Source organism: Planctomycetaceae bacterium (genome assembly GCA_041398785.1).
In the GTDB taxonomy this organism is placed as follows: domain Bacteria; phylum Planctomycetota; class Planctomycetia; order Planctomycetales; family Planctomycetaceae; genus JAWKUA01.
Genome location: JAWKUA010000008.1, coordinates 60001 through 117671 on the forward strand (window position 1 = coordinate 60001; position 57671 = coordinate 117671).

44 protein-coding genes, 2 tRNA genes, 1 rRNA gene and 1 pseudogene (2 of these 48 only partly in view) are annotated in these 57671 nt (G+C 60.0%); 26 read left to right on the forward strand and 22 right to left on the reverse strand.

Features of this window, described 5'->3' with window-relative positions:
• The 3 genes from R3C19_11150 to R3C19_11160 all read right to left on the reverse strand — a co-directional run.
• Positions 1-567: ribosomal RNA gene (locus tag R3C19_11150) — 23S ribosomal RNA — on the reverse strand (it extends 2246 nt beyond the left edge of the window).
• 241 nt (positions 568-808) lie between these two features.
• Positions 809-881, reverse strand: a tRNA-Ala gene (locus R3C19_11155).
• 56 nt (positions 882-937) lie between these two features.
• Positions 938-1011: transfer RNA gene (locus tag R3C19_11160), tRNA-Ile, on the reverse strand.
• Between the two features lie 360 nt (positions 1012-1371).
• On the opposite strand from R3C19_11160, the gene R3C19_11165 reads away from it, so the two are divergent.
• On the forward strand, positions 1372-2235 hold the full coding sequence (locus tag R3C19_11165) for a DUF6677 family protein (GenBank protein ID MEZ6060912.1): 864 nt from the start codon (positions 1372-1374) through the stop codon (positions 2233-2235).
• Between the two features lie 3 nt (positions 2236-2238).
• Positions 2239-2568, forward strand: coding sequence for a hypothetical protein (locus tag R3C19_11170; GenBank protein MEZ6060913.1), 330 nt, complete (start codon positions 2239-2241; stop codon positions 2566-2568).
• A gap of 121 nt (positions 2569-2689) precedes the next feature.
• Here R3C19_11170 and R3C19_11175 read toward each other — a convergent pair whose 3' ends face one another.
• A complete protein-coding gene (locus R3C19_11175; protein ID MEZ6060914.1) occupies positions 2690-3925 on the reverse strand; it encodes a serine/threonine-protein kinase in 1236 nt (411 codons plus the stop codon).
• A 338-nt stretch (positions 3926-4263) separates the two neighbouring features.
• Between R3C19_11175 and R3C19_11180 the strand changes: the two genes are divergently transcribed.
• From R3C19_11180 to hemL, 7 genes are all read left to right on the forward strand, one after another.
• Positions 4264-6051 carry an ABC-F family ATP-binding cassette domain-containing protein gene (locus R3C19_11180; GenBank protein MEZ6060915.1) on the forward strand — a complete coding sequence of 596 codons (1788 nt, stop codon included), beginning with the start codon at positions 4264-4266 and terminating at the stop codon, positions 6049-6051.
• 94 nt (positions 6052-6145) lie between these two features.
• Positions 6146-6994 carry a tRNA-modifying protein YgfZ gene (locus R3C19_11185; protein ID MEZ6060916.1) on the forward strand — a complete coding sequence of 283 codons (849 nt, stop codon included), beginning with the start codon at positions 6146-6148 and terminating at the stop codon, positions 6992-6994.
• Between the two features lie 177 nt (positions 6995-7171).
• Positions 7172-7690 (forward strand): hypothetical protein, encoded by a 519-nt coding sequence (locus R3C19_11190; protein MEZ6060917.1) that lies wholly within the window; start codon positions 7172-7174, stop codon positions 7688-7690.
• Positions 7687-9492 carry a DEAD/DEAH box helicase gene (locus R3C19_11195; protein ID MEZ6060918.1) on the forward strand — a complete coding sequence of 602 codons (1806 nt, stop codon included), beginning with the start codon at positions 7687-7689 and terminating at the stop codon, positions 9490-9492. Before R3C19_11190 ends, R3C19_11195 begins: the two co-directional genes overlap by 4 nt.
• A 384-nt stretch (positions 9493-9876) precedes the next feature.
• A complete protein-coding gene (locus tag R3C19_11200; GenBank protein ID MEZ6060919.1) occupies positions 9877-10734 on the forward strand; it encodes a hypothetical protein in 858 nt (285 codons plus the stop codon).
• Between the two features lie 149 nt (positions 10735-10883).
• Positions 10884-12236, forward strand: coding sequence for a hypothetical protein (locus R3C19_11205; protein MEZ6060920.1), 1353 nt, complete (start codon positions 10884-10886; stop codon positions 12234-12236).
• A gap of 3 nt (positions 12237-12239) precedes the next feature.
• Positions 12240-13538 (forward strand): glutamate-1-semialdehyde 2,1-aminomutase, encoded by a 1299-nt coding sequence (gene hemL / locus R3C19_11210; GenBank protein ID MEZ6060921.1) that lies wholly within the window; start codon positions 12240-12242, stop codon positions 13536-13538.
• Between the two features lie 2 nt (positions 13539-13540).
• On the opposite strand, the gene R3C19_11215 is transcribed toward hemL, so the two are convergent.
• The gene (locus R3C19_11215) at positions 13541-13726 is read right to left on the reverse strand and encodes a hypothetical protein (protein ID MEZ6060922.1); all 186 of its coding nucleotides are present in this window, start codon (positions 13724-13726) and stop codon (positions 13541-13543) included.
• 179 nt (positions 13727-13905) lie between these two features.
• On the opposite strand from R3C19_11215, the gene R3C19_11220 reads away from it, so the two are divergent.
• The 3 genes from R3C19_11220 (at position 13906) to R3C19_11230 (ending at position 18453) form a co-directional block, all read left to right on the forward strand.
• Positions 13906-14775, forward strand: a complete 870-nt coding sequence (locus tag R3C19_11220; GenBank protein ID MEZ6060923.1) for a sugar transferase — start codon at positions 13906-13908, stop codon at positions 14773-14775.
• Positions 14776-15066: 291 nt separating this feature from the next.
• Positions 15067-16293 carry a DNA (cytosine-5-)-methyltransferase gene (gene dcm, locus R3C19_11225; protein ID MEZ6060924.1) on the forward strand — a complete coding sequence of 409 codons (1227 nt, stop codon included), beginning with the start codon at positions 15067-15069 and terminating at the stop codon, positions 16291-16293.
• Positions 16294-17034: 741 nt separating this feature from the next.
• A complete protein-coding gene (locus R3C19_11230; GenBank protein MEZ6060925.1) occupies positions 17035-18453 on the forward strand; it encodes an alginate export family protein in 1419 nt (472 codons plus the stop codon).
• Between the two features lie 460 nt (positions 18454-18913).
• Here R3C19_11230 and R3C19_11235 read toward each other — a convergent pair whose 3' ends face one another.
• On the reverse strand, positions 18914-19177 hold the full coding sequence (locus R3C19_11235) for a hypothetical protein (protein MEZ6060926.1): 264 nt from the start codon (positions 19175-19177) through the stop codon (positions 18914-18916).
• Positions 19178-19732: 555 nt separating this feature from the next.
• Between R3C19_11235 and R3C19_11240 the strand changes: the two genes are divergently transcribed.
• From R3C19_11240 to R3C19_11255, 4 genes are all read left to right on the forward strand, one after another.
• Positions 19733-19933: an SRPBCC family protein gene (locus R3C19_11240; protein MEZ6060927.1), complete on the forward strand. Its 201-nt coding sequence runs from the start codon at positions 19733-19735 to the stop codon at positions 19931-19933.
• Positions 19923-20663: a GyrI-like domain-containing protein gene (locus R3C19_11245; GenBank protein ID MEZ6060928.1), complete on the forward strand. Its 741-nt coding sequence runs from the start codon at positions 19923-19925 to the stop codon at positions 20661-20663. Before R3C19_11240 ends, R3C19_11245 begins: the two co-directional genes overlap by 11 nt.
• 114 nt (positions 20664-20777) lie before the next feature.
• Positions 20778-20957: a hypothetical protein gene (locus R3C19_11250; protein MEZ6060929.1), complete on the forward strand. Its 180-nt coding sequence runs from the start codon at positions 20778-20780 to the stop codon at positions 20955-20957.
• 109 nt (positions 20958-21066) lie between these two features.
• Positions 21067-22179: a sugar-binding protein gene (locus R3C19_11255; GenBank protein ID MEZ6060930.1), complete on the forward strand. Its 1113-nt coding sequence runs from the start codon at positions 21067-21069 to the stop codon at positions 22177-22179.
• Here the strand turns inward: R3C19_11255 and R3C19_11260 are convergent.
• Positions 22173-23459 (reverse strand): hypothetical protein, encoded by a 1287-nt coding sequence (locus tag R3C19_11260; protein MEZ6060931.1) that lies wholly within the window; start codon positions 23457-23459, stop codon positions 22173-22175. The two genes, R3C19_11255 and R3C19_11260, sit on opposite strands and share 7 nt — an antisense overlap.
• 333 nt (positions 23460-23792) lie before the next feature.
• Here R3C19_11260 and R3C19_11265 point away from each other — a divergent pair, with 333 nt between their 5' ends.
• The 9 genes and pseudogenes from R3C19_11265 to R3C19_11305 all read left to right on the forward strand — a co-directional run bounded on the left by R3C19_11265 (position 23793) and on the right by R3C19_11305 (position 38275).
• The gene (locus tag R3C19_11265; GenBank protein ID MEZ6060932.1) at positions 23793-25388 is read left to right on the forward strand and encodes a TolC family protein; all 1596 of its coding nucleotides are present in this window, start codon (positions 23793-23795) and stop codon (positions 25386-25388) included.
• A 385-nt stretch (positions 25389-25773) separates the two neighbouring features.
• Positions 25774-25980 (forward strand): hypothetical protein, encoded by a 207-nt coding sequence (locus tag R3C19_11270; protein ID MEZ6060933.1) that lies wholly within the window; start codon positions 25774-25776, stop codon positions 25978-25980.
• A gap of 705 nt (positions 25981-26685) precedes the next feature.
• Positions 26686-28704, forward strand: coding sequence for an efflux RND transporter periplasmic adaptor subunit (locus R3C19_11275; GenBank protein ID MEZ6060934.1), 2019 nt, complete (start codon positions 26686-26688; stop codon positions 28702-28704).
• A gap of 48 nt (positions 28705-28752) precedes the next feature.
• Positions 28753-30342 (forward strand): annotated as a pseudogene (locus R3C19_11280) (efflux RND transporter permease subunit).
• Between the two features lie 171 nt (positions 30343-30513).
• On the forward strand, positions 30514-32280 hold the full coding sequence (locus R3C19_11285; protein ID MEZ6060935.1) for an efflux RND transporter permease subunit: 1767 nt from the start codon (positions 30514-30516) through the stop codon (positions 32278-32280).
• A gap of 145 nt (positions 32281-32425) precedes the next feature.
• Positions 32426-34339, forward strand: coding sequence for an alpha-amylase family glycosyl hydrolase (locus R3C19_11290; protein ID MEZ6060936.1), 1914 nt, complete (start codon positions 32426-32428; stop codon positions 34337-34339).
• Positions 34340-34517: 178 nt separating this feature from the next.
• On the forward strand, positions 34518-35897 hold the full coding sequence (locus tag R3C19_11295) for a DUF1501 domain-containing protein (protein MEZ6060937.1): 1380 nt from the start codon (positions 34518-34520) through the stop codon (positions 35895-35897).
• A gap of 42 nt (positions 35898-35939) precedes the next feature.
• Complete coding sequence (locus R3C19_11300; protein ID MEZ6060938.1) at positions 35940-36629, forward strand: ABC transporter ATP-binding protein; 690 nt, start codon at positions 35940-35942, stop codon at positions 36627-36629.
• Entirely contained in the window at positions 36626-38275 is a 1650-nt protein-coding gene (locus R3C19_11305; GenBank protein ID MEZ6060939.1) for an ABC transporter permease, read from the forward strand. The genes R3C19_11300 and R3C19_11305 overlap by 4 nt, the downstream gene beginning before the upstream one ends.
• A 96-nt stretch (positions 38276-38371) precedes the next feature.
• Here R3C19_11305 and speA read toward each other — a convergent pair whose 3' ends face one another.
• From speA to R3C19_11335, 6 genes are all read right to left on the reverse strand, one after another.
• Entirely contained in the window at positions 38372-40297 is a 1926-nt protein-coding gene (gene speA, locus R3C19_11310; GenBank protein MEZ6060940.1) for a biosynthetic arginine decarboxylase, read from the reverse strand.
• A 121-nt stretch (positions 40298-40418) separates the two neighbouring features.
• Positions 40419-43523 carry a protein translocase subunit SecD gene (secD, locus tag R3C19_11315; protein MEZ6060941.1) on the reverse strand — a complete coding sequence of 1035 codons (3105 nt, stop codon included), beginning with the start codon at positions 43521-43523 and terminating at the stop codon, positions 40419-40421.
• 131 nt (positions 43524-43654) lie between these two features.
• Positions 43655-44050 carry a preprotein translocase subunit YajC gene (yajC, locus tag R3C19_11320; GenBank protein ID MEZ6060942.1) on the reverse strand — a complete coding sequence of 132 codons (396 nt, stop codon included), beginning with the start codon at positions 44048-44050 and terminating at the stop codon, positions 43655-43657.
• 53 nt (positions 44051-44103) lie between these two features.
• Entirely contained in the window at positions 44104-45222 is a 1119-nt protein-coding gene (gene tgt, locus R3C19_11325; protein ID MEZ6060943.1) for a tRNA guanosine(34) transglycosylase Tgt, read from the reverse strand.
• An 80-nt stretch (positions 45223-45302) separates the two neighbouring features.
• A complete protein-coding gene (locus R3C19_11330) occupies positions 45303-47297 on the reverse strand; it encodes a cation acetate symporter (GenBank protein MEZ6060944.1) in 1995 nt (664 codons plus the stop codon).
• Positions 47294-47539, reverse strand: coding sequence for a DUF485 domain-containing protein (locus R3C19_11335; protein ID MEZ6060945.1), 246 nt, complete (start codon positions 47537-47539; stop codon positions 47294-47296). The genes R3C19_11330 and R3C19_11335 overlap by 4 nt, the downstream gene beginning before the upstream one ends.
• 660 nt (positions 47540-48199) lie before the next feature.
• Between R3C19_11335 and R3C19_11340 the strand changes: the two genes are divergently transcribed.
• Positions 48200-49141 carry a hypothetical protein gene (locus R3C19_11340; protein MEZ6060946.1) on the forward strand — a complete coding sequence of 314 codons (942 nt, stop codon included), beginning with the start codon at positions 48200-48202 and terminating at the stop codon, positions 49139-49141.
• A 401-nt stretch (positions 49142-49542) separates the two neighbouring features.
• Here the strand turns inward: R3C19_11340 and R3C19_11345 are convergent, their stop codons facing one another.
• The 9 genes from R3C19_11345 to asd form a co-directional block, all read right to left on the reverse strand.
• Entirely contained in the window at positions 49543-49671 is a 129-nt protein-coding gene (locus R3C19_11345) for a hypothetical protein (GenBank protein ID MEZ6060947.1), read from the reverse strand.
• Positions 49672-49894: 223 nt separating this feature from the next.
• Positions 49895-51202 carry a magnesium transporter gene (gene mgtE, locus R3C19_11350; GenBank protein ID MEZ6060948.1) on the reverse strand — a complete coding sequence of 436 codons (1308 nt, stop codon included), beginning with the start codon at positions 51200-51202 and terminating at the stop codon, positions 49895-49897.
• 213 nt (positions 51203-51415) lie between these two features.
• A complete protein-coding gene (locus tag R3C19_11355; GenBank protein MEZ6060949.1) occupies positions 51416-51928 on the reverse strand; it encodes a hypothetical protein in 513 nt (170 codons plus the stop codon).
• A gap of 209 nt (positions 51929-52137) precedes the next feature.
• Positions 52138-52953 (reverse strand): hypothetical protein, encoded by an 816-nt coding sequence (locus R3C19_11360; protein ID MEZ6060950.1) that lies wholly within the window; start codon positions 52951-52953, stop codon positions 52138-52140.
• A complete protein-coding gene (locus tag R3C19_11365) occupies positions 52940-53431 on the reverse strand; it encodes a hypothetical protein (GenBank protein ID MEZ6060951.1) in 492 nt (163 codons plus the stop codon). The genes R3C19_11360 and R3C19_11365 overlap by 14 nt, the downstream gene beginning before the upstream one ends.
• The gene (locus R3C19_11370) at positions 53428-55698 is read right to left on the reverse strand and encodes an aminotransferase class III-fold pyridoxal phosphate-dependent enzyme (protein MEZ6060952.1); all 2271 of its coding nucleotides are present in this window, start codon (positions 55696-55698) and stop codon (positions 53428-53430) included. The genes R3C19_11365 and R3C19_11370 overlap by 4 nt, the downstream gene beginning before the upstream one ends.
• A complete protein-coding gene (locus tag R3C19_11375) occupies positions 55664-56677 on the reverse strand; it encodes a hypothetical protein (GenBank protein ID MEZ6060953.1) in 1014 nt (337 codons plus the stop codon). The genes R3C19_11370 and R3C19_11375 overlap by 35 nt, the downstream gene beginning before the upstream one ends.
• A 56-nt stretch (positions 56678-56733) precedes the next feature.
• Positions 56734-57006: a hypothetical protein gene (locus R3C19_11380; GenBank protein ID MEZ6060954.1), complete on the reverse strand. Its 273-nt coding sequence runs from the start codon at positions 57004-57006 to the stop codon at positions 56734-56736.
• A 614-nt stretch (positions 57007-57620) separates the two neighbouring features.
• Positions 57621-57671 carry the end of an archaetidylserine decarboxylase gene (asd, locus tag R3C19_11385; protein MEZ6060955.1) on the reverse strand. It continues 825 nt past the right edge of the window, so 51 of the gene's 876 nt are visible here — the last part of the coding sequence; its start codon lies beyond the right edge, outside the window — the gene reads right to left on this strand; the stop codon is at positions 57621-57623.

Sequence of the window (57671 nt, forward strand, 5' to 3'; positions counted from 1 at the left end):
CACACATCAATGTGCTCCGACAGCTTGTAAGCGTGTGGTTTCAGGTACTTTTAACTCCCCTGGAAGGGGTGCTTTTCATCTTTCGCTCGCGCTACTTTTCACTATCGGTCGTCAGTGAGTACTTAGCCTTAGGAGATGGGCCTCCTGGATTCAGACCGGGTTTCACGTGACCGGCCCTACTCGGGGAACCTCACGAAGTCTGGCCAGCTTTCAAATACGGGACTATCACCCTCTGTGGTTCCGCATTCCATCGGATTCCTCTAGCCGCCAGATTTGTAACTTCATATGTGAGCCCCACAACCCCGCCGAACAAGCCGGCGGTTTAGGCTTAATTCCTTTTCGCTCGCCGCTACTGGGGAAGTCGCTGTTGCTTTCCTTTCCTGTGGGTACTTAGATGTTTCAGTTCCCCACGTTCGCCCCACACACCTATGTATTCAGTGTGCGGTAATTCAGGGATCCCGGGATCAACGCTCGTTTGACAGCTCCCCCGGGCTTTTCGCAGCCTTCCACGCCCTTCATCGCCAACTGACGCCAAGACATCCCCCACACGCCCTTATGTGCTTGGCCACAAAGATTCACGGCCAGTCGGCCATTAAATCGGCAAGCACAATAACGATATCGCTCTACGCTCAAGCAAGGTCGCCCTTGCTTCGAAAACGCAATTCAGATGCCACTTAGACTTTTTCGAATTGTCAAAGATCGTTGCCGCGAAACGAGTTAGGCCCGAAATCGCGAGCGGGGTACTGTATCGGCGCCCATGCGAGCCGTCAACAGAGTGAATCTCTTTTTTTGACAAGATTCAGGTCATTGGAGACGATCGGGATCGAACCGACAACCTCCGCCTTGCAAGGGCGGCGCTCTCCCAGTTGAGCTACGTCCCCGAGTGGAAATGTGGCGTTTGAGACCGTCAATCGCAGCACCGTGCTCAAACTCACAGTGGACGTGGGAGGACTCGAACCTCCGACCTCAGCTTTATCAGAGCTGCGATCTAACCAACTGATCTACACGTCCGCTATCGTTCCAAACTGGCGGGCCGGGCATTCTGCCAAGGTACAACCATCATGTCCAGTCCGACACGTTGTTCCCACCGAATTACCGAATTCCAAGAAGTGATTGCGGCGACCGGCGAATACCGTGACGCAGCAGAACCCCGAAAGGTTCACACCTGCACGCGAGTCTGACGATGGCGTATCCGATGCCTGTGAAGTGACGGTGCAAACGGGAATCAGCTACACGACGCCGGGAGGGCGTTTCGCTATGATCAGGCGGCGCCCGGTTGCCGCCGAGTGGTCTCGCCTTGAACCGACGTGAGCCAATACCATCCGCCTGCTCGTTGACAGATTCTGAAATGCAGCGCAACACGGAGTCGAAATGAAAGACCCCCGCATCAATCTCCGTTCTCCGGCCGTAGCGGCCGTGCTGGCATTTCTGATTCCCGGAGCCGGCCACCTTTATCAGCAGCGGAATCTGAAAGCCGGCATCTTTGCAGTCTGCATCCTGGGCACGTTCTTCGGCGGAATGATCCTGGGTGATTGGCAGCCGGTTTACAGTCAGGTCATCCAGCCATCTGACAGCCTGGCATCTGCTCAAATGCAGCAGAATCCGCCGCGGACGAACTGGTCGATCGGTTACGCGGCACAGGTTCTGGTAGGGCTTCCCCGCTTCCGGCACTGGTTCAACAGGAACGATTCCGCCAGGGGAGAAGGTCCGGCGGGCGTTCTGAAAGAGGCCATCGAGAGCGACTTTCAGGGAGTCGTGCAGGAACGCGGAACGGACGGAGACGCGATGCAACAACCCGTCTCCGGACGCATCCGCCTTCAGTCTGGCGGCGGAGAGATGGTCGTCGGCAGTTTCGAGGGGAAGACCCACAACGGCCAGTCGCTGAGTCTGGACTTCCAGTGCAACATCAACCTGGGCCGTCCGGTCTTCGGTTCGCCGCGGCGACTGGTGGCCTGCAAGATTCTCGACGACCCAGACACTCAGAGCATCAGGAGCATTCGGGGCAGCATTGAACGACCATTCCTGGACTGGTACCAGGCACCGCGCGACGACGCGGAGCTTGACCGACTGCACGGAAAACTCAGTCAGAAGTTCGACCTTGCGCTCGTGTTCACATGGATCGCGGGGCTGCTGAACCTGATGGCGGTGTGGGACGCGTTCGACGGTCCTGCGTATGGATACGGCGACGAAGAACCAGACGCTCCCGACAACAAGAATTCCGATAAGAAGTCCTGAACGATGTCGGCAGCGGTCCGGAAACCGGCGGGTTTGGAGGCTGTCAATTCCGAGGTTGCAGGCAACATCGATTCCCGTTTCAATAACCGGATTGCCGGAAGTTCCGCGTTGTTCGTCAACGGATCCACTAACGACCGCCGACAGGAATTGGTGGAGCAGCAGATGCCGACAATCTTCTATGCCGTCCCGCTCTCACTGGCAGTCAGCATGGCCTACTGCGCCAGCCGCTACGAACTGCCGGAACGCATCTTTCGGTCTGCGGCGGCGATGTTCGTAAAGATTCTGCTGGGGCTGCTGGTACTGTACGGTGTCTTGTGGTTCTTTTCGTCGTAATCTGCGTCCCGAAGAACGGCTGAACTGTCTGCCCGCGAAGAAAGCAATGTGGCGGTCGAAGCTCCGGAGTTCGCCGGTGCAACGCCAACGCGGCAATCTTCACTCCGGCCCGGGACGTGACCTACCGGCCGAGGTCCAGGCGGAATCCGTCGGAAACATCGCGACCGCTGTTGACGATGGCGGTCAGTGTTTCCGTTTTTCCCGGCCGGACATTCATCAGGCGAGTTGTGCTGCCAGTGGGGTGACATGCTGCCTGGCTGGCCTGCATTGCTTCAGTTTCCATTTCCGCAAGCCACTGACGCAGTTCGCTGACATATTCGTTGGCAAGGTCGCTCTTCACGAGTTCACGAAGGAAGCCAGCGGCGCCTTCGTCGGAAAGTTCGGCGTCTTCTGCAGTGGGAAAACGCTTTGCCGGGTCCGGGTGGAGCAACCTTCGCAGGAGCACAATGAGCAGTTCGCTGAATGCAAATTCATCGACGGGAAGCATTCCCGGCAACCGGTCCAGCAGCGTGTTTTTCGCAGCCATCAGTTCACTGTACTTCAGGCCGGCGAACGGTTTCGAGCCGGTCAGCATTTCAACCAGCATATATCCCAGACTGGCGAGGTCAGACTGCGGCGTGGCCCGATAGCCCGCCAGCACTTCGGGAGCCGCGTATTCCAGCGTACACGGCTGTCCTTCCGGAGGCCGCCCTTCCCAGAAGGCCGATCCGATATCGATAATCTTCACCTGGCCGGACCGCTTCACCATGACGTTCGATGGCTTCAGGTCACAGTGAATGATCCCTTCACGATGGAGGGCGGAGACGCCGCCAAGGCATTCCCTGAGAATCGCAATGGCCATCCCCGGCTTTAGTCGGCAGTCGACTTCTCCGGAGGTCACGATCCGCTCATTGATGCTCGCCCAGCGGGATTCCGTGACTGACTCCTGAACGATATTCAGCGTATCGCGCCGCAGAATGTGCAGCAGGTCGAACCCGTCGACCCACTCCATTTCCATGTAGTAGATGCCCTGATCCCGGATAAACGTATGCACGTCGACGAGATGGTCGTCCTGAATGCGCGCGGCCATGGAAGAGACTTCCGTCAGCCTCAGCATTTCCGCGTCGTATTCCTGAACGGTGCGAAATCGTTTCGGAGAAAAGAACTTCAGCGCCACGGGAAGTCGAAAACTGCCCGCGCCGCGGCGTTCGGCAAGGACCACGGTCCCCTGCCCTCCGGCACCCAGGACCTTGAGAAACGGTCGGGCGGTCTGCCAACCAATGCTGCCCTGCCGCAGAAACGCATCAAACGAACTTTGTCGTTTGGCAATGTCGCTGGCTGGGCTGGTATCGTCTGAGCTACCGGGAGACTTGTTCACGGGAAGTTGGCTCGTGTGATAACGGCAGACACCTTACGGATCGGTGTCTGAACTCTGGCAAGTTTACGGCATTCCAACCCTCTGGCTACATGAGAGTTACGACATCTCAAAATCAGGTGACAAGTTCGTCCCTGAATTCACTTTAGGACGTTCTCTCGATTGGCAACTGCTCGGTTGAAGCCCAGGATTCCCGGAAATTCGCTGGCCCGCGAATTTCTTCGCCCGAGATGCTGCCAGGCCGGCGAAAAGCGCAAGACGTGCTTGCGACGGAGAGCCGCGGAGAGTACAGAGCGCCCGCAAAATCGAGTTCGTTAACGCCATCGGCATTCCGCAACATCATGTCCGTTTTGATCCAACTTATTGACGCCGAAAAGAGTTACGGGGACCAGCGACTTCTGGACGGAGCAAGCGTGACGCTTCACGAGGACGTGAAAGTCGGCTTCATCGGTCGCAACGGAGCGGGAAAATCGACGCTGCTGCGCGTGCTTCTTGGCGATGAGGAACTGGACAGCGGGGAGGTTATCCGCGGATCGAACCTGCGAGTTGGCTACCTTCGACAGCACGACCCTTTCCAGCCGGGCGAATCGGCACTCGATTTCCTGATGCGGGACAGTGGGCAGCCCGACTGGAAATGCGGCGAAGTCGCAGGGCAGTTTGAACTGAAGGGTGACTACCTGAACGGTCCGGTCAGGGATCTGTCAGGAGGCTGGCAGACTCGTGTCAAGCTGGCGGCCCTGTTGCTGCACGATCCCAACCTGCTGATGCTGGACGAACCGACCAACTTTCTGGACCTGAGAACACAGATCCTGCTGGAACACTTCCTGAAAACGTTTCCGGCCGCCTGCCTGATTGTGTCACACGATCGAGCATTTCTGACGGAGACCTGCGAACAGACACTGGATATCTCAAGGGGAAAACTGACGCTCTACCCCGGAAAAGTCGGGCCGTACCTGGCAAAGCTGGACGAAGACCGGTTGGTCGCCGAGCGTACCAACGCGTCCGTGATCGCCAAACAGAAGCAGTTGCAGAGGTTCATCGACAAGAACCGGGCTCGGGCGACGTCTGCCAGCCAGGCTCGTTCCAAGCAGAAACAACTCGATCGGCTGCAGACTGTCGAAATCGAAGTCGACCTGCCGACCGCCCGCATCAAGGCTCCCGTTGTGGAGCCGCGTCAGGGGCCGGCCGTCCGCTGCATCGACCTGGCCATCGGATACCCGGACCATGTCGTGGCCCGCAACATCGATCTGGAAGTCGAACATCAGCAGCGCGCGGCGATTGTCGGCGACAACGGACAGGGAAAGACCACGCTGCTGCGTACGCTGGTGGATTCTCTGAAGCCGATCGAAGGCAAGGTTAAGTGGGGCTACGGCTGCGAAGTCGGCACATACGCTCAGCACGTTTACACGACGCTGCCACAGGATCAAACCGTTCTTGAATATCTTGAGTACCAGGCAAAGCCCGGCACAACAACTCAGGATTGCCTGAAGGTAGCCGGTTCGCTCCTGTTTCGCGGTGCTCACACCAGGAAACCGATCAGGGTCTTGTCGGGCGGCGAACGTGCTCGACTGTGCATGGCCGGCCTGCTGCTGGGAACGTACAACGTCCTGATTCTGGACGAACCCGGCAACCACCTGGACGTCGAAACCGTGGAATCTCTGGCGGAAGCATTGCTGGAATACGAAGGCACCGTGCTGTTTACCAGCCACGACCGCCACTTTGTCGGTCGCATCGCCACAAATGTCATCGAAGTTCGGGACGGGCGAGCCCGCAACTACGGAGGCAACTACGACGCGTATCTCTATTCCGTGAACAAGGAGATCGAGGAAGGTGAGCGCGAACGGGCCGCTCAAAACCGGATGGCCGCTCCTCCGCCCGAAAAGTCCCGCAAGGCGGCGACCGCTCTTTCCGGCAAGGAACAGTTCAACGCACGAAAGACGCTTCGGAATCTGGAAAAAACCATCGCCCGGCTGGACGGCGAAAAGAAGGAGCTGAACGCGCGCATGCTGACGACCTCCGACGCCGACAAGGCCATGGATCTGCACAACCAGATCAACGCGATCCAGGTGGAACTCAGCGACGCCGAAGAAAAATGGTGCGCCCTGCAGGAAGAACTGGGGGAATGGTGATGTCCGGCGACTCGCAGGCTTCCGGAGACACGGCCCACTCAGAGGACATGCGGGTAACCGGTGAGGCGGCGGTGGCTGTAAGGCTGGGCCAACTGTGCCGACTGCGGTTCATCGGCCGGGATCGCGCGAAATTCCTGCACAACTTCTGCACGAACAACATCACAGCTCTGCCGGCCGGGCGCGCTGCGAAGCATTCTTTGTCGACATCAAGGCGCACGTGCTGGCACACGGATATGTGCTGGCCGGCGACCGCTTTCACGATGTCTGGATGCTGCCGGGTGACGAGGCTGCTCTCCGGAACCACCTCGAACGCTACATCATCACGGAGGATGTTGTCGTCGAGTCGCTGACGCAAGGTCGGGCATCATTCGCAGTGCCTGGGTACGACCACGCCGGGATCGTCTGGCGCGATGACGTTGAACCGCTGATGTGGCGCACCGCAGACGATTTCGACGACGCAACTCTAATGTTTGCGGAATGGGACGGCGTTCCCGTCTGCCTTGTTTCTGTGGGGGAATCCGAAGCCAACAGGATGTGGAAAATGCTGACCTCCGGCACGCGGCAAGCCACGGACGATGTTTTCGAATCGCTCAGAATTCGCGAGCGATTCCCGATCATCGGGCGGGATCTTTTCGACTCACATCTCGCTCCGGAAGCGGGACGCAACACGACTGCGATTTCGTACACCAAGGGCTGTTATCTCGGCCAGGAACCGGTTGCCCGGATCGACGCAATGGGGCATGTGAACCGCCAACTGACGCGATTTCGCATCGGTGAACGTCTAAACCAGGTCGAGCCGGCAAATGCCGCGGAAGTGACGTCCGAAGGCATCGACAGCGAGGGTCGCCGTATCGGACTTGCCGTGATCCGACTGGCCGGGATCGTCGACGGCAAATCCCCGGTCCGCGTCGGCAACACGGTGTTCGAGGCGGAAGTGTTCTGACACTGGATACTTTGCGGAAGTGCCCGTCGGCCGCCCGATTCTCGCTCTTCCGGCCAGCGGTAGAAAGCGGCCACGCTAAAGGCCGCTCGGCAGTTGCGTCGATGACACATCACAGACGTGTGCCGGTTCGCGTTCCGAAAAACCGGCGGAATCTGCCGGATTACGAAGGCGTTCTGAATGTCGAATACGGCAAAGTCCGAACAAATGAAGCTCGGCTTTCTGGCCGCGCTGGAGGTCGACGGACGCGGCTATGTGGGTGGTCTGCTGGTGACCAACCACAACGGTCGCCCGCTCGAGTTCCAGTGTACGACGCCGGTGAAGCCGGATCGCACTCAGGAAATCCTGTACGGAAAGACACTTCGTCCGTGGCTGCTGGGAGAATTGATCGGCAAAACGCTGCTGGAGCGCGTTTCCATCAAGCCCGAACTGGTCTTGACCGGCGACGCAGATTTTCTGGAACTGCGAAACCACACGGCGATTCCGGTGGCGTGTACGGACGACTCAAGCGCGGGTCCGCATGAGTCCGCACCGCAGCTGGGCGGTCGTCGGTTACGGTTCCACGAATCTCACCAGGCCGACGCCGACTTCATTCGCGATCGTTCCAGGCTGCTGCCGGGCCAGGCGGATCTGGTGGAACCGCTCGAACGGGTCCGCGATGCGCTGAACGAAACGGTCCGGACGGTGATGGCGCGATGAAGGCGACACCGGAGTGTTTCACCATCGATCTGTGCTCGGCGGTGGAAACTGTGCAGGCGGGATTCAATCCGGCCATCCGGCGCGCCGTGCAGATCGGCACGGTGTCGGTTCCGCTGGACCGCAGGCCGGAATTTGTGCCGTCGTGGAAACCGCGTCGCATTCCGATGAAGTGCATCGGGCTGACGCTTCCTGAAGGTCTGGAGTTCCAGCCGCCGGAACACAAACACGAAACGCATTCCGACGGCGTTGAATTGAAAAAGATCGCTCCGCCGAAACCTGACACGGAATCACCCGCTGGCGAAGCCGACCGTCCGAAACGCACTCGCATCAAACCCCCGGCCGACGCGCTGTCACTGCAGGACCGGTTGTTCTATCTGCTGCAGCCTCCACTGGAAACGTGGCTGGCCGGGCAGGAACTGATCATGCCGTTCGAGCCTTTTCCGTATCAGTACGAAGGTATCGCGTGGCTGTTTGCGAGTCACTCGGCGCTGCTGGCCGACGAAATGGGGCTGGGCAAGACCATGCAGACGATCACCGGCATCCGCCTGCTTCTGCGAAGCGGCCAGGTTCGCCGAATTCTGCTGATCTGTCCTAAGCCCCTGATCCCGAACTGGCAGCGGGAATTCCGCACTTGGGCCGAAGAACTTCCGGTCGTCACGATCGAAGGCAACGGTGCTCGCCGGCGCATGCTGTGGACAATGCCCGGCGTTCCGATCCTGATTACCAACTACGAATCGATGACGCGCGATCTGTCGGAAATCCCGGAGGACGAACAGCCGAAGTTCGATCTGCTGGTGCTGGATGAAGCACAGCGGATCAAGAACCGCGACTCGCGAACGGCGTGCATCGCGCGCGGCATCAACCGTCGCCGAAGCTGGGCTCTGACAGGAACACCGATCGAAAACCGTCCGGAGGAGCTTTCGTCGCTGTTCGAGTTCATGGAAGTGATTCCTGCGCGAGGCGCGCCGGATCTGCGACAGCTTTCGAAGCTGGCGGACAAGTACATTCTGCGGCGCACCAAGGATCTGGTGATGTCCGACATGCCTCCGCGCATCGACCGCGACGCCGAATTGCCGCTGACGGACGCTCAGCAGTACGCCTACGAAACCGCCGAAAAGGAAGGCGTCGTTCAGCTCAACGAAATGGGCGATTCCATCAGTGTGCAGCATGTGTTTGAACTGGTCATGCGGCTGAAACAGATTACCAACTACGATCCCCTGACCGGCGAAAGCGCGAAGCTGGAACGGCTGGTGGCGGACATGGAAGAAATCGCGGCCAGCGGCGGCAAGGCGATCTTGTTCAGCCAGTGGACGAAGACGATTGACTGGCTGGAACCGCGGCTAAAACCATTCAACCCGCTGATCTACCACGGCGGCGTTCCCACAAAGAAGCGTGAACCGATTCTCACTCGGTTCAAGGAAGACCCGGACGCTCACATTCTGCTGATGAGCTACGGCACAGGAGCCGTCGGACTGAATCTGCAGTTTGCGGGCTACGTGTTTCTGTACGACCGCTGGTGGAATCCGGCGATCGAGGACCAGGCCATCAATCGAGCTCACCGGATCGGCGTGAAGAACCCGGTCATCGTGACCCGGTTCATCAGCGTGAACACGATCGAAGAACGGATCGACCGCGTCCTCCGCGAGAAGCGTGAGCTGTTCAACGCGGTGCTGGGCGACGGTGACAACGAGGACGTGTCGCTGAGCATGAACGCGTCGGAAATCTTCGGCCTGTTTGACCTGAAGGCGCGAACGGCAAAGGGTGCAAAATCCATCGGACCCGCAAGACCCGACGCCGCCTGAACGCCGGTTTCTCTCTCTCCCGCGACGAACGATGCCGCCGCCAGGCGTCCGGCGGTTGCCGTCAGCCAGGCGCAAACTTCTTCCGGAGAACGCTTTGCGAAAGCAACCTCGGGTCGCAGCAATGATCCGGGTTGATCGCCGCAGACGCGTTGTGTGCCCGGCACGCGTGACGCGCGACCTGCATGATCGTCACCACTCATCCGGTCGCCGCAGCTTCGCCGGAAACCCCGACTGTGAGCAACAAACAGTTCAGTGGCGGCTTTCCGCATCGATGTAGGGTTCGCGTGATGCTTCAGTGCAATCCTCGTCGGCGTGACGCGCCGATTCTGCCATGCATCATGCGCCTGAGGTCCGAAGCCGCCATCGCCACAGCCGGCGTCAGCCATGACTGTCATCTATTCGCAACTCGAGTTCGACACGCCGCCCGTGCGTCACTCGGCGAGATCCGAGGCAGCGGTTGTGCCGGTCGTCAATGATCCGACGGAACGCCTGCAGCGGGTTCCGGCGACAGCGTTGCCGAAGCGTCCGGCAGACCCCGCCAGCGCCGAGCGAGACGATTTCACCTACGACTCAGCGGGAATTCAGATCTCTTCGTGTCTGGAATCCGGCGTGCCGCTACCGACCAGAGTCAGGCAACTGTCAAGAACCGACGTTCTGTTGCTGACCGACCGGCCGCTGCGTTTTGGGACCCGACTGCGTCTGGCGATGTACGTGGATCTGCTGGCGTCGGCATCCAATGCGGGCGTTGTGCACTGGTGTCGCCCCGGAACGGACGGGTGGGAGTTGGGCGCTTTCCTGACATCGCCTCTGGCCGACCACCTGCTGCTGCGCGCGCGCGGGGGGCTTCGAAACCAGATCCGCTACGAAACGAACTGGCGAGCGTGGGTCCGCTGGGAAGGAACGGAGGTGCGGCGGCCGGTCCAGATTCTGGATTACTCGGTCAGCGGACTTCGTCTGAGCTGCGATGGCACTGTGACCGGCGAACAGATGTTCTGGCTGTATCAAAACTCGGCACCGTCGTCCGGACCGCTTCTGGAAGGGCGCGTGAAGTGGTTTCTGGAGCACCAGCACAAGACCATCGTCGGCTGCTACGTCAGTAACGAGCGTGCTCGGTGCCTGCCAAGGACGTTCAACCAGGGCGCCAGGCTGCACGTCGAAATCCCGGACATCGGCGCTTCCGGAGCCCTGGATCCGCTGATGCCAATCGCGACGGACGATTCCGTCGACAACCGAACGGCGTGATGAGTCACGTCCGGCGGCACTCGCACGGCACTTTCCCCGGCGGATTCCAACCCAGGGTGTGGCCGGAGATTGCGATTTCCAGCGATCGAACCTAGGCTGGGCGGAATTCGTGTTCCGTTCCTGATCGGTCGTTCCGGAGTCCTGTTTCGATGCGTTTTTCCCGCTCTTCTGATCCTTCACGTCCGCCGATCCTGTTTGTCCTGCCTCGACTGGGACTTCTTGCCGTCGTCGGTGGCTGCCTGTCTTTGGCGGGCTGCACGGACGCGGATTCCCCGGATTCCGGCACCACATCCGCATCCGGTTCCGCCGCGCCAAAGCCGGCGGCAGCGAAGCCGGACGATGCCGCCGCTGTTAAGGCACTCGAAGAAGCCGGCTTTGCGCTCGTCAAAGACAGCAGCGGAAGCGTCGTTGAGGCGTCCAAAGCCAGCGACGAACCGATTGCCGGCCACCTGTCCAATCTGGAAGGACTGCCCAGCCTGCGGTCTCTGCTGCTGAAGGGACCCGGAGTCGGCGATGATGGTCTGGCGGTGTTGGAGAAGCTTCCAAATCTGCAGCGCCTGGACCTGTCGGAATCCGCCATTTCGGATGCAACGATGCCCATCATCAGCAGGATTGCCGGCCTGCAGGTTCTGGCGCTGCGGCGAGCCGGCATTTCCAACGATTCGCTCTCGGCAATCAGCGGTCTGAAAAAGCTGCGGGCACTCGACCTGCGAAACAGCAATATCGGCGACGGTGGAATGGACCACGTTGCAGCTATCGGAACCCTGGTCGACCTGCAACTCGAAAAGTCAAAAGTCACCGACAGCGGCGTGGCGAAGCTGGCTTCATTGCCCCTGAAATCACTCAATCTGAACGCGCAAACGTCACTCACGAATGCCACGCTGGAAATCCTGGGAAAGATGCCGACGCTGGAGTCCATTCAGCTTGATTCGACGCGGATCAGCGACGATGGCATGGTCCATGTCGCGAACCTGACCAACCTTCGCCGGCTGCGGATCCGGTCTACCGACATCACTGGTGTCGGGTTGCAGCACATCTCCGAACTGAAAGAGCTGGAGCGTCTGGAACTGCGGGATTCTTCTGTCGATGACGACGGCATCGCAGTCATCGTCGCGCTTCCGAAAGTCGAGTTCCTCGATATCAGCGAATGCCGGGTCGTGTCAAAAGACGGCCTGAAGAAGCTTGGCGGCATGACCGGCCTGAAACATCTGGGGCTTTGGGAAACTCGCACAGACGATGGCGTCATGGAATCGCTGGCAGGTCTGAAAGACCTCGCCGAACTCGACCTGAAGGCAACCGCCATCACCAACGCCAGCGCCGCCGTGATTGCCGGGTTCTCAAAGCTCACGGTGCTGAGCGTTTCCGGGACGGAACTTGACGACGACGGAATTCGGCAACTGAAGGACCTGCCGCTGACGTCGCTTGATGTTTCCAACACGAACGCATGGGACGTGATTGAGGAACTTCAAGCCAGCCATCCGAAACTGAAGATCACGAAATAGAACATGGCAGCAAACACGTCTTCACGCTCCAACAGTGAATCGCAGTTCCAGCGGGCCTGCCGGTCAATTCCCGGTGGAGTCAACAGCCCCGCACGCGCATTCGGCGCTGTCGGCGGCATTCCGCCCTTTGTTGCCAGCGGCGACGGACCCTGGCTGGTTGACATCGACGGCAACCGCTACATCGACTTCGTGGGCTCGTGGGGACCACACATCCTCGGCCATCGACATCCAGCGGTGCTGGCGGCAATCGAACAGGCTTTGCGGACAGGAACCAGTTTCGGCGCGCCAACCGTCGCGGAGTCCGATCTGGCGGAACTTGTCGTACAGCTTGTGCCGTCGGTCGAAAAAGTGCGGATGGTGAATTCCGGCACCGAAGCCACGATGTCGGCAATTCGGCTGGCGCGCGGATTCACCGGACGCAACAAGGTTGTCAAATTCTCCGGCTGTTACCACGGCCATGTTGACAGCCTGCTGGTCCAGGCCGGCAGCGGAGCATTGACACTCGGCACACCGTCCAGCCCTGGCATTCCCGCAGGCTGCACGAGCGACACAGTCGTTCTGCCGTACAACAACGTACAGTCGCTGCGAGACGCCTTCGCACAGCATGCCGACTCGCTGGCGGCTGTCATTCTCGAACCGGTTTGCGGCAACATGGGCTGCGTCGTGCCGACGGAAGAATTTCTTCACTCGCTGCGCAAGCTGTGTTCCGACCATGCCACGGTGTTGATCTTCGACGAAGTTATGAGCGGTTTCCGAGTTGCCCTCGGAGGCGCGCAGTCGCGATTCGGTGTCATTCCCGACATGACAACACTCGGCAAAATCCTCGGCGGAGGAATGCCCGTCGGCGCGTATGGCGGGCGAGCGGAAATCATGGACGCGATTTCACCCGTCGGAAAGGTCTATCAGGCGGGAACTCTGTCCGGCAATCCCATCGCCATGGCCAGCGGCATCGCCATGCTGAGCACACTGCGTGAACAGGATCCATACGGAATGCTGGAAGACCTGAGTGCTCAGCTTGCCGACGGCCTGTGTTCCGCCGCGGCAAGCGCAGGAGTGCAGATTCAGTTGAACCGCGTCGGCAGCATGCTGACGATGTTTTTCGCCGACGCACCGGTCACCGATTTCGAATCCGCGACATGTTCGGACACTAAGAAATTCGCCAGGTGGTTCCACGGAATGCTGGACCGCGGAATCTACCTGCCGTGCAGTCAGTACGAAGCATTGTTCGTCTCCGCCACCCACACACCGGAACTCATCCAGCAGACCGTGAACGCCGCAAGTGACGTCTTGAAGTCGCTGTAACCTCACAGCGCCGTGCCTCTGTGGTCAGCGGCTCGAAGCGTGACAGGCAGGTCGAGTCGTGACAGGTCCTGAACCGGGCCGCTGCCGCGGCAGCATCGCGATGGTAACGGAGTTCCGGTTTTGCCGCCGTTGCGGGGATTGCCGACGACGGAGCGGAAACGATCGCGAACGATGCGAAAAAGCAACACGCCGCCAACTTCGTTGGGGACCGTAGGGAATCGGCAACAAACTGCCCGATCGCGGCCCCGAAGCATCGCATTCCTCGCCGCCGGATGCCACGTTTCTACAGTTCGCAAACATACCGGAAATCGACCCGCCGGCACGACTCCCGCAAACGATATTGTCGCACGCTGACATCAATCATCCCATGAGCCGCAACGCGATTCTGTACCCGGTCAAACCCGGCAAAGCGACCGTCCCCGAAGTCGCAGATTCGACCAGCCTGTCGGATCTGCTGGAGTATGCCGACGACCTGCCCAGCACGGACTGGCTGACTCAGCTGCATCTGCAGTCGCCGCGTGAGAACCTGACGTGCCTGCCGCTGTCAACGCGGATCGCGAAACGCGCGGTGGATATTGTCGGGGCGACGCTGCTGCTGATGTGCTGCGGCCCGATCATGCTGGTGACCGCCGTTCTGGTAAAGCTGACGTCAACCGGTCCGGTGATCTACTCCCAGCAGCGAGTCGGCGTGAATCTGCGAAGCAAGACCAGCCGCGATCGGCGTCAGCAATCCGGACCCGTGCCCGACAACAGTGTGGACCGGCGCGGTACCGGCCGTGACCGGCGAGCCGGTAGCAGTTTCGGTCGGCCGTTCACGATCTACAAATTTCGCACGATGCGGATCGACGCCGAAAGCAACGGAGCTCGTTTTGCCGAGCACGACGATCCCCGCACGACGCCGATCGGACGCCTCCTGCGGCGAACCAGAATCGATGAACTGCCGCAACTCTGGAATATCCTCCGCGGCGATATGTCGCTTGTCGGCCCGCGACCGGAACGGCCGGAGTTCATGGAAGAACTGTCCGGCGAAATCCCCAACTACGTCGATCGCCTCGGCCTGAAACCCGGACTGACCGGCATGGCTCAGGTTGTCAACGGCTACGACAACGAGATCGAAGGCTTCCGCCGCAAGGTCAGCTATGACCTGCTGTACCTGCAAAATTGCTGTCTGATCAACGATCTGAAAATCCTTGGCCGCACCATCCGCGTCGTCATCACAGGCGAAGGCGCTCTGTAGCCCGTAGCCCGGATTATTTACGGGTTTGGACGACGAGACTCCGATCCCGTCGAATTGCAGCGACGGGCTCGGTGTCCCGTCGTACAGTGCGCATTTCGCTGATTCGACATAGCCTCCGTTTCCGAGACGTTACGTCAGGAAACTCTGATCGAGTGAATAATCCGGGCAGACGGCATGGGAAATTCGCCTCGCCGCTGAACTGGTCCAGGCCATCGCGGTCCGTTCTGCCGTGAATTGATCCGCTGGGGAGAAGTGATAGCATGCTATCACTTTGTCCCAGCGGAGAGCGGTATGCCAAATCTGTTGATCCGGGATGTTCCCAGGGCGATCCATTCACAGATTCGACGCGAACACCAGCGTCGACTGATGAGCCAGAATGCTTATCTGGTGTCGCTGCTGTCGGAGGCTGTCGAACGCCAAAACGGGCCGAGCCTGTTCGACGGCATCGACGACGCGGCTCTGGACGTTCCCAACACGACTCGGAACGACGTGACGTACTCCGTACCGTTTACGTTTATCGACTTGTTCTCCGGCATTGGAGGAATGCGGCTGGGGCTGGAAGCCGTTGGCGGAAAGTGTCTGTTCTCCTGCGAAGTCGATCCCCACGCACAGAAGACGTATCGCGCCTGGTTTGGCGACAATCCTGCCGGCAATGTTACTGAACTCACGCAGAAGTCAGATATCCCGCCTCATGACGTCCTGGCGGCCGGCTTTCCCTGTCAGCCGTTTTCGCTGGCCGGAGTTTCGAAAAAGAACAGTCTTGGTCGTGAGCACGGATTTAAGGACCGGACGCAGGGAACGCTCTTCTTCCATCTGGCGACGATCATCGAAGTTCACCGCCCTCCTGTGCTGCTGCTGGAAAATGTCAAGAACCTGCGGTCGCACAACAAGGGCGATACCTGGAAGACGATCGTCGGGACGCTGAATGACCTGGACTACGAGATCTTCAGCGAAGTCATTGACGCGTCCGCCTGGGTTCCGCAGCACCGCGAACGCGTGCTGATTGTCGGTTTCGATCGACAGACCTTCGGGGCCGAACCACCATTTCAGTTCCCGGATCCGTCAGACGCCCCGCAGCCGCAGCTTCGCGAGATCCTGGAAACATCCCCCGATCCGAAGTACACACTCTCCGATCAGCTTTGGCGGTACCTGCAGGACTATGCAGAGCGGCACCGCCGGAAAGGAAACGGCTTCGGCTGCAGCATCGCCGATCCGGATGGCATCACCCGGACGCTCAGCGCCCGGTATCACAAGGACGGCTCGGAAGTTTTGATTTCACAGGGGGAGAAACAAAACCCGCGCCGGCTGACTCCCCGCGAAGCCGGAAGACTGATGGGGTTTCCCGAACACCTGCTCGACCGCATGCTGAAACCGCCACAGGTTGTTTCGGATACGCAGGCCTATAAGCAGTTCGGAAATGCGGTTGTGCCGGCCTTGATTCAGGCTGTCGCGCGGCAGATTGTCAAAGTGATGCACTGGAAGGTCCTGCGTCGAAACGGCTGCCTCCTGAAGCGATAGCCCTCCGGCGACACGCAATCGCCGCGAACTCTCCAATTGCGCAACGAGTGACTTTGGCAGATCCGGCCGAGTTCTGCTGAATATTGTTCGCGGAGAAATGACGTGGGCCAGAACATCTCCGAGGACTTCGAGCAAACCCGCGCGCTGTGCGAATCCGCGCAGTTGTCTGGTTTGACAACTGACGGACGAAATTGGTTCCGACCACGGACTGTTGGCACAGGACAATGTGCGCGGAAGCAGCGCTTCGTCAGCCGAGTGTTGATAAGCCGCAAAGGCACCACAGTCAGGCGGTGTCACAGGGCGGGTGAAGCTCCTGCTAAGCCGCATGTGCCAGCGGACGTCGATGGCAGCAGCAGCTCGGCAGGCGCCTCTCCCTCCCGGACTTCGTGCCACAACTGCATGCATCAATTGCGGCTGACGCGCAGGTAGTGCAATCGCGACGTCGGAACCCAGTGCGGTTCGTCAGACCTGCGGAAAACGGTTGACCGGAACGGTTAACGCAACCGGCACAGCAACCGGCATTCTGCGCTTTCCCGAACCGTTGGGCGAAATCGAATATGCATCGTGGTCCTGGGCGCGACGAAACACTGATTACACCAATCGCGAAAAAGTGAAGCCGCGGAACGAGACTGGCGCCGGCAGGGATGACCGCAACGTCATCAGTTGCATTGATCCCGGCGATGCCCGTCGTGTTGTCGAGGTCTTCCATCGCGTGTTGTCGGGATGTTCAGGGAAGGAACCATGAAACGAATTGCACTCGCAGGAGTTCTTGTACTGTGGCTTTGCGGCTCGACCGTTGCCGGCGAAATCTGTTCTGTATTCGACGCCGCTCCGGATTTCCTCGACGTGGACTGCGGGCTGACTGACCTGTTCAGCGACGCGACCGACGACTGGAAGGCCAACGTCGGCGGGGCTCTTCGTTATCGCTATATCAACGAGCGAAACCGCCTGCGACCGCCGCTGCCCGCCGGGCGCAGTTCTTACGACCAATACCGGTTCACGCCGTTTGCGGAGCTGGTTTACCGCGAGAATCTGCAACTGTACGTGCAGGCCATCGACGCTCAGACGTTTGACGCTGACCTGCCGAAGCTGGCGATCGATGAAAACCAGGCTGACCTGCTGCAGTTTTACGCGGACTTGAAGATTGCTGAGTCCGACAATGACGGAACTCTCCGTCTGCGAGCCGGTCGTCAACTGCTGAGCTACGGATCTCAGCACTTGATTTCTCCGCTGGGCTGGGCCAACACGTTCCGCAATTTCGAAGGTCTGCGGCTTTACTATTCCGACCCGGACTGGGCCATCGATGGATTCGTCGTTCAGCCGGTCGACGGAGCCAGTGGAAATCTGTTCCGTCCGACCAGTTTTGATAATCCGGATCAAAGCCGGTTCTTCAGCGGCGTCTATGCCACCAACAAGAATGCACCAAACGGGACTCTGGACCTGTACTGGCTCTGGCTGAAGGAAAACGCAGACAACCCGGGACTCATCGACGGCAACCGTCATACCGTTGGTTCCCGCTACGCCGGAAAGATGCCGATTGGTGCCGAAGCGGCGGATTCCGTGAGTCTGATCTGGGACCTGGAAGGTGCATACCAATTCGGAAGGGAAGACTTTGGCGGTGCCGTGAATCAGCGGATCAATGCCGGTTTCGCTTCCGCGACCGGCGGCATCGGACTGGATGCCGTTCCGTGGAAGCCAACACTAACCGGCATTTTCTTCTGGGGCTCCGGTGACAGCAATCCGCTGGATGGAAAGAACACCACCGTCAGCACACTGTTTCCGCTTGGCCATGCGTATTGGGGGCAGATTGACAACTTCAACGGCCAGAACCTGATCGATTATGGTCTTCATCTGACGGTCAAACCCGTCGACAAAGTCACGCTGCTGGCCGGAACTCACTGGTTCACCAAGGCCGCCCGCCAGGACGCGATCTACAATGTCGCCGGCGTTCCGTTCGGTGGCCCCGTCGGCACAGCCAGCCGGAACCTCGGCACCGAACTGGACCTGGTCGCGACATGGCAGATTCAGGACAACCTGCAGCTTCAGGCAGGCTACTTCTGGTTCTGGTATGGCAGCGCTGTTGGCAACCATCCGGTTCCGGCAGTGGCCAATCGCGGCGACGCGGAGATGGTCTACATGTTTCTGGACTGGACGTTCTAACCGGTCGTTGTTCAGATTCTACGGCCTCAGCGGGCGCGCTGCCGTCAGCCGTCTTCAACGTCGGTACCGGCTTGAGGCGTCTTCACGCGACCCGACCAACGCAAAGAAACCCTGTTGACCGTTTCCGGTCAACAGGGTTTCCTATCACTGCTGTATCAACGGGATTCGCTAAATCTGCACCGGCAGCACTATGGGCTGGCCAGCAGTTGAGCTTCGATGTCATCCAGCTTGTTGTTGTTGTCGATGGCGAATACCAGAGCACCCGCGGCGGCACCAACGGTGGCCACTGTGATCACGTCCAGCATTCCGAAACCGGCAGGACCGGCGGTCGGGCCGTACGGATCACAGCTCTGGCCGCGTACAACCGTCTGATCGGCTGCAACCGCGATGCCGCGAGTTGCTGTCTTCGGAGCCGTGCCGTTTGCCCACAGGCGAACCGGCGACGAAGACGAACCGACGGTCAGTTCATGAGCACCACCGCGGACACCGGAGATCGCGAAGCGTCCTTCGGCGTTGCTGGCAGTGACAGCAACCGGCTTGCCCTGATACTTGAGCTGAATCGCGCGGAAGCGACCGCGTGGCCTGCTGAATTGTGGACGACACCATACAGCGTGCCGTCTTTCGAGATCTCGACGTCTCGAATGATTGACTCAGCGCCAGCCATGACCGGACCGGACATCAGGACACCAAAGCACACAGCAAGGCTGGCAGCTTTGGTCAACATTGTGTGCAGTTTCATCTTCAAACCCTCTTGTCTATCGGGAGCAGCAGGCGCCAGTGGCTGACCGCCAGAATGGATACTTCCAGTTACATTCGATTTCGGCAAAACAGGAACCGGCACTACAATCGGAGCAGAAAAAAAGTGCCGCAATTCCCGAATAACCCGCACCGCTTAACACCACGATTCCGCCGCGAACAGACCTGCTTTATCCCACTTCCGGAACTCTCCCGCAGAAACGGCCAGTCGCGGGAACCCGGTTTGCTCGGAACGCGGGAATTGCGAGGCACACTCCTCAAACGGCAACTCCCGACGCTGCGTGTCAGACCGGAGAACGCTGAATGCACCGGCTTGTTCAAGGCTTTCGGTGAAGTCCCGCGTACTTTCGGGGACGGCGTAGATACCGACGGACCGCCGGAACGGAGATTTCCAGGACGACCACACAATGCACTGGAAGGATTGTTGGGGGTTGCCATTCGCTTGTCTTTGCCTTGGCTGACGGGACGCATGGCAATCCGGTACGATCTGCTGGACGATGTCAACGCAGATTGAGGAGTCACCATGCCGAAGTTTCACGTTCAGCGTTCAATCACCATTGATGCGTCACCGGAAGAAGTCTTCGACAGAGTTGCTGACTTCGGCACCTGGACAACGTGGTCGCCGTGGCTGTGTGCGGAACCGGACGCCGAAGTCAAAGTCAGTGAAGATTCTTCGTCGGAGGGGTCCGTGTATTCGTGGAGCGGCCAGATCGTTGGCGGGTGAACTGGAACATCGCCGTCTTGAACGAGGCCGCCTGATTGACGACGAGATCCGATTCCTGAAGCCGTTCAGGTCTCGGTCAGACGTCGGCTTTGCGTTTCAGCCGAGCGGCAGCGGCACCGAAGTGACATGGTCCATGAATGGTTCGCTGCCGTGGTTCATGTTCTGGATGAAGGGCATGATGGAACCGTTCATCGGCATGGACTATGACCGTGGCCTGAAGATGCTGAAGGAATGGATCGAAACCGGCGAGATCCAGGCGAAAACAGTCATCCGTGGAGTCGAATCAATCGGCCCGCTGCGAATGGCGGGAGTACGCCGGTCGTGTGCGGTCCGCGAAGTCGGCGAATCCATGCAGGAAGCGTTCGGTGAAGTCCACCGACAGTTTCAGGCTCACAACCTGCCGACGGATGGAAAAGGCATCTCGGTTTACCACCACTTTGACATCCGGGGCCAGCGGTTCGACTACACGTCGGGATTCCTCATTCCGGAATCGACATCAAACATTCCATCCGGCCTTTCCACCTGGTCGATTCCCAAAGTGAATGCTCTGGCCGTCGAACATCAGGGCAGTTACGGACACCTCGGGAATTCGTGGAGTGCTGCCAACCAGTACACTCGCTACAAAAAGCTGAAACAAAGCAAGGCCGGTACGTTCGAAATCTACCGGAACACTCCGGACGACACGGCACCTGCCGACCTGCGGACCGACATCTATCTGCCGCTTCGGTAGGCTCCTGGCCGGTTGGCATGGCACGAGCCACGGCGTCTGGCAAATCGCCTCGTCAATGATTCAAATCAAATGAACCGAGGATTCATCTGACAGCCTGGTTCAGGGGAGCGTTGTTTGCGAGCGTACATCGTCACAAGCGGAATCATCTTCGCACTGATCACGGTCGCTCACTTCGTGCGCATTTTGTTTGAGAATCCTCGATTGGCGCGTGATCCGGTGTTCGTCCTGCTGACGGTGCTGACGATCGTCATGACTGTCTGGGCGTGGAAAGTTCTGCCGCCGAAGAAGAAATAGTCAGCGTTCTGAGTGCGTGCGTCCATTCGGTTGCGGAAAAGGCCCGCGTGAAGGACGATGCCAATATCGCCAGGCACAAAGCGATATTCCGCTTCCATGAAAGCACACGATGAGCACACTGTTTCTTCAGCAGCCGCTTCTCGCTCCGGCGAAATCACCCCGTCGCATTGTCGTTCTGGTTCTTACGGCGGCGGCATTCTGTACGTCGTTCGTGACGACTGTGTTCGCCGCTGATGACGGCGTGCGAGCAGTCGTCACTCGCGCGACCGGTACCGTGGCGATTGACGGCGACATCAGTGAATTTCAGCACGCCGTCTGCACGCCGGTGGAGTACTTCAATTCCGACACGAAGAACCGGCCGGCTCAGTTCTTCTACCTGTGGGATGACGAAGCGTTTTATGTCGGACTGCGGACGCTGGACGAACACTTCTTCTCACCCGTCACACCGCTGTGGGAAGGCGACGCGGTGGAATGGTACTTCGACACTCGGCGAGACAGCACGTTTCGCGATCAGAAATGGGGCAAAGGGTCCGTGCATTGCTTCTTCACGCCAATGGAACTCGACAATCTGAACCCTCGCTTCTGTCTGCGACCGGGTTACCTGGACGCAATTCCCCAGACCGGCGTCGAAGTCGCCGCAAAGCGGTGGAAGCATGGTCTTCAGGTGGAATTCAAACTGCCGTGGGTGAACTTTCCCGACTTTCAACCGAGAGCCGGCGAAGTGATTGGTGTCGATGCCGAGTTGTCATACAGCGACGGCGGGCCGAGGTCGTATCGCAGCTTCGTGTTCGGAAGTCCGCTGTCCGTTCAGCAGCCGGGCAACCTGGCGCGGGTGCTGCTGGTCGATGATTTCCAGCGGGAGCACTGGAAGTCTGCGGCCGCGGTGATGATGCCGATTCGAATCGACACGTCATGGTCTCAGCCGGGAGTGCCTCACGTGCAGGGCCGTATCGCAATGCCCGCAAATCGCAGCAACGAAATCGGGAAGGTTGTGTTCCACCTGATCGGTCTCGACGGAAATCCGATCGGCGAGTTCGAAGCCGCCGAAGAGCAGATCCTTCAGGCGGACGGCAACTTTCGCACTCGCGTGGCACAATGGCCGGCGGACCTGGCGGCTCCCGGAACGTACAACGTCTACGCCGTGATCCACAACACGAATGGCGACGAACTGGCTCGCGTCGCTCCCCGCATGGTGAGTGTGAATTCGCAGCAGGGTTACTGAGCCGAATTCGATTCGGCGCTGTCGGTCAGCGGAAATTGAACGATCGTCATTTTGCCGTAGCCCGCCGGCCACTCGCTGTCAACTTCCACCTGTCCAACAAAATCTTCGTCGTTCAGGATCGCGTGATAGTCCTTCGCCAGCTTTCCGTTTTGATCGATGTAAAGTTTGATCAGGTATCGTCCGGGCGGCAGTTGCTGCTTTTCAATCTGATCGGCCCACGCCGTATTTCGTTCGGCTGTCAGGCTCAGCGAATGCTGCCACAGATTCCCGCCGCCAAAGATCGGGCGGTCCGACGTTGCCATTCGCTGCTTTGACCAGCCGTGGTCGGTCATCCGGAACAAGTCGGCCTGAAGCAGCAGCTTGTCGAACTTCGCCGGCACGTTTTCGAACTTCAGCCAGATATCCGTGACCAACGACACCTCGCCGCTTTCCGGCGGCAAATCCTTCGCCGTCTGATACCGTCCGTGCTTCATCGCGGCATAGTCATCGATGAAGCGACGGAATTGCTTGTACGTCCGGTCGCCGACCACCATCTTCTGGCCGCCACCGTGTTCGACCTGCTGAGTCGGCTTCATCAAAATCAGGCTGTGTTCGGGCTCATCGGCGTCGATCAGGCCATTTTCGATCATCGAGTTCATGGTGCCGGCGGGATCGTTCAGCCGAATCCACGACACCTGCTCACCGTGTTCTTCGACCTGCTTTTGATTCCTGTCGGGCGAATGACATGCGGCACAGCGACCGGCTTCGGTCCAGATGTTTTCCACAAACGAAGCCAGCACGCGATCGGTGCGAGCATGACGGATGACTTCCGGCGGAATCGTCGGTCCAATGGCAACTTCCGTCTTCGCGGCTTGCAGTTCAGGATCTTTGGCCGCCGCCGTCAGCCAGGCTCGAAACGCGGCCGCTTCTTCCCGGCGAACCTTGTCGGAAATCAGATTCGGCTTCTCAGGACGTCGTTCGATGAACTCCAGGATCTTCGACTTGTCGACGTGTTCGATGTCGACCAGCTTCGCGCTAACAAGTGCCGCAAATGTCTCGCGCTGAGTGCTCCGGATGTAGTCCTTCAGATCGACTCCGCTGAGATGGCATTCGGCGCAGCTTGACGGTTTCGCCGACTGAAGAATCGGCAGGATGCGGCGTTCGAAGACAGCCAGAGCCGAGTCCCCGCTGCTGGCAGCCGCTGCCGCTTCTTCGTTCGGTTCTGCCGCCTGATTGGCTGCGCCGAAACTGATGCTCAGGCAAACAACCGCCGGAACGCTGAAACAAATGATCCTCAACATCGCTGGAATCCCGCGGAAGGCGTTGAACATGGATATGCGGAAGCCGCGGCACGACGACCGCACCGCGCATCAGCATAGCACGGCCTGGCCTGAGTCGACGATTACTTCGGCGGTAAATCGCACAGCCAGCATAACCGGACGCGGTTCGCCGATTGACACAAACCAGCGCCTTGAGTTCGGAATGCTCGGCCCGAAGTCCGCATCGGCAGTTGCCGGGAATCCGCGCGCGACGGCCGGTCGATGTTCTCAAACAGTCGTCGTGCGGCGTCTGACCACGGCTTCATTGCCTGGCGCGAGCTGCGGCAAAAACTGCCAGTCGAAGGATCGATCTGCGTGGAAGGAAATGCAGGGAAGCTCGCGCCGCCGCGATCTCCGGCGGTGCTGCGGATTATCGTAGTATTCGCGATGATCGCTGGCTGCCAGAGCCAGCGGGCTGCGATCCAGCACACCTACAAGGTTGTTCCGCCCCGGTTCGACTCACAGCAGGACTCCGTCGCGGAGCACCCGCCGGGCCACAAGCCGACTGCCGACAGCCCGATCCGGCTGGCGGTGTTTCAAGACGACGTCGGTGCCGACGACGCCGGCATGCACACCAAACCGGAGTCGACCGCGGGAGCCTTGCCCGCCGACGAAAACGTCCCGGCTCAACCGCTACCGATTACCGACGATTCGCTGGCAACGCTCGAAGCCGCCGCGATTCTTTCCAATCCGAAGCTGATCGGAATGCAGCAGCAGGTGAACGCGGCCTGGGCCAAAACGCATTACGTCGACAAGCTGCCGGACCCGTCCATCGGCGCGAATGTTTTCGGTCAGCCGATTGAGACTGCTGCGGGATCTCAGCGAGCCAACCTGTCGATCATGCAGATGGTGCCGTGGCTGGATCGTCTGGAGTCACAGCAGCGGCAGGCGTGCTTCGAAGCGATGGCGATGCAGCAGATGCTGAACGCCGAGCGTCTTAAAGTGACAGCCGACGTACGAACCAACTATTTTCGGCTCTATGTGCTGCACCGGCAGCTCGACACCGTGCAGGGCAATCAGGAGCTGCTGCGGATTCTGATCGACGTCGCCAGCGCTCGCGTGGCAAACAATCAGGCGACACAAAGCGACGTGTTGCTGGGAACTCTGGAATTCAGCCGACTGGAAGAAGACCGTCTGTCGCTGGAACAGCAGGTGGCTTCAACGACAGCGGAACTCAATCGTCTGCTGAACCGACCGGCCGACACTCCTCTCACCGCGCCGCGCGAACTGCAGGTTGTTCGCCCCGACTGGAGCCACGAGATTCTGCGGCAGACGGCGCTGCAGCACCAGCCGATGATTGCCGCCGCAACGCTGACAACCAGCGCGACTCGCTGGGGGGTCGAGGTTGCTGAACTGAAACGTCGGCCGGATTTCAGCTTGTCTGCGTCCTGGTACGTGATCGACAACAACCGTCCCGCGTCGGCGATCGTGGGTGTCGGCAACGATGCCTGGTCGCTGGGAGCCACGATGACCGTTCCTGTGGGACGAGAAAAGTACGACGCGATTCGCGATGAAGCGCGGTGGAAGCACGCGGCATCTCACGCGGACGCGCAGGACGTGATTCGTGAGTTCGATGCCCGGCTGCTCGATTTGCTGCAGCAGGCTCAGGCCGCCGCAGAAACCGCCGTGCTGTACCGCGACACCATCATTCCTCAGGCCGAACAAACGCTGCGAGCCGATCAGGCGGCGCTGGCGGAAGGAACCGTCGAATTCGACCGGGTGATTCAGAATGTCCGAAAGCTGCTGACGCTCGAATTCGGCTACCACCGGACGATCGGCAATCTGGCGATCGCAAACGCTCGCATCCGACAGGCCGTCGGTGCGGACCTGACCGGTGAGTTGCTCGCCACGGACACCGTCGCGGAACGCAGTACGCCTTCCCATGCCGATGCTGCGGACGGCACGGACTGACGATTCGCTGGATTCGATTCACCCCGCAACCGGCGGGATTGCGCGATGGGTCTTCCCTGGATCGAATATCTCGCAATAATCCGTGAATCGCGTTCCATTCACGAGAGTTGAACCTGTGTCACCGCGCCCCATCATTCAAAGACTGGTCACCGCGCTGACGGTCGTGGCGATCACAATACAGGGAACATGCGCGGACAGCGTCTCATGCGGCTGTTCGACCGTCCGGTCTGTGACTGCGCCCCGCAAGTGTTGCCGCGCGGACGTGAAACAGAAGTCGGCAGTCTCGAAGCCGAAGGCGCGGACGTGCTGCGGAGGTGACGGCTGCTGCTGCTGTGGATCGCCACGTTCCAGGGCCAGCGACGGTTCCGGCCGCGGTGTTCACTGTTTGTGCGGCCACAGCTCACAGCCGCCGACGGTACCGGCGCAGTCGTCGACAACTCCCGATCTGCGATCCGCCGGGCTCAGTCTGCTGGCCGTCGCACTGCCTCTGCCGCGCGAGAATCCTGCCGTCAGGATCACGTTTGCCCTGGAAAGCTGCAACGCCGCCGGTTCGCGTGCAGCCACCATCCTGTATTGCGTGTGGCGGACGTAGACGCATTCGCCAGGCGCTCGCAATGCGCCCCGTGATTGAGCCGCGAAGACGAAATCATCTGCCGCGGCCGCTGTTTATCCGGTAACGACGTCGGATTCGCGTTTGACGTTGCGCCATCCAAAGCTGTGCTCATTATTCCTGCACGTATTTTCCAGAAGGAGTTCTCACATGCATTCGTCTGCTCCTCTGCATCCTGTTCACCATGTCAGCGTTTACCGTCGGGTGTGCCGACTCAGCAGACCCAGCCGCTTCCGGCTCGGCCCAGCCGGTGTGACAACCGCGGCGAAACCGCGAACCAGCACTGCCCGATCATGGGCGGCGGCAATCTTCGAAGACGGAGGAACGGTGCGGAATGGCCAGACTATCGGTTTCTGCTGCGATGGCTGCGGCGAAGAATGGGCGGCGGCTTGTCCGAGGAAGACAAAGCCGCAAAAACACCGCCGCGGATAGGCTTCGACGAACACCATGACCACGCCGACCAGCCGCACGGCGCGTCAACGAAGACGCGGGGGCATAGTGCCTTTGAGTCGTATCCTGGTGTGCCACTGTGCAATACTTGATGCCTGCGCTATGAAAACACTGGCACAGCCAGTGGCACGACCATTCGATTGCCATCATCCACCGAGCCATCCACTTCCTCGTCACGCTTGGTCCGCTGGTTGAACAGGCCGCGGCTGGTCCGCTCGCTACACGGGAGCATTCATCATGACGACCGTCAATCCGCCCAAACCGCGTCCGCGAGCCTGGTGGCTGCGGCAGGCGTTTTCTGCGCTGCTGGTGTTGGGTGTCGGCGTTGCGCTGATCGCTGCCATTGGAATCGCTCAGCGGATGGGGTTGCTGGCTTCGGGTGGAAGTATTTCGTCAGACGTCGGCGGCGCGGAGGTTCAGGTTCACACCTGCCCGATGCATCCGCAGATCCGCCAGCCCGGCCCGGGACGGTGTCCGATCTGCGGCATGCCTCTGGTTCCCGCCACGTCGCGCGCGGTGGATGAAGATGAACTGGCCGTGACCATCACGCCGGCCGCTCGACGACTGGCCAACATTCAAACGCAGCCGGTCCGGCGCGAACCGCTGGTGACCACGATTGAGACCGTCGGAACGATCGCGATTGATGAAAGTCGCATGTCGACGGTCTCATCCTACATCGACGGGCGCATCGAGCGACTGTTCGCTGATTACACCGGAGTTCACGTTGCGAAGGGCGATCATCTGGCAATCGTCTACAGCCCGGAACTTTACGCCGCTCAGGTGGAGTATCTCGAAAGCCGCGCGGCCGACATCGATCCGCGAACACCGGCTCTGGACGCTGTCCGGGAAGCGAGGAAGAAGCTGGCCTCCGGCGCGCGGCAGCGGCTGGTGGAACTGGGGATGACGTCCGAACAGATCGCGGATCTGGAATCGTCTGCACAGGCCATGTCGCGGCTTACGATTTATTCCCCGGCGGGCGGTACCGTGATTGAAAAGATGGTTCAGGAAGGCAGGTACGTAAAAACCGGCGAGCCCATCTATCGCATCGCCGACCTGTCAACCGTCTGGCTGATGCTTGAGCTGTATCCGGAGGACGCCGCTCGCATCCGTTTCGGTCAGCGGGTGGAAGCGGAACTGCAGTCCCTGCCCGGCAGGACATTTACCGGCCGAGTCGCGTTCATTGACCCGGTCGTTGATGCGCGATCGCGATCGGTGGGCGTGCGAGTCGAGTTCCTGAACGAAGACGGCCGGCTGCGGCCCGGCGACTACGCGACAGCCAGCGTCTTCCTTGCGATCGGACAGCAGGGCGAAGTTTATGATGAAGAACTTGCCGGCCGGTGGATCAGCCCGATGCATCCGCAGATCATTCGCGACGAACCTGGTCAATGTCCCATCTGCGGAATGGATCTGGTTCCCACGACGCGCTTCGGATATTCCGACACACCGGTCCAACAGCCGGATTCGCTCTACATCCCGCGTTCGGCAGTGCTGATGGCCGGCTCTGACAGCGTTGTTTACGTCGAAACGCAGCCGGGCAGATTTGAGATTCGGCCGGTGACGCTCGGCGCGATTCTGAAAGACCGCGTTGTCATTCTTGACGGCGTGGAAGCCGGCGAGAACGTGGCGACCGCCGGCAACTTTCTGATCGATTCCCAAATGCAGCTTGCCGGCAAGCCGAGTCTGATCGATCCCGCTCGCGCGGTGGCGGCGAAGACTGATCGGCCGGAATTCCAGGAACAGCCGCTGCAGTTCGACGACAGCTTCGTCATGTCCATCAGCGGCGAGGCCGGTGAGGAACTCGAGCAGCTCTTCGGCGCTTACGATGCGATTCAGACATCTCTGGCGAATGATCAGCCGCCGTCCGCGAAAGACGCGACAGCCCTGCACGAACTGGCCGCGAAGCTTGCAGCGCTGGACGAGCTTCCCGCTGCGGTTCGCGAGCAACTGAGTATTGTCGCCGACAACAGCCCGCACCTGCATCACCTGCCGATCGACGACGCGCGCCTGCAGGCCTTCCGCCCGATCAGTCACGCGATCGTGACGCTGGCTTCTCAGGTCCGCGGCGCGAAGGCAACGGCACCGCTGCATCACATGCATTGCCCGATGGTCAAGGGAGGCGGCGGCGACTGGCTGCAGGCGACCGACATCCTGAGAAATCCCTACTACGGAAGTCAGATGCCGCGATGCGGAAGTCATGTCCGGCAATTTCCCGCCGCGGAAACGCCGCCCGGTGCAGACGCGAAACCCACCGAATAACGAGGGAACTCCGAAGTCCCGGGAGTCGCACCCTGCGACGGACAACCAATGCTGAATCACCTTATCCAATTCTGCACGCGTGAGCGCCTCGTGGTGGTGCTGTTGACGATGGTCGTCATCGGGTTCGGCATTCGCAGCGTCCGTGATGTGCCGATCGACGCAATACCGAATGTCGGCGAGAACCAGGTCATCGTGTTCACGGCCTGGCCCGGACAATCACCGAAGGACGTCGAGGATCAGGTCACTTACCCGCTGTCCGTCGCGCTGCTGGCGGTGCCTCACGCCGAAAGCGTGCGCGGCGAGTCTGTTCGGGTACAGCTTCGTTCAGGTGACGTTTTCCGATGACACGGATTTCCCATTGGGCTCGTTCCGCGAGTGGCGGAACAGTTGGGCACAGCGGCTTCTGTCCTGCCGGAAGGCGTGACGCCCGCTCTCGGACCGGACGCCACGGGACTGGGACAGGTCTTTTACTACACGCTGGAACCGCCTGACAACGGCATAAACCTTGCCGAACTGCGCAGCCTGCAGGACTTCGTAGTGAAGTATGAACTGCAGGCCGTGCCGGGCGTCAGCGAAGTCGCCAGCGTCGGCGGATATGTCCGCCAGTATCAGATCGAAGTCGATCCCGACCGGCTGCGATTTCATGACATCCCGCTGGAAAGACTGATCGCGGCCGTGAAGTCGTCGAACACCGACGTCGGAGCGAAGACGGTGGAATCGTCCGGGATGGAGTTCATTATTCGGGGACGCGGATTCATCGGTTCCGGCGGAACACCGTCCGACGCGATTCAGGACATCGAGGAGACGACCGTTCTGTCGCGCGACGGAATCCCCGTGCGAATTCGCGATCTGGGCACCGTTCAACTCGGGCCCGATTTTCGACGAGGCGCCATCGACCTGAACGGGACGGAAGCCGTCGGCGGCGTTGTCGTGATGCGATTCGGCGAAAACCCGCGGAAAGTCATCGAGCGGGTGCGCGAAAGAATCTCACAGATTGAACCAAGCCTCCGCGGAGTTCGCGTCAACGCCATCTACGATCGCACGCGACTGATTGATGAAACCGTCGGCACACTGACAACCGCGCTCACCCAGGAAATCGTCATCACAGCGGTGGTGATTCTGCTGTTCCTGCTGCACGTACGAGCCAGCATCGTGGTGGCCATCACTCTGCCCGTCGCCGTGCTGATGGCGTTCATCGGTATGAACGTTCTGAATGTCGACGCCAACATCATGTCGCTGGCGGGAATCGCGATTGCCATCGGCACTATGGTCGACATGGGGATCGTCGTCTCCGAAAACATCTACGGACATCTCGCCGACTGGGAACACCTGCAGAGCCGGAAAGCTGATCGCTCACCGGAGCACGACAGCCCTGCGAAACGCAACATCGACGCGGCTGACGACATTCCAGCGGACTCCGGCCGATTAGCCGTCATCAACAGGGCCGCGGCGGAAGTTGCTCCGGCGGTCGTGACGGCAGTGCTGACCACCGTTGTCAGTTTCCTGCCGGTGTTCATGCTGACCGGACGCGATCACCGGTTGTTCGCTCCGCTGGCGTGGACAAAGACCTTCGCGCTGATTTCCGCATTGATCGTGGCGGTGACGCTGGTGCCGCTGCTGAGCCGACTGCTGCTGCGAACTTCACGAATGAAACTTGCCACACGAATCGCCGGCGCTGCTGCGCTGGCAATGCTGACGGGCGGCACGTGCTTTCTGGTGTGGGGAACACGAATCACCGCGGCGCTGCCAGTGTCGCTGGCCGCGCTGACGGCGCTGGTCTCAGCCGGCGGCGGATTGCTGGGTTTTTGGATGCTGAGCGAACGCCTGCGCCCCGTGGACGAGAATCCGGTCAGTCGGCTGATCAACGCGGTGTATGAACCGGTCCTGCGACTTTTTCTCCGGCGGAAGGCCGCCTTTCTGGCGATTCCCGCGTTCTTCGTGCTGCTGGGGCTGGGAGCGTGGATCGGGCTGCCAGCGGTACTGGCACCGTTCGAAAACTTCGCGAGCCGTTTGGGGGCGGATCTGAATCAGGTTCCCGGATATGTGGCGTTCAAACATGCGTTCCGGGGTCTGGAATCGGATGACTGGATCGCTCTGGACGAAGGCAGTTGGTTCTACATGCCGACGCTGTATCCCGCCGCCGGGTTTTCTCAGGCGATGGAGATCCTGCAGACTCAGGACGCGCTGATCAAACAGATTCCGGAGGTCGACAACGTGCTCGGCAAGATCGGTCGCGTCGATTCGGCCCTCGATCCGGCACCAGCGGCCATGATAGAAACCTACGTCACGCTGAAGCCTCGCGAACAATGGCGGGACGGCATCGATGCCGGTGACGTCTGGGACGAAATTAACGCCGTGGCCACGCTGCCGGGAGTCACGCCGGCGTCTCCTCTGCAGCCGATTGAAGGACGCGTTGTCATGCTGCAAAGCGGAATCAGAGCGTCCATGGCGATTCGAATCTTCGGCGACAGCCTGGACGGACTGGCGGACGCGTCCCGCAAGGTGGCCGAACAGTTGCAGCGCACGCCACAGGTGAATCCGGCTTCCGTCAACCCCGATATTGTGCTGGGCAAACCGTATGTGGAGTTTGAAGTCGACCGCGACGCAGCCGCTCGGTTCGGACTGTCCGCGGCGCAGATCAACCAGGTTATTGCAACCGCGCTCGGCGGAGCAAACCTGACCAGGACGGTTGAAGGGCGCGAACGCTATCCCGTGCGGGTTCGCTATCAGCGCGACCTGCGCGACCGGATCGATGAACTTTCGCGCCTGCCGGTCGTAACAGGCTCCGGCGAGGTTGTTCCTCTGGATCTGCTGACCGACGTCAGCACGACGTGGGGACCGGGAGCCGTCAACAGCGAAGACGCGCGACTGGTGGCTCACGTGTCGTTCACACCTTCAGGAATCACGGGCGATCTGGAAACGGTGAAGGCCGTCGAAGCGTCGCTGCGGGACGCTCAGCGCGACGGAACGCTGCGGCTGCCCGCCGGATACGCGCTGCAGGCGGTGGGATCGTTCCAGAACCAGGTGGAATCCAACGCACGGCTGATGTGGGTGTTGCCGCTGGTCGTGTTGACGAACCTGTTCATCATCTACCTGCAGTTCCGCCACCTGCCGATCACGCTGGCCGTGTTTGCCGGAATTCCCGTGGCGTTCTCGGGAGGCATGATTCTGCTGGCAGTCAACGATGTGGAAATCAATACCGCCGTCTGGGTGGGATTCATCGCTCTGTTTGGAATCGCGGTGGATGACGGAGTCGTCATCGCCACGTATCTGGACCAGGTGTTTACCCGCCGAAAACTGAGGTCCGTGCAGGATATTCGCGACGCCACCGTTGAAGCGGGACTGCGCCGCATTCGACCCTGCCTGATGACCACCTTCACAACGGTGATCGCTCTGATTCCCGTGCTGCTGTCCACCGGACGCGGCGCCGAAGTGGCGAAGGCAATGGCGTGGCCGGTCTTCGGCGGAATGATTCTGGAACTTCTGACACTGTTCGTCGTTCCCGTCGTGTTCTGCGGATTCAAGGAACTCAAGATGAACCTGGGACTCCACGACCGGCACTGGCAGGCAGGCTGACGCTGCAACGCCAGGACTTTCCGTGTGCCAGCGCCGCGCTGGCAGCTGCAGTGACAGTTTCCGCGTCGCTGGATTCCGTCCATGCCGCGCGCGATGATGTCGAAATGCGTCTTTGAATCTTCAACTTCGGAAGAATGCTGTCGCCATGCCCGCATCACTGGCTCACGTGAATTCCGGCACGCCGATGGGAGCGACACTGATTGATGACGGCGCGACGTTTCGCGTGTGGGCTCCGAATGCCCGTTCCGTGCATGTGATCGGCGAATTCAACGGGCGCGTGCGTGACGACAGCAGCCTTCTGACCAAAGATGTCAACGGCCACTGGGAGGGCTTCATTCCCGGTGTGCGCGACCGGCATCGATACATGTTCTACGTTGTCGGTGATGGATCGGAAGGCCCGAAGCGTGATCCGTACGCTCGCGAGCTGCAGACTCCGTTTCCGGGAGAATGCATTGTTCGCAGAACCGATTTTCCGTGGCACGACACCGGCTACGTCACGCCGCGGTTTCCCGATTTCGTGATCTATCAACTGCACGTCGGCACGTTTTTCACTCCCAACCTGCCGAACAAAGCCGGCACGTTTCTGGATGTCGCGCGAAAGATTCCTCACCTGGCGGACCTGGGAGTCACCGCGCTGCAACTGATGCCGATCCAGGAATTTCAGACGCAGTTCAGCCTGGGTTACAACGGAACGGACTATTTTTCGCCGGAGATGGATTACGGAGTGGAAGACGCCGAACTGGCACCGTACGTCGCTCACGTGAATGACCTGCTTGAACGAAAGCATCTGCCGAAATACGCCATCACCGACCTGCACGGAGAAATGAACCAGCTCAAAGCACTTGTCGATCTTTGCCATATTCACGGTTTGGCGGTGCTGCTGGATGTCGTCTACAACCACGCGGGAGGTGACTTCGGCGATGAGAGCATTCACTTCTTTGATCGTCAGTCAACGTTCGGCGGCAACCGCAATTCGCTGTATTTCACAGACCGAGGTCACGCCGGCGGCCTGGTATTCGACTTTGGCAAGCCCGAAGTCCGCGACTTTCTGATTCAGAATGCTCGATTCTTTTTGAACGAATATCGCGTCGACGGATTTCGGTACGACGAAGTCAGCGTGATCGATCACGACGGTGCTCCTCATGGCTGGAGCTTCGCTCAGGACTTAACGTCGACCGTTCGGTTTCATCGTCCCTCCGCGCTGCAGAAGGCCGAATACTGGAGTGTCAATCCGCTGGTCGTAACGTCCGCGCCGACCGGTGCAGGATTCGATACCACTTTGACCGACGGCCTGCGTGACGCGATTCGAAACGTCATCAGCGATGCCGCGTTTCCCGATGAACGCCCGCTGAAGATGCAGGCGCTGGCGTCCGCGATGTGGCCCGGCGGTTTCCACGATCACTGGCGGTTCGTGCAGGGGCCGGAAAACCACGACGCCGTCCTCCGCGATCGAAAGCTGCGAGTCGCCAGGCTGGGTGATCCGGCAAACCCGCGATCATGGTTCGGCCGCAGCCGCGCCCGCGTCGCCACCGGCATCAGTCTGACGGCTCCCGGAATTCCCATGCTGTTCATGGGTCAGGAATTCCTGGAAGACAAGCAGTGGTCCGACAATTTTCGAGATCATTCGGACCTGCTGCTGTACTGGGACGGCCTGGCAAACGGCGATCGCCAGATGATCGATCACCTGCGCTTCACGCGTGAACTAATCCGACTGCGCTGGCGCTGCCCGGCGCTGCGAGGCCAGGGATTTCGAATCGTGACAGCTCACGACGAAAATCGCGTGCTGGCCTATCATCGCTGGGTGCCGGACGAAGGCCGCGACGTGATCGTGGTCGTGCATCTGTCGACGTACAACCGTTTCGACTATCGCATCGGTTTTCCGAGCGGTGGCGAGTGGAAGGAAGTCTTCAACAGCGACGTGTACGAAAACTGGGTGAACCCCAACAGCGTCGGCAACGGAGGCCGGACGTTCGCGGACTCCCATCCGATGCACGACTTCGCGTTCTCCGCATCACTGGCGCTTCCGGCCAACAGTCTGCTGGTGTTTGCGCGGGAGTGAGTGCTCCGGACAGCACGTCATCGCGTGTCGTCACGGGGTGTTTGACGATGATTTTTCACGGCGTTCTCCCGGCGGTCGTGCGGCGATTCCGCTTTGAATCGGTGGGGATTCGTGAGAGAATCGGCCGGGCGGAGGAATTTTGCAGTGATGCCTTGGGTGCCGATTCGGGAGTACCGAAATGTGGAAAGTCACCGGCGGGGCGACTCGCGACTGCGAGGGTCTGGTACGGCGAAGTTTTGTGCAGGCCGGAGTGCTGGGGCTTGGCGGGCTGACTCTGCCCGGACTGCTGCAGTGCCGCGCCGCGGCGGGTGAGAAACCTGCGATCGATCCTCTGCGGACCGACACCAGCGTAATTCTGATCTGGATGAGCGGCGGGCCGGGACACCACGAAACCTGGGATCCCAAGCCACACGCCGTGGATCAGTATCGCGGTCCGTTCGGAGCAATCGACACCAGCGTTCCCGGCATTCAGTTCAGCGAAATGCTGCCCGAACAGGCAAAGATCGCGGAACACATTGCCGTGCTGCGCAGCGTCAACCACGGCACCGGAGATCACACAAAGGGCAATCACTGGATGCTGACCGGTTTCGAAGGACCGGACTTCAACAAGTCGGACAACAGGATTCAGCGACGGCCCAGCCTGGGTTCCGCTGCGGCGGCGATTCGGGGAGCGAACGTCGCCGGAATGCCGCCGTACGCCGCGGCACCTCACCTGCGAGGCGGCACCGACAACCTGTTCCACTACGCCGCGTATCTGGGAGGCGTCCACAATCCCTTCGTCGTGAATTCCGATCCGAACGAAGAAGGCTTCCGGGTTCGCGACCTGACGCTGTCACGAGGACTGACGTTTGATCGGCTGGAAGGCCGACGCGAACTGTTGACGACGCTGGACCAGCATCGGCGGCGAATCGATCAGCAGATGGCCGACATGAGCGACCACCAGCAGGCGGCATTCAGTCTGCTGACCGGCTCAACGGTCCGCGACGCATTCGACATCAGCCAGGAATCCGTCGAAGTGCGAGATTCCTACGGACGCCACACCTTTGGTCAAAGCGCTCTGCTGGCTCGAAGGCTGGTGGAACGCGGCGTGACGTTCGTGACCGTGAACACGCAGCCGTGGGACCATCACGGCACGGCCAACCGGCTGCCGACGGAAGAAGGAGCGAAGCAACTGATTCCCCCCGCCGACAAAGCGATCGCCGGATTGATTCGCGATCTTGTGGATCGCGGTTTGTACGAGAAGACTCTGGTGGTGGCGATGGGTGAATTCGGTCGCACGCCGAAAATGAATTCCGCGGCCGGGCGCGATCACTGGGGCCACACATTCAGCGTCATCATGGGTGGCGGCGGATTGAAGTCCGGTCAGGTGGTGGGAGAATCTGACGAACACGGCGCCTATGTGGTCGATCGGCCGCTCAGCCCCGAAGACGTCGCCGCGACCGTCTATTATCACCTTGGCATCGACGCCCGGCAGACGGCTTTGCCGGACCAGACCGGCCGACCTCGATACCTGGTCGAACACGGCGAGCCCATCCGCGAACTGATTGGCCATGCCTGAACTCAAGCATCGCGTCACGCCAGTGGAGCCGAACGTCAGTCCATGATCCGCGCTGAATCCGTATGCCGACGCTACGGCACGACCGACCATCAGGTTGTCGCTGTGAATGACCTGAACCTGACCGTCGAAGCGGGAGAACGTGTGGCCATCGTCGGACGCAGCGGCTCCGGCAAGTCGACCGTGCTGAATCTGCTGGCTGGTCTGGACCGTCCGACAGAAGGGACGCTGACGATCGATTCCTGCCGGCTGCATGAACTCAGCCGCGACGAAATGGCGGAGTACCGGCTGAAGACAGTCGGCATGATCTTCCAGTCATTCCAGCTCATCCCGCAGCGGACGGCTCTTCAGAATGTGGAGTTGCCGCTGATCCTGAGCGGCGTTTCTTCGAAGGAACGGAAGCGGCGCGCGGCGGAATGCCTGGGGCAGGTTGGATTGTCCGCCCGAAGCACTCACTTTCCCTACGAAATGTCGGGCGGTGAGCAGCAGCGAGTTGCGATTGCCCGAGCTCTGGTCAATCGCCCCGGTGTGCTGCTGGCCGACGAACCGACGGGAAACCTGGATTCGTCAACCGCCGCGGAAATCGTGAATCTGCTGAACGACGTGTGCCGAAATTCAGACGTGACCTTCCTGCTGGTGACTCACGATGAACCACTGGCGGAACGGTTCGGCACGCGCCGGCTGACGATGGCCGACGGAGTTCTGTCCGAAACACCGCGGGAGTCGCCGGCGTGACATGGCCTGAGATCGTCCGCATGGCGGTTCACAATCTGTGGCAGCGCCGATTTCGAACGGCGCTGAACCTGATCGGTATTGTGATCGGCTGTGTCGTGCTGCTGATGACGGCAGCCGGTGCCGCCGGCGTCCGTGACGCGTTTCAGGCACTGTTTGATGCGTCCGAATTCGCGAAGCAGATCGAAGTCTATCGGACTCACGGATCGCGCTCGGAACCGCCGGACGGAACGATCATCGTGTCGGGAAACATGTCTGACGAACGCCGGGAACGAATCCGCGAGAGACTGGTGCAGCAGTGGAAGCAAAAGCGAGCCGACCGGAAAGATCACCCGATCAACGCCGAAACACTTGCGAAATTTGCCGCGATCGAACATGTCCAGGCGGTGGTTCCTCACTCGTACATTTCATGCCGCGTCGAACTTGTCGGGGCCGACCTGCCAATTTCCGACATGGCGGCGGTGTCCACGGCGGCGGCCGGTATGGATGCGTCCGGTTTGTCGAGTCCTGATCTGCCCGCGGACGAAATTCTTGCCGGAGTCACCGGGGCGGGTCCGCCGTCGAACTCACTGCGACGCAGCGTGATCGAAGGCAGCATTCTGGAAGACAACGACCATTCCGGCGCACTTGTGCATGAGTTTCTGGCGTACCAGCTTGGCTTTCAAAGTGACGAAGACCTGAAGCGTCTGGTCGGCCGCACGATTCGCCTGAAGTGGAAGATCACAGGGAAGGCTTCATCGCTGTTCGAGATGTTCTCGTCACATGCAGGGCAAATTCCATCGGACTTTCTGGCTCAGCAGACACAGTTCACAGCCGCCTTTCAGCAGTTGATCGCGGATCTGGACCGAACGACTCTTTCCGGCGAACAGAAGGCGCTGCTGCGACAGGCGATGGATGCGTCGGCAGGTCAGTCGCGGGCACTGGCTGACGTCGTGAAGGAAAAGACGTTCACGATTCGCGGAATCTATCGTTCCGGTGCGGGGGAATCGCTGAGCAGCCTGTTCTATCAGCAGCTGATGGGTGAAAACGTCGAGATACAGATTCACCGCGATGTCGCTGTGGACTGGCAGCTTGCTGAGGTGAAGCACCACGACTTTCACAGTGCCGTTCTGATCGTCGACAGCAGCCGGCATCTGCGGGAAGTGCATGACCGGCTGGAAGCATCCGGCTGGCGCGTGTTTTCGGCGGTCCGCATCATGGAAAACATCAACTGGCAGATCGATCACAACCAGTGGGTCGTATTCGGTGTTGCGGCCGCAATTCTGCTGACGGCAGCCATCGGCATATCAAACACGCTGATCATTTCCGTCATGGAACGCACGCCGGAGTTCGGCATCATGAAATCGCTGGGAGCCAAAGACCGGCACCTGGTTGCCCTGATGATGTCCGAAGGAGCGATGCTGGGCCTGATCGGCGGCGTGCTGGCGTTTGTGCTCAGCTGGTCGATGTCGTTCGTTGCTCAGGTGTTTGTGCGCATGTATCTCGAATCCGAGATCCGGGGTCAGGTAACCGGCCCCTTGTTCCGCTTTTCGATACCGCCGGTGCTGCTGATGCTGGGAATTTCAGTGATCGTGTGCGTCGGAGCCAGCATCGTTCCCGCAATCCGCGCGGCTCGTCTCGACCCCGTCGTCGCCATGCGGCGGACGTAGGCGAACCTGAAATGCGCAAGAGACGGTCTTTGTCAGCGGACCACATCTTACACGGAACAGATCCGGCGCAAGCGCGAAACGCCAGCGCCCACAATGTTACGGCACGTCCGGCTCTTCCAGGTACGTGTAGCCGTTCAGGGCTTCTTCGTAGAATTTCACGAAGGCTCCCGCTTCGGCGTGAGTGATGCGGTTCTGGCGAACGGCTTCTTCCACTGCCACCTGCAGTCGATGAATCAGGTCGCGGCCGCTGAACTGAACGTAATCCAGAACTTCGCTGACGGTTTCGCCCTTCAGAATCGTGTCGAGCACGACTTCACCGGATTCCGACAACTCCACGTGAACCGCGTTCGTGTCGCCGAACAGGTTGTGCAGATCGCCAAGGATCTCCTGGTAGGCTCCGATCAGGAACGCTGCCAGGTAGTACGGCGAGCCGTCATATTCATGCAGCATCAGAGTGCGCTTGACATCGCGGCGATCGATGAACTGATCGATCTTGCCGTCGGAATCGCAGGTGATGTCGCTCAGGACCGCATGTCGCGTCGGACGCACGTTAAGCCGATGGATGGGCATCACCGGAAAGAGCTGCTTGATCGCCCAGGAATCCGGCATCGACTGGAACAGCGAAAAGTTGCAGAAGTAGTTGTCTGACAGCATCCGGTCCAGCTTCTGCAGTTCCTCCGGAACAAATTCCATTGACGCTGTCAGCGTCCAGATGCGATGACAGATGGCAAAGTACAGGTTCTCCGCGACGCACCGCTGGTCGAGCGGCATGTGACCGGTGGTAAACAGCGTCATGACAACGTCTATGGACTGCTGAGCGTCGTGGAAGCTTTCCAGCGCGTTTCGAAGTGTCAGCGACTTGTAAGTCAGGAACAGATCATGCACGGGCTGCGGAGCACCTTCATCGGGTGTCAGTTCCTCCAGCGGTTCTTCGCGACCCTGCTGGGACACACCCAGGACGCTGAAGACCAGCACGCTGTGAAACGCCGAAATCGCTCTTCCGGTTTCCGAGATGATATTGGGATGCGGGATCTCCGCGTCATCGCAGACTGTCTGGATGTGAAACACCACGTCGCGAGCGTACTCTTCCAGCGTGTAGTTCATGCTGGATTCGAAGTTTGTCTGCGATCCGTCGTAGTCGACGCCCAGTCCCCCGCCAATGTCCATGTACTTCAGCCCGGCTCCGCGCTGGACAAGTTCGACGTAGACCCGCGATGCTTCGTTGAGGGCGGCTTTCACCTGGCGAATGTTCGTGATCTGACTTCCCAGATGAAAATGCAGCAGGTGGAAGCAGTCTTCCATGCCGCGATCCTTCAGTTCGTCCAGCGCCGTCAGGATTTCGTTGACCCGCAGCCCGAACTTTGAGCGGTAGCCTCCGGACGACTGCCACCGGCCTGCTCCGCGCGCGGCCAGTTTCACGCGCATCCCGATGGCGGGCCGCACTCCTAGGCGGTCGGCGTGCTGTAGAATCAGTTTCAGTTCCGTGTACTTCTCGACGACCGGAATGACATGGCGGCCGACTTTCTGAGCCAGCAGCGCCATTTCAATGAACTCACTGTCCTTGAACCCGTTGCAGATGATGGGAGTTTCCGGACTTGTCATCGCCACCACCGCCAGCAACTCCGGTTTGCTGCCAGCTTCCAGCCCGAATCCGTACTCCCGACCGTACTCGATAACCTTCTCAACAACTTCGCGCTGCTGGTTGACCTTGATGGGATAGACGCAGGAGTACCGGCCGCGATAGTTGTGTTCGCGGATGGCGTCCGCAAAGGCTGTGTGCAGGACTTTCAGGCGGTCCCGGATGATGCCGTTGAATCGCAGCAGCACCGGCACATCCAATCCCCGGATCTGCAGTCGTTCGACGAGTTCCTTCAGATCGAGTGACCGGATGGAGTTTCGTTCCGGGTGGACTCGCAGGTTGCCATCTTCACCGACGGAAAAGTAGCCGTTGCTCCACCGCGGCACGTCGAACAGTTCGGCGGCGTCGGTGACGGACCAGGGGACTGTGATGGTGTCGATCATCCGGCAACGGTACTCGCGAATCTGTGAAGGGAAAGCAAACGCGGGACCGAGCGGTCTCGATTCCCGGAGCCTCTGACAGGCAGCGCGGCGGCAATAGCGCCGCGCCTGCTGCAGTCTGCTGTTATGCCCGAACTCTGCCCGCCGCGCCACCATCGCGGTTCATCAGCCAGATCAGGATCGGGCTGGCGACATAGATCGAACTGTAAGTACCGACCAGGATCCCGATCGTCAGACAGTAGGCAAAGCCGTGGATTCCTTCGCCGCCGATGACATACAGAATGATCACGACCAGGAACGTCGTCAGTGACGTCAGCAGGGTTCGCGACAGTGTCTGGTTCAGAGACGTGTTGACGATTTCCGGGGTCATTCCGGGATTCTTGCCGCGAACTTCGCGGATACGGTCAAACACCACGATTGTGTCGTTCAGGGAATACCCGACGATTGTCAGAAACGCGGCGATCATGGGCAGATTGATGCGAAAATCCTGCAACTGCAGCAGATCGCCCACCGGATTGCCGCTCAGGAACGATCCCACAGCCACCATCCCAACGACGATCAGCACGTCGTGGACCAGAGCCGCGACGGCCGCCAGACCAAACGTGATCCGCTGGAACCGAAACCAGATGTAGCCCACGATGGCAATCAGGCTGACAACGATGGCCGTCAGCGCGTCGACCTTCATCTCGTCGGCGACGGAACTGGCGAACGTATTGACTTCGTCGAACAGCGGACTGGTTGCCAGTTTCTGCTGCATGCCGGACAGCGCGGCGGCGAAGTCTTCCTGCGGAATGGCGGACATCGTTCGGACAACCGCCGTTGAGTACTTGTGAACTTCGTGCGTTCCGGCTTCCAGACCCGACCCCGCCGTGCCTTCGACGGCGATCAATTCACCCAGATCCGGATATTTCAGCTTGTCCCCGGCTTTGATTTCGCCAAAGGCTTCGTCGAGTATGTCGCGGATGGTCCCCACGGCAACTTCGGTTGACAGAGTGATCTCAGCAGCGCGGCCTTCGTTGAACCGTTTCAGCTTCAACGCTTCGGCTGATTCATCGTCGGCAGCGATAGTGATCTGGCTGATATCGCCGTACGTCATCGAAACCTTCAGCAGCTTCATCGACGGAGTTTCATTGAAAGCGTCGTTGACCCTTCGCCGCACGCGATCTTCAGCGGACTCCGTTGGTTCGTCAGTTCCGGCGGTGTTCGCTCCGGAATCGCTTTCGGTGGTGCGCAGCCGGAAATGCTTCCCGGCGGCTCCCGTATTCTCGCCGGCCAGCGTCAGGCGCTCGACCGTGAAGCTTTCAGGAAACTGAGCTGTCAGCGCCTGTTGAACATCTTCGGTTTCGGCCGGCTCCGTCAACTGAAACGTGACCATCGTGCCGCCGGTGAAGTCAATGTCGTAGTTGTTGTCGCGAATGAAGAAAGCTGCCAGGCCCGCGACGATCAGGGTCGTGGACATCAGACCGCAGAACTTCTGCTTGCCGACAAAATCCCAGTTGGTATTCCCGACAAAGCTGAACATCCGCAGTTGTTTGATCCAGCGTTTCTTTTCCGCCAGATCGAACACCAAACGCCCCACGAACAGCGCGGTAAACATGCTCATCACGATGCCGATGAACAGAGTCACTGCGAAACCCTTGACCTGATCGGTTCCGATGGCGAACAGAATCACGGCCGTAATCAGCGTGGTGACGTTGGCATCGACGATTGTCGAGAGAGCTTTTCCGAATCCGTTTTGAATGGACATTCGTAAGCTGGACCCGCGGCCGACTTCCTCGCGCATTCGTTCAAAGATCAGCACGTTGGCGTCCACGGCCATACCGATCGTCAGCACAAAGCCGGCGAGCCCCGGCAAAGTGAACGTCGCCTGAATACCGATCATCACGGCCAGCACCAGAATCAGGTTCAGCAGCAGACAGATGACGGCGACCACACCGGAGAACCGGTAGTAGACCAGCATGAACAGCACAACGACGACGCCGGCGATGAAGATCGCGTTGACGCCCTTGTTACGGACATCCTCGCCCAAAGTCGGGTCGACGGTCGCTTCGCTCAGCGGCTTCGGGTCGATGGGAACTTCCAGCGCTCCGGCATTCAGGACATCGGACAGTTCCTTCGCTTCGGCGACGGTGAAGTCACCGGTGATCTGGCCGTTGTCCGTGATAACGGATTCGATATCAGGAGCGCTGTAGACTTTTCGGTCCAGGACGATTGCCAGTCCGCGTCTCGCCCGACCCGGCTTCGGCTGGTATTCACCGGTCAGCCGGCCGAACAGAAACGCTCCCCGCTGATTAAACCGGAACGACACCATCTGGCGTCCGTTTTCGGGGTTGATGCGAGGCGTCGCCGAGGTCAGATATTTCCCGCTGACACGTTCATCCGGAGGCTGCACCAGCAGCAGGTATTCTTCGGTATCGTACTTTTCGGTGACCCCTTCCACGGTTCGAAGTTCCTGGACGGGCCGCCGTACGGCATCCGTGCGTCCAAGCAGTTTCGGCTTGCCGTTGATTTCGAATGCCGGCAGCCAGATGGCTTCGACTTCGTTGTCGGCTCCCAGCAATTGTTTTTCGTCGGTGCCCAAAGCTCTTGCCCGCTTCACGATGGCGGACTCTTCGTTCGCATTGGCAACGATGTAGAATTCCAGGCTGCCCAGCTTCACGATGCGGCGCTTGATCTCGTTGACCGTCTGAGGATCCTGGCCGGGAACAATGACCTCCAGCCGGTCCGCACCGACCTGCCGCACGGTAATTTCTTCCGTGCCGGATGGATTGATGCGTTTGGCGACAGCGCCGACCATTTTGTCCATGACGGCATCGTCGATCGTCTTGCCTTCTTCCGGCTTGACCTGAAAAACCATATTGGTGCCGCCGGCCAGGTCGATTCCCAGACGAACCACTTCCGACATCGGTTCACCGCGCCTTGCCTGCACGACAAACGGCATCAGGCCGATGGTCAGTGCCAGCAGAGTGACACCCATTCGAGTTCCAAGTTCCCGCACGTTCAGCAGTTTGGCCAGCCAGGCTCCGATGACGAACGGGCCGATCAGCACCAGCAGGACCACCAGCAGTCCGAGCGCGACGCTGAGACCGCTCGCACCGGCTGCCTGAGCGGCGTCTCCGGCCGCTGTGCCGGCGGCGTCCGCGCCTTCCTTTGCCGCCTCAGCCACCGTTGCGGCGGCGTCCGCATCCTGCAACGCGAGCGTCAATACTCGATGAAACACGTCGAACATTCGGAAGAATTCCTGATGAAAATCGAACACCGTCGTCATGACGGCTGGCGGAAAAATGTGTCACACCCCGATTGCCGGAAACAGTCCTGCGGCGAGCCTGCACATGAGGAGTCCGACGTTCCACTTGGCAGCTATTTCGAATTGTTCGTGTCGGTCACGTCTTCGTACACCGTTTGGATACTGCTGCGGACGAACTTGATTCTGGTTCCGTCGTCGACTCTCAGAGTGACGCGGTCGGCACTCAGGTCCACAACCGTTCCAATGATGCCGCCAATCGTGACCACCTTGTCATTCTTCTTAATCGCGGCCAGCAGGTCCTTGCGTTTGCGGGCTTCGCGCTGCTGCGGCCGGATCATGATGAAGTAAAAGAAGAGGCCGATTGCCAGAATTGGCAGCAACGGACCCAGAGGACTGACCGGTTCTGCACCTGCCCCGCCCTGCCCGCCGCCGGCAGCCGGAGCGTCGCCGGCGTCTTGTGCAAGCAGCAGCAGGTTGCCAACGTCGACCGTCAGACTGGAAAATGTCACTGAAAAATCCACGCTCGTTCAAGGAGTGCCGTCGTCCGGAAAAACGCGGTATCTTAGGACTGCGTCTGCCAGCGGGCAAGCTGACTGCGCCGGAACTCAGCGACCGTCCCCGCGATTACCGCTTTTCGGAGATTCCGCACCAGTCGCTGGTAGAACGCGATGTTGTGCAGCGACAGCAGCATCGGTCCCAGCATCTCCTTCGCCACAAACAGATGCCGGAGGTAAGCTCGGGTATACCGCGTGCAAGCCGTGCAGTCGCATTCCGGATCCAGCGGCCGCTCATCGCGCTGATACACCGCGTTTCGCAGCCGGACGTGCCCAAGGCTGGTAAACGCCATCGCGTTGCGGCCGTTTCGTGTCGGCATCACACAGTCGAACAGGTCGACTCCGCGACAGACGGCTTCCAGAATATCGGTCGGCGTTCCCACGCCCATCAGGTACCGTGGCCGGTCCCGCGGTAACAGCGGCACCGTAAAGTCCAGCGTCCGATACATCTCGGCCGGAGCTTCCCCGACGCTGAGTCCGCCGATCGCGTAGCCGGGAAGGTCTATCGGCAACAGGCCTTCCGCGGAACGAGCCCGCAACGCTTCATTGGTGCCGCCCTGAACGATGCCGAACAGCGCCTGATCTTGCCGCCGCTGAGCGTCCCGGCATCGCCTGGCCCACAGCGTCGTCCGGTCGACGGCAGCCTGAATGCGCGCCGGCGTGTCGTCGGCCGGCGGACATTCATCCAGACACATGATGCAGTCGGCGCCCAGGTCTTCCTGGATCTCTACAGCCTTCTCCGGCGACAGTTCCAGAAGCCGACCATCTATGTGCGAGCGGAAGACCACCTTCTCGTCGTCGAGCTTTCGCAACTGAGCCAGGCTGAAGACCTGAAACCCGCCGCTGTCCGTCAGAATCGGCCCGTCCCAGTCCATAAACCGATGCAGCCCGCCGAGGTCTCTGACCACATCGGACCCCGGCCGCAATGCCAGATGGTACGTGTTCGCCAGGACCATCTGAGCGCCCGCAGTTCGAAGCTGATCCGGAAGCAACCCCTTGACGGTGGCCAGCGTCCCGACGGGCATGAACGCCGGAGTTTCCACATCCCCATGCGGCGTCACCCACCGTCCCGCGCGAGCGGACGTGTGCTGATCGGCGGCATCGAGATGAAAGCTGAAAGCGGACATGCGCGTGCATTGAACAGGCTCCGACGACCGGCGCGAAGTCCGCCCGCCATCCCGCACTTTCGCTCCGAAGCGAGCGCGACTTACGTCGCGCTGCTCGCCGGGCTTTGCTTCGTCAGTAGCGACACGACCACCAGCGTTGCGAAGCCCAATGGGATCGTGACGATGCCCGGCTGCGTGAATGGTGTCAGCGCGTCTTCTGCCGGAAGACCGTAAACAGCGGTGAAGGTGTCACTGCTGAGCAGGATCCAGCCCAGAGAACTGACCATCCCGACGACAATCGCCGCGATGACCCCCTGGCGAGTCACACCCTTCCAGAACAGAATCATCACCAGCGACGGCAGGTTCGCCGACGCAGCGATGCTGAACGCCCAGCCGACCAGATAGCTGACGTTCAGGCCCTTGAACAGAATCCCCAGCACGATCGCAATCGCACCGACCAGCACGGACGAGATCTTTGCCAGCCGGACCTGTTCTTCGTCGTTGATGTCCCAGTTCGTCAGGTTTTTCAGCAGGTCGTGAGTGACCGCGCCGGCGGAGGCCAGAATCAAACCGCTGACGGTTCCCAGCACGGTCGTAAACGCGATGGCCGAAATCGCGGCGAACAGCCACGTGTTCATGCTCTTCGCCAGCAGCGGAGCCGCCATGTTGTTGTCCGCCACATCCATCGCGCCGCTAGTCATGGCTCCCAGACCAATGTACAGAGTCAGCACGTAGAAGAAGCCAATGCTGGCAATCCCGACGATGGTGCTCTTGCGGGCCGCGCTTTCATCCTTCACCGTGTAGTAGCGAATCAGAATGTGAGGCAGCGATGCCGTGCCGCAGAACAAAGCCAGCATCAGCGACAGAAAATTCAGCTTGCCGATCGGGTCGGTGCCGCGAATGCCGGCGAACTTGGGGTGCTCACCCGGACGAAGGATTTCCCGGCCCGGCGTTGTCTTCTGATAATAGACCGTGGTGCCGAGTCCGTCCGCATCGCTGATCGTCTCGCTGCGCCACAGAACGACTTCGCTTTGCTGGAACGTGCTGAAGAAGCTCAGCAGACCGACCGGGCCGGTGCTGTCCTGATCGCTGGGAAGCCGGCTGACTCGGCCGACGGGATACAGCTGCGTTTCGCCTTCCCCCTTGCCTTTCGGAAGTCCGTTGACGAATGTCCTGCCGTCGATCGTTTGTACCGTCTGAGTTTCCGTCAACACAGCCGGAGCGTCGCCGCGATCTTCGATTCGCCACACAGATACGCGATCGGCAGCCGCATCGCGAAACCGCAGGTATGGCTTTGACTGCCAGCCGCCGGTCGCGGCCACATATTCCGCTCCGAGAATAGCCTGCAGTTCCGTCACGACGTCGGAATTCTCGATGCCGTCGATCAGCCCGTCGCCCGTCGAATATACTCGCGACAGATCTCCAGTCGGGCTGATTGTGCGAAATTCGTGAGCCGACGGATCAGCCGGTTTCGTTGAGAATCCGCGTTCCAGCAGCATCCACGTCAGAATCGCGCTGAAGATCACCAGCAGCGAACCCTTCAAAAACTGGACCCACGTTGTCGAAACCATTCCGGCGGTGACCACGATCAGGATCACTACGGTTCCGACGATCACGACACCCAGCCAGTGTTCGTCGAAACCCAGCAGCGGCTGCACGAGCGCTCCGGCACCGACCATTTGCGGGATGAGATAGAAGACGCTGACAACCAGAGTGCTGATGCCGGCGGTCACCTTGATGCCTGTCGAATCGAACTTCGCGTCCAGAGCGTCGGCGAATGTGAACTTGCCGAGTCGCTTCATCGGCTCGGCCACCACAAACAGCGCGACGATCCAGCCCGCCAGATAGCCGATGGAATACAGAAAACCGTCGTAGCCGTAGAAGGCAATCATTCCGCAGATGCCCAGAAACGACGCCGCTGACAGATAGTCGCCGGCGAATGCGATACCATTCACGAACCAGGGGATCTGCCCGTGAGCCGCAAAGTAACCGGCGGACGATCGCGCCTTCCGCCCCAGCCAGAAGCTCAGCCCCAGCGTAAAGCCGACGAACACGACAAACAGAGCTACTGCCTCAAAGACCGCTTCGTGAATCACGGCTTGTCCTCCCGCTGCTGGCCGACGTCGGCCGACTTTCGGCACAGAAATCCGTAGACCAGTGCCAGAACAAGCGCCGCGATGATCAGCCCGAATCCGTACCAGATGGCCAGATTGATGCCGGCGAAGGGAGTGGCTTCCATGGTCTGCGGCGAAAAAGCGTTCAGCAGCACGAAGCCGCCGTACAACAGCAGGTACACCCCAAACAGAATCAGCCCGGTGCGGGCGTTGGTCGGTTGCATGAAGTGGAATCCCGATATTTCGATTTTCGAATCGCGTCAGCGCTTCGGCCGAGCATGGCCCCGGCGAACGGCGCGACGTCAGTTCGCCATCGCGCTGCGGACACGTCGACCGGCGCGTTTCGTATCGTGACGGCGGACTTGCGTCGCGCTGCTCGCGGACAACGTACGGCGAACCATACACCGGGTGGCTTCCGTCCCAAAACCAAACGCCGGACGACTTCCGGTCCGGCAAATGCTGACGGTCGCGCAAAACGGGCAAACTGAAAGTGTCGGGAAACCACGACGGGTCCGGCGTCGTCGGACCGGCAAGGCATGGCTGCGACGCCTGTTTTGGCTGTGCTGCCTTTGCCATGGGTTCCGATACTTCTTTCTGCAGGAATACCTCCGGCCAGCCGTTCCAGCCGCTTTGGATTCAGGGACAAATTCCTCTGTCGATGCTGCCGCGGTCAGCTTGGCCGTTGGTGTTCCCGCCCGACCCACCGAATGCAGCCCGCCCCGCAGGGAAGCGGGACGGCTGCGGACGGGTCGCCGGATGTTGTCCGTCGTGCCCGCTCACTGGTCCGCGAACCAACGCGTTTACCGCGTCGGCCAGCGGACAAGTGAAGACCCGGCGACGAACACGAATCGTTTGAACGGATTCCGTCAGAAAGGATGGCAGACATGAGGTCGCCGTCGTGGTTGCACATACTTTGTTTCGTGATCGCCATTCCCATCTTCTTCGTCCGGGCTCACGGCCAGTTGGTGCCGGGCACGGGCGTGCGACTGAACAACGTCGGCGATGACTTCGAAGACGAGAACTGGCAGTGGATTCCGAATGGTCCCAAAGCCAGTCGTGAACAGGACGAACAGACTCGTCCGCCGATGGGCTATTCCGCCAACCGCCGCTGGTTCGAAAGCCCCAAGCGGGGAATGCCGGACGTGATTCAGCGAGTCCCCACACCGGCCGGCGGAATTTCCGGCAGCAAGGGAGCACTCAAGTTACAGACCCTGAACAGCGGTATCCCGGGTTTCGCCAGCGGTCAGATGGAACAGGACGACTTCATCATGGCCTGCTCATCACGAATCGGCGCGGTCAGCATTGGCCGCAGCCCGAGCTGCACGGTTCGAGTCTGGCTGCCGCCTTATGAAAACTGGGAGAACCGCAGCGGATCGCATTTCGGATACCGCATGGACCTGAAGACCACTGTCACCGAAGCGAAGAAGCGACGGCTGTTCTTCTCGAAGACCGAACGCAAGCAGGAACCATACTGGCCCGGATTCTTCATCGAGTTCCACAGCAGCCACGATCCGCGGTACAAGCAGGACGAAGCTCAGTTGCTGATTCGCGGAAACAATCTCGGCCATGAAGTCAAAAGCATCATGCTGACTCCCGGCTGGTGGACACTGGGAATGTCGGTGACTTCGAACGGTGAAGTCCACTACTACGCTCGCCAGGGTGTCGAAAACCTGCGGCCGCAGGATCACCTCTACAGCAGCTTTCCGTACGGCTTCTCCGCCGAACAGTTTGCCACACACTTCTTCAAGTCCGTCAACATGAACGACGGCCGAAGCTGGTCGACCCCGTTCATCATTGACGACCCGGCGGTCTACGTGCTGAGGTAACGACCGTGGACAGCAAGTGACGCGCTGCGAGTTATAGCTCCCCGCTGTTGACAGCCATGAGAAAGGCAACAATACAATACAGCAGGATCACGGGACCGCGATACAACCGCAGGTGCATGGGAAGCGGGTCCAGTTCGCCGGTATCCGTTTTCCACGTTCGCGGGTGTGAACACTCTCGGACTGGTCGCTCCAGGTTCGGACCTCATCCCCGGTTTTCGGGTGATAATAGCCGACGACCGGGCAGCGGCTCGCCGGGTGTTGTCATCGAGATTGATTTGTCGCTGAGGCGGCCCGTTTCGCGTTTGCGACATCAATCAGCGTTCACGACGACGCGGTGTCGGACGGCACTCCAGTGCGATTGCGGACTCACGTTGCACAGCTCGCCAATGGTCACGCGGCACCTATCCCAGCCCCATCCACAGACCAAGCACAAACGACGCGACGAGCACCAGGACCACCCAGCGAATCCAGGTTTGCCGCCGAGCCGGTGTCGTGCTGCGGTTGCCGTGGTCCGGGAATTCTCTCGCCACGAAGTCGTCATAGTCGAAGTCATTGGGATCTTCGGCAGAATATCCGTCGTCAGACGCCGCGTACTCGTCGCTGTATCCGCAACTGCGGCAAACCTTACGGCTCGCCGGCCAGTCGGCACCGCAGTTCGGGCACGGGAGATTTCCTTTGATTCGTGTCGCGGCACGGTGAGTAAACTGCGATTTCAGATCTGAGATTTGAGAGTTGTGACTGGACGCTCAGCTCTCACAGCAGCAGCGCCGCGCATCCCAGGAACGAACCGAATCCGATGATATCGGTCGCCGTCGTCAGAAAGATGCTGGCCGACTGAGCGGGGTCGCGTCCGAGTGCTCGCAGGATCAGCGGAATCACGGAACCGGCCAGCGCTGCCATTGCCATCGTCACAATCATCGACGAGCCGATGACGACGCACAAGCGTCCCGCGTCGGGCAGCGATTCACCGGTTGCCAGTCGCCATCCCAGCACGGCCGCAGCGGTTACGACCGAGATCAGAGCACCGTTGATCAGGCCGCCCAGAACTTCCTTGCGGACCACTCGCCCGCTGACTCCGGGAATGATTTCCCGCAATGCCACACCGCGCATCACAACGGCCAGAGACTGCGATCCCGTGTTTCCACCCTGACCGGCAACCACCGGCAGCAACACAGCCAGAGCCGCGACTCGCGAAATCACACCTTCGAACAGACCGACCACAAAGGCCGCCATGAATGCCGTCACCAGATTGACCAGCAGCCACGGCAGACGATTCTTCACGACGACACGAACCGGCGAAAGTGCGCGTTCTGTTGCTCCGGCACCCACGATTCTCTGCAGATCTTCAAAGCCCTCCAGTTGTCCGGCTTTCAGTGCTTCACTGTGCTGAACGACTCCGATCAACCGCCCTTCAAAGTCAACAACGGGCACCGCCAGAAACTTCCGTTCGCGCATCTGGTTGACGACTTCTTCGCGAGGCATGGTGTCCGGAATGACAAACACGTTCGTCCTGACCATCGGTTCCAGTTGCTGAGTCGGATTGGCCAGCAACAGATCCCGCATATTCAGCACGCCCACCAGCCTTTGCGATCGGTCAGTGACGTAAAGGTAGTGCAGGGCTTCTCGCGGAGTGCTTCGCAGGCGAGCGATCGCCTGCTGCACATTCAGATCGATCGACAGGGCGGCGACGCGAGGTTCCATCATGCCGCCGGCGCAGTCGTCGGGGAACTCCACAAGCTGCTGCAGCGTTCGGCGAGACGAGGCGGGAACGGCTTCAAGGATCGCGGCCCGCTCGTCTTCCTTCGCCTGTTTCAAAATGGCCGCGGCCGATCGCGGTGACATCTCCGCCAGAACTTCCGCCGCCCGGTCAACCGACATGGCAACGATCAGCGGCATTGCCTTGTCCAGGCTCAGCCGCTCCAGCAGCGACACGCGCTGATGTTCCGGCAGGCTGTCCAGCAACTGCTGAGCGTCGCCAACCGAAAACGTTTCGACAACGCGGCTGGCGTCGTCCGGGTGAAGCTCGGCGAACGTATTGAAAGCGGATTCAAATGGCTGCATGGCATGAGTCGTCGGATCAGCAGAAACGGATTCGCAGCCGGATCGTACCACACGGCGCGCCTTCGCAGATCACTGAGGACTCTGGAGAGCCTGATACGGCAGCCCTCCCACCAGGCTCACCGTCAGCCAGCCGAAAGGGGGATCGCACGAGCGGGGGCCCCTGCCTCCTTTTTATTAATCAGTGTTGTTGAGCGGCGTTCCTTCTGCCGCACGTCAAAGCTCGGGTCGGTCCAGCAGATCGTCCAGTTCGTTGGCGAAGATTTCGTCCAGGCCGACGAAGCCCAGATCTCGGTTGCGTTCGAAGAAGAACCAGTCGCGGTCGGAGCCTCCGAACAGCGCGTCGCAGTGACTGTCGGTTCCGACCGTGCCGCCGGCTGTGAGAAACGTGTCACCGTTTGCTCGCGGACCGCTGCCGACTCCGGACAGATTGCGAACCCGCGTTTCGTAGTCTCGGTCGGACGTCCACTCGTCGCGCACCTGCTTCAACGCTGAATGCGAATCGGCGAACGTCACGAACCCCGCGATCAGGATGTCGTCACCGGAAGTTCCGAAGATTGCGTCGGAACCTCGTCCGCCGACTGCCACATCACGGCCGAAACCGCCGGGCAGCAGATCGTTCCCCGAACCTCCGTCGATGAAATCGTCCGCGCCGCGAATTGACTCTGCACGACCCTGCCATTCGCACTTAATACCCACATTGTTTGCGACATATTCAGCAAGTCTCAAACTGTCGGCGTTTCTTTGCCAAGGCGGCGTCCGCTGTCGCCTGCGGACGTTCAATGGCTGAGCCCTTCGCCAGATGGATGCAAATCGGCTCACCGCCCTCGGCGATGTGGCAGTCATCCTGTTCCAGCCGCGTGACATTCCAGGCGACCGCCTGCGAAGAACACGTTCAGCGAGCCGGCCGGCTTGAGCGGCGTCGGTGGGATTGGACGTCAGGTCGCGGCAGATCGTCCTCCGCTGATGCAGGCAGCGCCGGGTATGTGGTCGAAGCTGCCTGCATTTGTACGGCGTGTCTCGTCAAATGGTCGTCGCTGTCTTTTCTCGCAGGCCACCGCGCGTTCAAACCGGCCGTGCCACAGAAAATGGCTGGCTTGATCCGCGCAGACGCGCAGCAGGGGAAGGCGGACGTGGTCGCCTTTGATCACGATGTGGTCCGCTTCCACGCTCAGGTGAGTATTCCGGCGGCGCACCACCCAATCGCTCGACGCCGCGATCACGCCGATCTCTGTCGCCGCCGGTTCGTCCATCCGGTTCACCACGCTCTGCCGCGACGACGACAGTTCGCTCAGCACGGGACAAATCGGTTTCAACACCAGCGAATCGAATCGCGCGAAGTGAGAACCGCCGTTCGGTGGAGCCAGCATGACCACTCGCCGGATGAACGGACTCGGCCAGTCGCACAGCATCTGACGCACAATGATGCTGCCCAGACTGTGAGTCACAAAATCCACGTGGTGCAGCTCTTCGGCTTCTACCGCCCGAAGTACCTCGTCGCGCAACGCCGATGCGTGCTGAGCGATCCGTTGGCGCGTGCTGGAATAGCCCCACAGCCGAGTCGCATGGCCATGAATGTTCAGCAGGCGAGCCATCCGCTTCATCACAAACGGCCGCGCTCCGAAGCCGTGCAGCAACCAGACGTGCCCCGCATCACGCGCAGTTCGCGCGTCACCGATCGGCGTCGGCGAGTGCAGCGAACCAGCCGGACCACCGCCACCAGCGGGCGGCGCGATTAGATCAGTGCCGTTCATGCCGTCTGGCTCCGCCGTCGAACACCAGATAGTTCAGCAAAATCGGCAGCTCATAAATCGACAGCAGCACGAACAGCGCCGAACCCTTTCGATACTTTTCCGCGAACTCCGACATGTCCATTTCCCGGTCATAGACGCGGTGATTCCAGTTCTGAAATCGATGCCACACCACAATCAGCAGCACGTGAATCCACACCGGCACGGAAGGCAGCAGCAGGAACACTCCCAGCAGCGCCGTGATCGTCAGTCCGTTCACCAGCAGCAATCGCAGCGGAAGATTGCGTGCCAGCAGCCCGAAGTAAATCGCCAGACACACACCGATGATCCACGGCGAACCAGGCAGCGCGAACACGATGCCGTACAAGGCGATATAAATGCCGGCGACGGCAATCAGATGCAGGACGTTGATGCCGAACTGTGAGTGACGGCACAAATGCCGTCGGTATAGCTCATCGAAGTTCACTCGCAGCAGACTCATCGATTCGATCTCCCGAATGTCAAAAAACGCAGCCTTCCACTCAACGGACGCATGGCGACACCGGGCAGAGTGTCGGCCAGCAGTCGCCACGTCGAACGACGCAGCACGTCCGCGATGGTGGCACAGATTGATTGCAGTTCGTCATGCGTCACCGTCAGCGGCGGCGTCACTTTCAGTACGTTGGGTTCGTACTGACAGAATCCTGCCAGCACCGGAAACGTCGGATGTTGCAGCATCGCCAGCAGCGACAGTTTCCAGATCGCGCGCTGCAGGCGTCGCGGTGAACCGGACACGACACGAAGTTCGATACCCGCCAGCAGACCGAAACAGCGAACTTCCGCCACCACCGGACGGTCGGCCAGAGCCGCCGTCAGCAGATCAGCGAATGTCCTTCCCGATTCGATCACGCGTGCTTCCAGATCCTGGTCGGCCGCTCGACGAAGAGTGCCCAGCACCGTTCGGTAGCCCGCCGGATAGTTGTTTCGCCGGAGAAAGTCAGCGGCAATCGAACTGCCGGCCGCATCAAGCCGTCTCTGCACATCATCCGAATGCAGCGTCAGCGCGAAGGGAAACATCATGTCCGACGTACCCTTGCCGATCGTCAGCACGTCCGGCTGGATGTCGCAATCCGTGCTGCGCAGAAAAGGCCCGGTGCGGAACATCCCGGTCTGCACTTCGTCGACGAACAGCAGACAGTCGTGAGTGCTGCGCAGTTCCTTCAGACACGTCAGCACGATCGCGGGAACCGGTCGCACGCCGCCGACTCCCTGAACTAATTCCACCTGCACGACTCCGATCGGATACCGCTCGAACGCGCGGTGAAGCTGCGCCACAGCGTCGTCCGCAAATGGATCCACAAACACAACACGGGAATACAGCGGATCAAGCCCTTCCTTCAGGTAGTCACCAGACGTTCCGGTCAACGCGAACAACGTCTTACCGCCGAAGCCTCCGCGCAGAGCCAGCACCCATGTGCGCGGTGCCTGAGCGACGAGCGCGATCTTCAGCGCCTGTTCCACCGCGCTCGCACCGCTGACCGCCGGAGTCACGTGCTGCAGTCCTGTCAGTTCGCTCAACCGTGTTTCAACTTCGACACGGCATTTGTCCGCATCACCCGCCGTTTCGAGTTCTTCCGCGTACGTCGCAGGATTGTGGCCACGCACGCTGCAGGCGACTCCCGCTACGCAGTCGAATAGTCGGCGATCATTCGCGACGACGTAATGCCCGTCGGTTCGCACGTCGACATGGTCGAAGCCGGCAACGCAAATCAGCCTGGCCAGCGAACGGCTGTAGCAATTCGCAAACACCTGGCGTCGGAAATCGATGTCGGAGTCAATGCGTTGCAGCGTCGGCCCTTCGTCGGTCATCAGGCCGGAAGCAAATCGATCCAGACAGCGCAACATGTGCAGGCTGGAAATGGAATTCGGCTGAAACGTAGTGGAATGAAATGTTGCCTTGCCGGGAACGTTCCACAGCCCAAACAAATCATCGCCGGCCACGAACGCTCCGAACGGAACATCGTGGTCCGTGAACGATTCATCGAACACGACGATATCCGGCACGCAGTCTCCCATCGCCGGCTGTTTGACGCGCCCCGAAGAGAATACGGAGTCACGATCCAGACAACAGATCAGCAGCGGTCGCTGCACCTGCCGGTTCGCGGCCGCCAGCAACCTGCGAAGGCCAGCCGACACATTCGGATCTTCTGCCACGTCGGCTTCGAACCAAACGATGAAGTCGATGTTGCCGCCAGTGTCGTGTGAATCGCCATCCTCTTTCGAGCCTGTTCCGGGCTTCTCGTCGCGAACCTCATCGATATCGGGGAGGAACCGAATTGACACCGATCCCGCCCGCGTGGTCGCGAAGTGCATCAGCCGCGACTGCGGATCAAACACCACGCCGCGCGGGTGCCGTTGGCTGTTGTGAGTCGCGGCGTCGGCCGCGCGGCGTTTGTTGGCGGCAAACCGAGCGAGCTTGACGGCTCCGCTGACTGCTTCGTCCAGGCTGTTTGCCAGAAACGCCTGCGGCCGCTGCGACACAGGTTGATCAGGCCACCGCAGGCTGACGATTCGGATCAGAAGATGACAGTTCTTTGCGACGTGGGGGTTCAAATACAGCCGAAACAGATTCGGAATCCGTTCGCGCACGAGACGGCGGCAGGTGGCGACCAGCTCGCGGCTGATGCCTTGGCCGCTGATTCCACTGCTGCTGTCCGTACCACGGATGATGGGGTCACAGACTGTGTTTTCCACGATTGAACCGGGCATAGGGAAGGTGCTCGCGCATAAACTCGGTGAACTGATGCTGATCGCGGCGCTTCATGAACAGGTCGGCCGAAATGCGGTCCCTGTCGGACCCTGGCGAGTTCGGCATTCCGTCGCGGCGAAAAAAACGCAACTGGATCTTGGACAGCGGCAGTTGACGATGAGCCTGCCAGAAGACTTCAAACTCGTCCCTCGTCAGGAACAGCTCGACATGAAAACCAAATCGCCGGACGAGCGTGTGAAACACCCATGACGAAACCGGGTTCTCTTCCAACCGGTCCCACAGGCGGCCCAGTGAATCGCGAGCAACCTCGGTTGCGTTGTTCACCAAACCGCCGTCCACTGGTTCACTCGCCGCGAACCAGGTTCGCACGCAGACGTCATCATCAGTCGCGCTGGACTTGCGAATCTCGACATTGGACGCCGTGGGCTGATCAAAGGCATTCCAGATCGCCGCCGCGTCAGGATTTGTCAACGTGACTTCGCGACCATAATAGTGCTCGCGCGGCCGAGTGTTGAACACAAGCCGCAGCACGAGCAGACCGCCGGACGAATTGTACATCGCGTCCGCAAAGTTCGGATCGCCGCGCCGAAGCGTGACAAACCGGTCTTCGCACATGTCATAGGCGAGCACAGATTCAATGGTATCTCCAAGAGTGGACACAGCGCTGCCGGATCCATGCACGGGAACCATGAACACCGTGCCCATGCTGATATAGGAATAGTTGGGCAACACGTGAAAATCGCGATTCGCCTGATGAAGCTTTGCCACCGTCTGCTTCAGCAGCATTCCGCTGTCAACGCGAATCCGGTTCCTGCCCAGTCGCAGCAGTTTTGCACTGGCGGTGGTCTGCACGATCGTACGTCCGGGAAACTTCCAGCCGAAATGAGTGACGCCGGTGTTGTATCCGGCAATCGCAATAGAGTTCCGGTTCCACGGATGACACAGCGTCAGCAGCTCCTCGACGGAATCCGGCCGCAACGTATGGAGGCTCCATACACCCAGCCCTGGCCTGACATATCGGGCGACAAGAAAGCTCAGCCAAAACACCACGCGCCGCCGAGCCAGGCGAACAAGTGGCAAACCGCTGTGACCGCCTTTTGCATCCATGTCCCGGATAGCTTGTCTCTCAGCACATTCTGCAGTGCCGAATTCTGTCCCAGCAGTGTCACGGTGTTCGGGAGTCGCGGGCGATCACATTCCAGCAGCAACTGAATCACAACATGCAGTTCGCCTTCTTCGATGAAGCAACTGCGAAACCGGGAATGCACAAGGGGATAGATTGGTGCGACGCGGCGCAGCAGCGACATACTCGGGCAAGCGGCAGAGGCGGCCCGAGTTCGCAACGCGGAAGCATCTCATCGACCGGTGGCGTGCCGACGCTCCCATCCGAACACTGTGCGCGGAACAATATGGCCGGCCTCGCAGAATGGTGACGCGAGCCACATGAGAGAAGACTTCAGCGGTTTCCCACTCCGCACGCATTCGATTGTAATCGCCGAAATGGGCGTGCAGCGAACTGACAATACACACCGCGAGGTTGGCATCGTCGGGAAGACAGTCAGCCAGCGACACCAGCAGCCGTCTTTCCGCCGGTGCCATTTCGGTCGACAGAAACACAACCAGCCGAATTCGCCACTGAGCCCGGTGAGCGGCCAACAGCGCCGCTCGGATCTCGTCGTTAGGACTGCTTTCGTGCGGCGGCAGATTGATCACGGTTCCCTGTGGACAGGACGCCGTCAGACTTTCGCGGAAACCTGTGGCACGCAGTCCCCGCGAGTCAACGATCAGACACAACTGGTCGCCAGCATTAGTCGCCGGGCCGGACGCGCGTGCATTTGTGTTGAGTGATTCCGGGAGTTTGCCGGCCGGCGAGTCAATCACTGAGGAACGCATTGGGAATGTGACGGGCATTGTTGATCTGCTACTTCCGTGCGTATGCGGGCCGACCGTATTGCACGGCGTCGCCCGGCTT

Coding starts and splice junctions, on each gene's coding strand:
- R3C19_11165 (MEZ6060912.1), top strand. CDS start 1,372: ATGAAAGACCCCCGCATCAATCTCCGTTCTCCGGCCGTAGCGGCCGTG.
- R3C19_11170 (MEZ6060913.1), top strand. CDS start 2,239: ATGTCGGCAGCGGTCCGGAAACCGGCGGGTTTGGAGGCTGTCAATTCC.
- R3C19_11180 (MEZ6060915.1), top strand. CDS start 4,264: ATGTCCGTTTTGATCCAACTTATTGACGCCGAAAAGAGTTACGGGGAC.
- R3C19_11190 (MEZ6060917.1), top strand. CDS start 7,172: ATGTCGAATACGGCAAAGTCCGAACAAATGAAGCTCGGCTTTCTGGCC.
- R3C19_11195 (MEZ6060918.1), top strand. CDS start 7,687: ATGAAGGCGACACCGGAGTGTTTCACCATCGATCTGTGCTCGGCGGTG.
- R3C19_11200 (MEZ6060919.1), top strand. CDS start 9,877: ATGACTGTCATCTATTCGCAACTCGAGTTCGACACGCCGCCCGTGCGT.
- R3C19_11205 (MEZ6060920.1), top strand. CDS start 10,884: ATGCGTTTTTCCCGCTCTTCTGATCCTTCACGTCCGCCGATCCTGTTT.
- hemL (MEZ6060921.1), top strand. CDS start 12,240: ATGGCAGCAAACACGTCTTCACGCTCCAACAGTGAATCGCAGTTCCAG.
- R3C19_11220 (MEZ6060923.1), top strand. CDS start 13,906: ATGAGCCGCAACGCGATTCTGTACCCGGTCAAACCCGGCAAAGCGACC.
- dcm (MEZ6060924.1), top strand. CDS start 15,067: ATGCCAAATCTGTTGATCCGGGATGTTCCCAGGGCGATCCATTCACAG.
- R3C19_11230 (MEZ6060925.1), top strand. CDS start 17,035: ATGAAACGAATTGCACTCGCAGGAGTTCTTGTACTGTGGCTTTGCGGC.
- R3C19_11235 (MEZ6060926.1), bottom strand. CDS start 19,177: ATGTTGACCAAAGCTGCCAGCCTTGCTGTGTGCTTTGGTGTCCTGATG.
- R3C19_11240 (MEZ6060927.1), top strand. CDS start 19,733: ATGCCGAAGTTTCACGTTCAGCGTTCAATCACCATTGATGCGTCACCG.
- R3C19_11255 (MEZ6060930.1), top strand. CDS start 21,067: ATGAGCACACTGTTTCTTCAGCAGCCGCTTCTCGCTCCGGCGAAATCA.
- R3C19_11260 (MEZ6060931.1), bottom strand. CDS start 23,459: ATGTTGAGGATCATTTGTTTCAGCGTTCCGGCGGTTGTTTGCCTGAGC.
- R3C19_11275 (MEZ6060934.1), top strand. CDS start 26,686: ATGACGACCGTCAATCCGCCCAAACCGCGTCCGCGAGCCTGGTGGCTG.
- R3C19_11285 (MEZ6060935.1), top strand. CDS start 30,514: ATGCTGAGCGAACGCCTGCGCCCCGTGGACGAGAATCCGGTCAGTCGG.
- R3C19_11290 (MEZ6060936.1), top strand. CDS start 32,426: ATGCCCGCATCACTGGCTCACGTGAATTCCGGCACGCCGATGGGAGCG.
- R3C19_11295 (MEZ6060937.1), top strand. CDS start 34,518: ATGTGGAAAGTCACCGGCGGGGCGACTCGCGACTGCGAGGGTCTGGTA.
- R3C19_11300 (MEZ6060938.1), top strand. CDS start 35,940: ATGATCCGCGCTGAATCCGTATGCCGACGCTACGGCACGACCGACCAT.
- speA (MEZ6060940.1), bottom strand. CDS start 40,297: ATGATCGACACCATCACAGTCCCCTGGTCCGTCACCGACGCCGCCGAA.
- secD (MEZ6060941.1), bottom strand. CDS start 43,523: ATGTTCGACGTGTTTCATCGAGTATTGACGCTCGCGTTGCAGGATGCG.
- tgt (MEZ6060943.1), bottom strand. CDS start 45,222: ATGTCCGCTTTCAGCTTTCATCTCGATGCCGCCGATCAGCACACGTCC.
- R3C19_11335 (MEZ6060945.1), bottom strand. CDS start 47,539: ATGCAACCGACCAACGCCCGCACCGGGCTGATTCTGTTTGGGGTGTAC.
- R3C19_11340 (MEZ6060946.1), top strand. CDS start 48,200: ATGAGGTCGCCGTCGTGGTTGCACATACTTTGTTTCGTGATCGCCATT.
- mgtE (MEZ6060948.1), bottom strand. CDS start 51,202: ATGCAGCCATTTGAATCCGCTTTCAATACGTTCGCCGAGCTTCACCCG.
- R3C19_11360 (MEZ6060950.1), bottom strand. CDS start 52,953: ATGAACGGCACTGATCTAATCGCGCCGCCCGCTGGTGGCGGTGGTCCG.
- R3C19_11365 (MEZ6060951.1), bottom strand. CDS start 53,431: ATGAGTCTGCTGCGAGTGAACTTCGATGAGCTATACCGACGGCATTTG.
- R3C19_11370 (MEZ6060952.1), bottom strand. CDS start 55,698: ATGCCCGGTTCAATCGTGGAAAACACAGTCTGTGACCCCATCATCCGT.
- R3C19_11380 (MEZ6060954.1), bottom strand. CDS start 57,006: ATGTCGCTGCTGCGCCGCGTCGCACCAATCTATCCCCTTGTGCATTCC.